53 protein-coding genes and 2 pseudogenes (1 of these 55 cut by a window edge) are annotated in these 54,838 nt (G+C 73.7%); 22 read left to right on the top strand and 33 right to left on the bottom strand.

Going from position 1 to position 54,838, the window contains the following annotated elements; all coding sequences use genetic code 11:
* Positions 1-407: 407 nt before the first annotated feature.
* Positions 408-1,322: an NAD(P)-dependent oxidoreductase gene (locus ACFWMZ_RS01070; RefSeq protein WP_383198996.1), complete on the top strand. Its 915-nt coding sequence runs from the start codon at positions 408-410 to the stop codon at positions 1,320-1,322.
* 21 nt (positions 1,323-1,343) lie between these two features.
* Here the strand turns inward: ACFWMZ_RS01070 and ACFWMZ_RS01075 are convergent, their stop codons facing one another.
* The 5 genes from ACFWMZ_RS01075 to ACFWMZ_RS01095 form a co-directional block, all read right to left on the bottom strand.
* Positions 1,344-2,336: a hypothetical protein gene (locus tag ACFWMZ_RS01075; protein WP_383179121.1), complete on the bottom strand. Its 993-nt coding sequence runs from the start codon at positions 2,334-2,336 to the stop codon at positions 1,344-1,346.
* Entirely contained in the window at positions 2,336-3,001 is a 666-nt protein-coding gene (locus ACFWMZ_RS01080; protein WP_383179118.1) for an RNA polymerase sigma factor, read from the bottom strand. The genes ACFWMZ_RS01075 and ACFWMZ_RS01080 overlap by 1 nt, the downstream gene beginning before the upstream one ends.
* A 492-nt stretch (positions 3,002-3,493) precedes the next feature.
* Complete coding sequence (locus ACFWMZ_RS01085) at positions 3,494-4,000, bottom strand: hypothetical protein (RefSeq protein ID WP_383198998.1); 507 nt, start codon at positions 3,998-4,000, stop codon at positions 3,494-3,496.
* Between the two features lie 234 nt (positions 4,001-4,234).
* Positions 4,235-5,044 (bottom strand): DUF4328 domain-containing protein, encoded by an 810-nt coding sequence (locus tag ACFWMZ_RS01090; protein ID WP_383199000.1) that lies wholly within the window; start codon positions 5,042-5,044, stop codon positions 4,235-4,237.
* Between the two features lie 189 nt (positions 5,045-5,233).
* Complete coding sequence (locus ACFWMZ_RS01095) at positions 5,234-6,928, bottom strand: glycoside hydrolase family 20 protein (protein WP_383199001.1); 1,695 nt, start codon at positions 6,926-6,928, stop codon at positions 5,234-5,236.
* 373 nt (positions 6,929-7,301) lie between these two features.
* On the opposite strand from ACFWMZ_RS01095, the gene ACFWMZ_RS01100 reads away from it, so the two are divergent.
* The 7 genes from ACFWMZ_RS01100 to ACFWMZ_RS01130 all read left to right on the top strand — a co-directional run bounded on the left by ACFWMZ_RS01100 (position 7,302) and on the right by ACFWMZ_RS01130 (position 12,976).
* Complete coding sequence (locus ACFWMZ_RS01100) at positions 7,302-7,898, top strand: 2-oxo-4-hydroxy-4-carboxy-5-ureidoimidazoline decarboxylase (protein ID WP_383179107.1); 597 nt, start codon at positions 7,302-7,304, stop codon at positions 7,896-7,898.
* Positions 7,899-8,035: 137 nt separating this feature from the next.
* Positions 8,036-8,416, top strand: coding sequence for a succinate dehydrogenase, cytochrome b556 subunit (gene sdhC, locus ACFWMZ_RS01105; protein ID WP_383179104.1), 381 nt, complete (start codon positions 8,036-8,038; stop codon positions 8,414-8,416).
* 5 nt (positions 8,417-8,421) lie between these two features.
* Positions 8,422-8,898: a succinate dehydrogenase hydrophobic membrane anchor subunit gene (locus tag ACFWMZ_RS01110; RefSeq protein ID WP_383179102.1), complete on the top strand. Its 477-nt coding sequence runs from the start codon at positions 8,422-8,424 to the stop codon at positions 8,896-8,898.
* A 22-nt stretch (positions 8,899-8,920) separates the two neighbouring features.
* Entirely contained in the window at positions 8,921-10,675 is a 1,755-nt protein-coding gene (sdhA, locus tag ACFWMZ_RS01115; protein ID WP_383179099.1) for a succinate dehydrogenase flavoprotein subunit, read from the top strand.
* Positions 10,675-11,433: a succinate dehydrogenase iron-sulfur subunit gene (locus ACFWMZ_RS01120; RefSeq protein ID WP_383179096.1), complete on the top strand. Its 759-nt coding sequence runs from the start codon at positions 10,675-10,677 to the stop codon at positions 11,431-11,433. Before sdhA ends, ACFWMZ_RS01120 begins: the two co-directional genes overlap by 1 nt.
* Before the next feature lie 129 nt (positions 11,434-11,562).
* Positions 11,563-12,039 (top strand): thiol-disulfide oxidoreductase DCC family protein, encoded by a 477-nt coding sequence (locus ACFWMZ_RS01125; protein WP_383199002.1) that lies wholly within the window; start codon positions 11,563-11,565, stop codon positions 12,037-12,039.
* 10 nt (positions 12,040-12,049) lie between these two features.
* A complete protein-coding gene (locus ACFWMZ_RS01130) occupies positions 12,050-12,976 on the top strand; it encodes a TetR/AcrR family transcriptional regulator (RefSeq protein ID WP_383199004.1) in 927 nt (308 codons plus the stop codon).
* 147 nt (positions 12,977-13,123) lie between these two features.
* Here the strand turns inward: ACFWMZ_RS01130 and ACFWMZ_RS01135 are convergent, their stop codons facing one another.
* From ACFWMZ_RS01135 to ACFWMZ_RS01145, 3 genes are all read right to left on the bottom strand, one after another.
* Positions 13,124-13,582 (bottom strand): ATP-binding protein, encoded by a 459-nt coding sequence (locus tag ACFWMZ_RS01135; protein ID WP_383179090.1) that lies wholly within the window; start codon positions 13,580-13,582, stop codon positions 13,124-13,126.
* A 168-nt stretch (positions 13,583-13,750) separates the two neighbouring features.
* The gene (locus ACFWMZ_RS01140) at positions 13,751-15,181 is read right to left on the bottom strand and encodes a metallophosphoesterase (RefSeq protein WP_383199006.1); all 1,431 of its coding nucleotides are present in this window, start codon (positions 15,179-15,181) and stop codon (positions 13,751-13,753) included.
* Between the two features lie 21 nt (positions 15,182-15,202).
* Positions 15,203-15,490 (bottom strand): SCO4848 family membrane protein, encoded by a 288-nt coding sequence (locus tag ACFWMZ_RS01145; protein ID WP_383179085.1) that lies wholly within the window; start codon positions 15,488-15,490, stop codon positions 15,203-15,205.
* Between the two features lie 136 nt (positions 15,491-15,626).
* On the opposite strand from ACFWMZ_RS01145, the gene ACFWMZ_RS01150 reads away from it, so the two are divergent.
* Positions 15,627-16,868: a D-alanyl-D-alanine carboxypeptidase family protein gene (locus tag ACFWMZ_RS01150; protein WP_383179082.1), complete on the top strand. Its 1,242-nt coding sequence runs from the start codon at positions 15,627-15,629 to the stop codon at positions 16,866-16,868.
* On the opposite strand, the gene ACFWMZ_RS01155 is transcribed toward ACFWMZ_RS01150, so the two are convergent.
* Entirely contained in the window at positions 16,816-17,907 is a 1,092-nt protein-coding gene (locus ACFWMZ_RS01155; RefSeq protein ID WP_383199008.1) for a YihY/virulence factor BrkB family protein, read from the bottom strand. The genes ACFWMZ_RS01150 and ACFWMZ_RS01155 overlap by 53 nt on opposite strands.
* A gap of 153 nt (positions 17,908-18,060) precedes the next feature.
* Between ACFWMZ_RS01155 and ACFWMZ_RS01160 the strand changes: the two genes are divergently transcribed.
* Both ACFWMZ_RS01160 and ACFWMZ_RS01165 read left to right on the top strand, forming a co-directional pair.
* Positions 18,061-19,425 (top strand): FAD-binding protein, encoded by a 1,365-nt coding sequence (locus tag ACFWMZ_RS01160; protein ID WP_383179076.1) that lies wholly within the window; start codon positions 18,061-18,063, stop codon positions 19,423-19,425.
* A gap of 35 nt (positions 19,426-19,460) precedes the next feature.
* Positions 19,461-20,213 (top strand): SDR family NAD(P)-dependent oxidoreductase, encoded by a 753-nt coding sequence (locus ACFWMZ_RS01165; RefSeq protein WP_383199010.1) that lies wholly within the window; start codon positions 19,461-19,463, stop codon positions 20,211-20,213.
* Between the two features lie 157 nt (positions 20,214-20,370).
* Here ACFWMZ_RS01165 and snpA read toward each other — a convergent pair whose 3' ends face one another.
* The gene (snpA, locus tag ACFWMZ_RS01170; protein WP_383179070.1) at positions 20,371-21,021 is read right to left on the bottom strand and encodes a snapalysin; all 651 of its coding nucleotides are present in this window, start codon (positions 21,019-21,021) and stop codon (positions 20,371-20,373) included.
* Between the two features lie 246 nt (positions 21,022-21,267).
* Here snpA and ACFWMZ_RS01175 point away from each other — a divergent pair, with 246 nt between their 5' ends.
* Positions 21,268-22,221, top strand: coding sequence for a LysR family transcriptional regulator (locus ACFWMZ_RS01175; RefSeq protein WP_383179155.1), 954 nt, complete (start codon positions 21,268-21,270; stop codon positions 22,219-22,221).
* A 17-nt stretch (positions 22,222-22,238) separates the two neighbouring features.
* On the opposite strand, the gene ACFWMZ_RS01180 is transcribed toward ACFWMZ_RS01175, so the two are convergent.
* The 11 genes from ACFWMZ_RS01180 to ACFWMZ_RS01230 all read right to left on the bottom strand — a co-directional run bounded on the left by ACFWMZ_RS01180 (position 22,239) and on the right by ACFWMZ_RS01230 (position 32,682).
* Positions 22,239-23,621 (bottom strand): ABC1 kinase family protein, encoded by a 1,383-nt coding sequence (locus ACFWMZ_RS01180; protein WP_383179067.1) that lies wholly within the window; start codon positions 23,619-23,621, stop codon positions 22,239-22,241.
* 87 nt (positions 23,622-23,708) lie between these two features.
* Complete coding sequence (locus ACFWMZ_RS01185) at positions 23,709-24,197, bottom strand: hypothetical protein (protein ID WP_383179064.1); 489 nt, start codon at positions 24,195-24,197, stop codon at positions 23,709-23,711.
* 169 nt (positions 24,198-24,366) lie between these two features.
* Positions 24,367-24,804 carry a hypothetical protein gene (locus ACFWMZ_RS01190; protein ID WP_383179061.1) on the bottom strand — a complete coding sequence of 146 codons (438 nt, stop codon included), beginning with the start codon at positions 24,802-24,804 and terminating at the stop codon, positions 24,367-24,369.
* 261 nt (positions 24,805-25,065) lie between these two features.
* A complete protein-coding gene (locus ACFWMZ_RS01195; protein ID WP_383179058.1) occupies positions 25,066-26,127 on the bottom strand; it encodes a polyprenyl synthetase family protein in 1,062 nt (353 codons plus the stop codon).
* Between the two features lie 154 nt (positions 26,128-26,281).
* Positions 26,282-27,349 (bottom strand): hypothetical protein, encoded by a 1,068-nt coding sequence (locus tag ACFWMZ_RS01200; RefSeq protein ID WP_383199012.1) that lies wholly within the window; start codon positions 27,347-27,349, stop codon positions 26,282-26,284.
* 219 nt (positions 27,350-27,568) lie between these two features.
* Positions 27,569-28,540, bottom strand: coding sequence for an NAD(P)-dependent oxidoreductase (locus ACFWMZ_RS01205; protein ID WP_383199014.1), 972 nt, complete (start codon positions 28,538-28,540; stop codon positions 27,569-27,571).
* 222 nt (positions 28,541-28,762) lie between these two features.
* Positions 28,763-28,960: a hypothetical protein gene (locus tag ACFWMZ_RS01210; protein ID WP_383199016.1), complete on the bottom strand. Its 198-nt coding sequence runs from the start codon at positions 28,958-28,960 to the stop codon at positions 28,763-28,765.
* Between the two features lie 327 nt (positions 28,961-29,287).
* The gene (locus ACFWMZ_RS01215) at positions 29,288-30,538 is read right to left on the bottom strand and encodes a hypothetical protein (RefSeq protein WP_383199018.1); all 1,251 of its coding nucleotides are present in this window, start codon (positions 30,536-30,538) and stop codon (positions 29,288-29,290) included.
* 35 nt (positions 30,539-30,573) lie between these two features.
* On the bottom strand, positions 30,574-31,164 hold the full coding sequence (locus ACFWMZ_RS01220; protein WP_383179042.1) for a 2'-5' RNA ligase family protein: 591 nt from the start codon (positions 31,162-31,164) through the stop codon (positions 30,574-30,576).
* 119 nt (positions 31,165-31,283) lie between these two features.
* Complete coding sequence (trpS, locus tag ACFWMZ_RS01225; protein WP_383179040.1) at positions 31,284-32,297, bottom strand: tryptophan--tRNA ligase; 1,014 nt, start codon at positions 32,295-32,297, stop codon at positions 31,284-31,286.
* A 214-nt stretch (positions 32,298-32,511) separates the two neighbouring features.
* Positions 32,512-32,682 (bottom strand): hydrophobic protein, encoded by a 171-nt coding sequence (locus ACFWMZ_RS01230; protein ID WP_383179037.1) that lies wholly within the window; start codon positions 32,680-32,682, stop codon positions 32,512-32,514.
* A gap of 351 nt (positions 32,683-33,033) precedes the next feature.
* On the opposite strand from ACFWMZ_RS01230, the gene ACFWMZ_RS01235 reads away from it, so the two are divergent.
* Complete coding sequence (locus ACFWMZ_RS01235; RefSeq protein WP_383179034.1) at positions 33,034-33,219, top strand: CsbD family protein; 186 nt, start codon at positions 33,034-33,036, stop codon at positions 33,217-33,219.
* A gap of 1,381 nt (positions 33,220-34,600) precedes the next feature.
* Here the strand turns inward: ACFWMZ_RS01235 and ACFWMZ_RS01240 are convergent.
* Positions 34,601-35,431 (bottom strand): trypsin-like serine peptidase, encoded by an 831-nt coding sequence (locus tag ACFWMZ_RS01240; protein ID WP_383179031.1) that lies wholly within the window; start codon positions 35,429-35,431, stop codon positions 34,601-34,603.
* Positions 35,432-35,670: 239 nt separating this feature from the next.
* Here ACFWMZ_RS01240 and ACFWMZ_RS01245 point away from each other — a divergent pair, with 239 nt between their 5' ends.
* The gene (locus tag ACFWMZ_RS01245) at positions 35,671-35,841 is read left to right on the top strand and encodes a hypothetical protein (protein ID WP_383179028.1); all 171 of its coding nucleotides are present in this window, start codon (positions 35,671-35,673) and stop codon (positions 35,839-35,841) included.
* 90 nt (positions 35,842-35,931) lie between these two features.
* Here ACFWMZ_RS01245 and ACFWMZ_RS01250 read toward each other — a convergent pair whose 3' ends face one another.
* The gene (locus ACFWMZ_RS01250) at positions 35,932-36,429 is read right to left on the bottom strand and encodes a hypothetical protein (RefSeq protein ID WP_383179025.1); all 498 of its coding nucleotides are present in this window, start codon (positions 36,427-36,429) and stop codon (positions 35,932-35,934) included.
* 353 nt (positions 36,430-36,782) lie between these two features.
* Here ACFWMZ_RS01250 and rocD point away from each other — a divergent pair, with 353 nt between their 5' ends.
* Positions 36,783-38,024: an ornithine--oxo-acid transaminase gene (rocD, locus tag ACFWMZ_RS01255; protein ID WP_383199020.1), complete on the top strand. Its 1,242-nt coding sequence runs from the start codon at positions 36,783-36,785 to the stop codon at positions 38,022-38,024.
* 58 nt (positions 38,025-38,082) lie between these two features.
* On the opposite strand, the gene ACFWMZ_RS01260 is transcribed toward rocD, so the two are convergent.
* The 5 genes from ACFWMZ_RS01260 to ACFWMZ_RS01280 all read right to left on the bottom strand — a co-directional run bounded on the left by ACFWMZ_RS01260 (position 38,083) and on the right by ACFWMZ_RS01280 (position 41,871).
* Positions 38,083-38,496 carry a hypothetical protein gene (locus ACFWMZ_RS01260; protein WP_383179020.1) on the bottom strand — a complete coding sequence of 138 codons (414 nt, stop codon included), beginning with the start codon at positions 38,494-38,496 and terminating at the stop codon, positions 38,083-38,085.
* 80 nt (positions 38,497-38,576) lie between these two features.
* A complete protein-coding gene (locus tag ACFWMZ_RS01265) occupies positions 38,577-39,074 on the bottom strand; it encodes a GNAT family N-acetyltransferase (protein WP_383179017.1) in 498 nt (165 codons plus the stop codon).
* Between the two features lie 25 nt (positions 39,075-39,099).
* Positions 39,100-40,314 carry a glutathionylspermidine synthase family protein gene (locus ACFWMZ_RS01270; RefSeq protein WP_383179014.1) on the bottom strand — a complete coding sequence of 405 codons (1,215 nt, stop codon included), beginning with the start codon at positions 40,312-40,314 and terminating at the stop codon, positions 39,100-39,102.
* A gap of 155 nt (positions 40,315-40,469) precedes the next feature.
* On the bottom strand, positions 40,470-41,042 hold the full coding sequence (locus ACFWMZ_RS01275) for a hypothetical protein (RefSeq protein ID WP_383179011.1): 573 nt from the start codon (positions 41,040-41,042) through the stop codon (positions 40,470-40,472).
* A gap of 376 nt (positions 41,043-41,418) precedes the next feature.
* Entirely contained in the window at positions 41,419-41,871 is a 453-nt protein-coding gene (locus ACFWMZ_RS01280; protein WP_383199022.1) for a hypothetical protein, read from the bottom strand.
* A gap of 144 nt (positions 41,872-42,015) precedes the next feature.
* Here ACFWMZ_RS01280 and ACFWMZ_RS01285 point away from each other — a divergent pair, with 144 nt between their 5' ends.
* Positions 42,016-42,711: a TetR family transcriptional regulator gene (locus tag ACFWMZ_RS01285; protein WP_383179005.1), complete on the top strand. Its 696-nt coding sequence runs from the start codon at positions 42,016-42,018 to the stop codon at positions 42,709-42,711.
* Here the strand turns inward: ACFWMZ_RS01285 and ACFWMZ_RS01290 are convergent.
* Positions 42,708-44,126, bottom strand: a complete 1,419-nt coding sequence (locus ACFWMZ_RS01290; protein ID WP_383179002.1) for a PLP-dependent aminotransferase family protein — start codon at positions 44,124-44,126, stop codon at positions 42,708-42,710. The two genes, ACFWMZ_RS01285 and ACFWMZ_RS01290, sit on opposite strands and share 4 nt — an antisense overlap.
* Before the next feature lie 92 nt (positions 44,127-44,218).
* Here ACFWMZ_RS01290 and ACFWMZ_RS01295 point away from each other — a divergent pair, with 92 nt between their 5' ends.
* Positions 44,219-44,767, top strand: coding sequence for a carboxymuconolactone decarboxylase family protein (locus ACFWMZ_RS01295; protein WP_383178999.1), 549 nt, complete (start codon positions 44,219-44,221; stop codon positions 44,765-44,767).
* A gap of 686 nt (positions 44,768-45,453) precedes the next feature.
* Here ACFWMZ_RS01295 and ACFWMZ_RS01300 read toward each other — a convergent pair.
* A complete protein-coding gene (locus tag ACFWMZ_RS01300) occupies positions 45,454-46,476 on the bottom strand; it encodes a hypothetical protein (RefSeq protein WP_383178996.1) in 1,023 nt (340 codons plus the stop codon).
* Positions 46,477-46,874: 398 nt separating this feature from the next.
* Positions 46,875-47,423 carry a helix-turn-helix domain-containing protein gene (locus tag ACFWMZ_RS01305; protein ID WP_383178993.1) on the bottom strand — a complete coding sequence of 183 codons (549 nt, stop codon included), beginning with the start codon at positions 47,421-47,423 and terminating at the stop codon, positions 46,875-46,877.
* Positions 47,424-47,522: 99 nt separating this feature from the next.
* Between ACFWMZ_RS01305 and ACFWMZ_RS01310 the strand changes: the two genes are divergently transcribed.
* From ACFWMZ_RS01310 to ACFWMZ_RS01330, 5 genes and pseudogenes are all read left to right on the top strand, one after another.
* Positions 47,523-48,470: an alpha/beta hydrolase family protein gene (locus ACFWMZ_RS01310; protein ID WP_383178990.1), complete on the top strand. Its 948-nt coding sequence runs from the start codon at positions 47,523-47,525 to the stop codon at positions 48,468-48,470.
* Between the two features lie 229 nt (positions 48,471-48,699).
* Positions 48,700-49,608 carry a CPBP family intramembrane glutamic endopeptidase gene (locus tag ACFWMZ_RS01315; protein WP_383199024.1) on the top strand — a complete coding sequence of 303 codons (909 nt, stop codon included), beginning with the start codon at positions 48,700-48,702 and terminating at the stop codon, positions 49,606-49,608.
* Positions 49,601-50,015, top strand: a pseudogene (locus tag ACFWMZ_RS01320) (LacI family DNA-binding transcriptional regulator); the annotation flags it as partial. The gene ACFWMZ_RS01315 and the pseudogene ACFWMZ_RS01320, both read left to right, overlap by 8 nt.
* Before the next feature lie 49 nt (positions 50,016-50,064).
* Positions 50,065-50,226: pseudogene (locus tag ACFWMZ_RS01325) on the top strand (M55 family metallopeptidase); the annotation flags it as partial.
* A 263-nt stretch (positions 50,227-50,489) separates the two neighbouring features.
* Positions 50,490-52,010 (top strand): FG-GAP-like repeat-containing protein, encoded by a 1,521-nt coding sequence (locus ACFWMZ_RS01330; protein ID WP_383199026.1) that lies wholly within the window; start codon positions 50,490-50,492, stop codon positions 52,008-52,010.
* A gap of 145 nt (positions 52,011-52,155) precedes the next feature.
* On the opposite strand, the gene ACFWMZ_RS01335 is transcribed toward ACFWMZ_RS01330, so the two are convergent.
* Positions 52,156-53,133 carry an ABC transporter substrate-binding protein gene (locus ACFWMZ_RS01335; RefSeq protein ID WP_383199027.1) on the bottom strand — a complete coding sequence of 326 codons (978 nt, stop codon included), beginning with the start codon at positions 53,131-53,133 and terminating at the stop codon, positions 52,156-52,158.
* Position 53,134: 1 nt separating this feature from the next.
* On the bottom strand, positions 53,135-54,838 hold the 3' portion of the coding sequence (locus tag ACFWMZ_RS01340) for an ABC transporter permease (protein ID WP_383199029.1). Its footprint extends 288 nt past the window's final position; only the last 1,704 of its 1,992 coding nucleotides appear in the window; its start codon lies off the right edge, out of view — the gene reads right to left on this strand; it ends in the stop codon at positions 53,135-53,137.

Genomic DNA, 54,838 nt, shown 5'->3' on the forward strand with positions numbered 1-54,838 from the left:
CCGGCCCCCCCCCCCCGGGGGGGGGGGGTTCGTGCTCGGCGGCGGGGCGGCGCGGGGGCACCTGGCCCCCCCCCCCCCCGACGGCACCGAGCCAAGAGGTACGGGGGGAACCCCGGCTCGTGCCACGCCGATGACCAGTCGGCTCACTTCCTACTGCGCCGTACGCCCGCGAAGTGTCACACCGGTGTGCCACGGGTGCGCCGCCACCCTCGCCGGGCCGCCCCGGAGCCGGTTGCCCCGGGGCGCCGCCGCGCGGCCCGGCGGCCCGGACTCCCGCGCCCGGTCCGGCTTTCCCCTTGACCTTCACACCGGTGTGAGCCCCGACCATCTCCTCAGGACGGCGCCCGCCAGGACGGCGGAGCCCCGAGACGCCCGCGCCCGGGCCACCCACCGGAGGAGACCTCGCGATGTCCGCGACCCCGCACAGCAGCACCGACCCCGCACCCGCCACCCCCGTCACCGTGCTCGGCCTCGGCCGGATGGGCCGGGCCCTGGCCGCCGCCTTCGTCGCGGCGGGCCACCCCACCACCGTCTGGAACAGGTCGCCCGGGAAGGCCGCCGAACTGGTCGACCGGGGCGCCACCCTCGCCGGGTCGGTCGAGGAGGCCGTCACGGCCGGTCCCCTCGTGGTCGTCTGCGTCTCGGACGACCCGGCCGTGCACCAGCTCCTCGACCCGCTGGACGGCGCCCTGGCCGGCCGGACCCTGGTCAACCTCACCACCGGCACCTCCGCCCAGGCCCGGGCCAACGCCGCCTGGGCGCGGGAGCGGGGCGCGGCCTTCCTCGACGGCGCGATCATGGCCGTACCGGAGGACATCGCCACCGACGGCGCCGTCCTGCTCTACAGCGGCCCGCGCGACGCCTACGGCGCGCACGAGCCGGTGCTGCGCGCGCTGAGCCCGGCGGGCACCGCGTACCTCGCCGCCGATCCCGGCCTCGCCGCGCTCCACGAGCTGTCCCTGCTCGGCATCATGTGGGGCGTCCTCAACGGCTTCCTGCACGGCGCGGCCCTGCTCGGCACGGCGGGCGTCCGCGCCGAGAGCTTCGCCCCGCTGGCGGCCCGGATGACCGGCGTGGTCGCCGGATACGTCACCGCCGCCGCACCCGAGGTCGACGCGGGCTCCTACCCGGCGGGCGACGCGGCCCTCACCGTCCACCAGGAGGCGATGCGCCACCTCGCCGAGGAGAGCGAGGCGCTCGGCGTCAACGCCGAACTGCCGCGGTTCTTCCAGCTCCTGGCCGACCGGGCGGTGGCCGACGGCCACGCCGACAGCGGCTACTCGGCACTGATCGAGCAGTTCCGCAAGGCCTCCCCCGCCTGACGGCGGGCCGAAGGCGCCGGGTCACTCCCCGGACGGCGCGGGCGAGGGGGTCGCGCTCGCCGAGGGCGACGGGGTGGGCTCGCCGCTCGCCCCCTCACCGTCCTCCGGTGCCGCCCCGCCGTCCGCGTCCTCACCGTCACCGGTCTCCGGGGGCGGGGCGAAACCGAAATCCGGGCCTGCCCCCTCCGCGGAGCCGCCGCCCGAGCCGGGCAGCGGCAGCGGCACGTTCGGCAGGCCCAACTGGGGCCGCTGGCGGGGTGCGTCGAGGACGCCGCGGCAGAACCGCTCGATGGCACCGGGGCCGCCCTTGGCCAGCCGCTCCAGGCGGCGCCGGTGGTCGGCGTCCATGGTGCCGTCCTGGTAGGCCCGGCAGGCGATCTCGGTGCGCTCCTCCCAGTCCCAGCCGCCGTCCCGGGACGGTGTCCGGCCGGGGCGGGGGGTCCGCTCGGGGGTGGGGGTGCCGGTGGGCGGGCCGGTGGTCTCCGGGCCGGGGGTCGGCTCCCCCTCCGTGGGGCTCGGCTCGGCCGGGGGCTCCGGCGGCGCGGAGGAGGCCGGGTCGGACGGGTCCGGCTCTGGCGAGGCGAGGACTTCGGGGGACTCGCTGCCGGCGGAGACGGAGGCGGCCGGCACCGGGGTCTCGGGACCGCGGAACGGCGAGGGCAGCACACCGGCACCGGCGGCCATGGCCACCCCGCCGATCATGAACCCGGTCAGCGCGACCGCCATCCCGAACCGCACTGGCCGCCCCCACCGCGAGGCGGCTCGCGCGGGGCCGCCGAGCCGCAGCACGCCCGCGTCGGCGCCCCGGCGGGCGGTGCGGAAGGCGGCGACGGCCTCCTCCTCGCGGGCGGCGGCCGCGTCGGCCGGGCCGGGCGTGGTGAGCGTGGCCAGGGCGGCCCGCAGCGCGGCGGCCTCCGGCGGGTCGGGGGGTGCGGCGGCGGGGCCGGAGTGCTCGCCGCGCAGCAAACGTTCGGTGGCGTCCTTGGTCGGCCATCCGTGGTGCTCGTCGGCCATCACATATCTTCCTGCGTCCGCGGAGGTGTTCGCGTCACACTGACGGTTGTCGCCGGGGATCGGTGCGGCGACCTCTGGGGCGGTACGGAGCCGGGGGCGCCCTCGGCGCGGCCGGTGCGGTCGGCGAGGAGTTCGGCGAGCCGCTTCAGGCCCCGGTGGGCGGCGGTGCGTACGGCGCCGGGGCGTTTGCCCAGCGTGTGGGCGGCGCTCTTGGCGTCCAGGCCCACGACGACACGGAGCACGACCGCCTCGGCCTGGTCCTGCGGGAGCTGGGCTATCAACGCGAGGGTGTCCCCGGTCGACAGCGCCTCCATGGCCTCACCGGCAGTGTCCGTCTCGGCGGCCCGGCCGGTCAGTTCGCTCTCGTCGCCGCCTATCGCGGGGCGGCGGCCGCGCATGCGGATGTGGTCGAGGGCGCGGTTGCGGGCGATCCGCGCGGCCCAGCCCCGGAACCGGTCGGCGTCACCGCTGAACCGGTCGAGGTCGCGCGCGATCTGCAACCACGCCTCGGACGCCACGTCCTCGGCGTCGGCGTCCCCGACGAGTGTCCGTACGTATCCCAACAGCCGCGGCTGCACGGCGCGGTACACAGTCCGGAAGGCGCTCTCGTCCCCGTCCTGCGCCGCGTGAACCGCGGCGGTCAGCTCCGCGTCGTCCCCCAGCACTCCCTCATCCTGCCCCACTAGTCGGCCGTGCCGTCACTCCCGGCCCAGACACCCCCTGGCGCCGACGCGCCCGCGCGGACCAGCACGCTACGACCTGCACGCCCCCGGCGTCCATGTCCCGCACACCCCGCTGTCGCCGCGTCACACAGCGGGGTGTGACAGAAAACGCACCGACGGCGCAGAGCAGAGTGACGGGTCGCCCGCGACTCGCGTCGACGACGGCCGGGGTCACTCCTGTGGGGGGTGGCGGCCCCGGCCGTCGTTCTGCTCGCCCGGGAAGGCCGACCAGGCCGGCGGTCTCCCTGTGGGCGGGGGCAGCCGACGTCCGGCAGGCGGACGTGAAATTGTCGCTCCGATGCCCGCCGTCCGCCCCGGTCGCCACGGTGAACCAGGGGCGGGAGTCGCGGAGGAGACCGCGTGCGCCGACCGCAACGTACGACATGCTCGCTCCGCCTCGTTCTCGATCGGGCGGCCGGCCCGTGCGGTTCCGCCTCACATGGACAGAACCCCCACCCGGTCCAGGAACCGGAAGAAGAGCGGTTCGGCGAACGGGTCCGCCGGGGCGGTGAAGGTGTCCAGCAGCGGCCGGTACGCCGCCTCGCGGCCGGTCTCGGCGGCCCAGGCGACGGCGTGGTCGGCGGCGTCGGGCGGCTCCAGGAAGTAGTCCTCGACGGCGAGGCCGTCGGCGCCCAGCCGGGTGGCCATGGCGTCGCGGGCGAGGCAGGCGGTCCAGGTGCCGCTCTCCGGCCCGGCCGCCTCGATGACGACGCAGGCGCTGTCCATGACGTAACCGAAGAGGGCGGGGTGGCCGGTCTCCTCGGCGAGGCTGTTCATGCTGCCGATGTCGGTGGGGCCGCCCTCGGTCGGGCACTCCCAGATCTGCCAGTCGTCGGGGCGCCGCTCCAGCAGACTCAGCGTGGCGCCGACCGGCCGCAGGGCCGCCAGCGTGTCGAGCGGAGCGGCGCTCCTCGCCACGACGTAATAGCCCCAGTACCCCATAACCCTGCTCCCCCGCGTTCGTGTGCGTGACTCCCACCGGCAGGGACGCCTCGCGGGTGCGCGGGCGTTCCCGGCCGGGGGCCGTGGGACGCGCGGACCCCCGCGCCTTCGGCGCGGCGGTCCGCCGCGCCCCCGGCGGCCTGCGGCGACTTCAGCACATCCGGGTGGGCGGCGCCACCGAAAGCCCGCATCCCGTGCGGCGAGGGGATGCGGGCCGCGCGGCGCGCGCCGGGGTCAGACCTTCTCGGGCGCGTGGCTGCCGGGGACGGGCGCCGCCGGCGGCCACGGGTGGTGGACGCGGGCGTTCTGGCGGCGGGTCAGGGCGAGCACGAAGAGGACGGCGATGACGGCGTGGACGACGCTGAACGCCTCGGAGAACGCCACCATCCGGTAGCCGCGGGCGATCGCCTCCAGTTCCTCGGCGCGGTTGAGGACGCGCGTGGAGCCGTTGCTCAGCACGGTGTCGAGGAGGAACGTGCCCCACCAGAGGTTGAGCAGCAGGGTGCCGCGCCGGTCGACCGGGGAGACGGAGGCGTGCCAGGTCTCGGAGGCGATCCGGCGCGGGAACCAGAGGCTGACCACCGGCACGAACCACGCGCCGATCGCCCAGCCGCGCGCCTTGGTGTGGCCGTACGGGTCGAAGACCTCGGCGTTGACCCGCGTACGGCGGAACCACAGGAGGAAGAGCACGATGCTGGCGAGGTAGGCCGGGCCCCAGAAGGTGGCGAGCCACACGGAGACGTCCTCTGTCTCGGCCCAGCGCTCCTCGGCCGCCCAGTCACCGCCGGTCACGCTGTCGACCAGCCCGGCCATCCGCAGGTCGAGGACGGCGCCGGCCAGGTCCGCGAGGCCGACCAGCGCGAAGAGTGTGACGACCGCCCAGCCGAATCCGGCCGGCGAGCGGAGCACCGCGTCGCCGGAGACGGGGACGGGCCTGCGGCCGTCGAGGTGGGTGCGGCCGTCGAGCCGGTGGGCGTCGGCGCAGAGCGTGCAGTGCGGCGAGGGCAGCACGGCGCCGTTGGTGCGGCATCTGAGGCAGAGCATGGCGAAGGAACCCCCCACGGGTGGAGCCGTGCGCCCGCGCCCCTCCCCCGAGGCGTGCGGCCGCGCACAGCGGAAAACCCCGTCCGCGAGCGGCAGTCCGGCGGGGACGGGGCGTTGACCTGCGAAGAGTAAGGCAGCGGGGGCGCGACGGGAAGCTTCTTTTCCGGGGGCCGGCCGCGCCCCTGCGGCTCAGTCCTCGCCCGTGGCCTTCCGGGCGAGCTGCCGGAACTCGGTCCAGCTCGGTTCCGGCTCCCCGCTGTTCCACACCTTCTCGGCGAGGGCGGCGAGCGGCATGCGGATGCCGTCGGCGACCTGGCCGGTGGTCCGGGCGTCGGCGATGTCGCCCCAGACGGCGAAGCGGGCCCCGAGGATGTCGTCGTCCCAGCGGGCGGCGACCGGCTCGGAGCCGCGCAGCACGCGCGGGGTCCACTCGCGGTAGATGCGCTCACCGGTGGGATAGGTGAAGGTCTGGGGCTCGCCGAGCACGTAGTAGAGGTACTCGTCGTTCATGTTGATCACCTTGAACCCCTCCTCCAGGTACTCCGTCGGCGGGCGCGCGCCGATCTCCTTGCCGGTCCAGTACTCGACCTCCAGGTCCTTCGGCGGTTTCACCTCGGTGTCGGCGAAGAGGCCGTCGTTCCAGACCTTCAGGGTGCGGTCGAAGGGGCGCAGGGTGGCGGCCCGGTCGGCGACCCAGCTGGTGGCGAGGTCCTCGATCCGGGCGTTCTGCCCGTGCTCCTCGCGGGCGGCGCGGGCGAGCCGCGGGTAGGACTGCTCGGGGTCCTGCGCCATCAGGGCCGGGTACTCGTCGGCGCCGAGGTGCCAGTAGGAGCCCTTGAAGAGTTCCGCGTACTCCTTCAGCAGGTCGTCGACGATGCGGGCGGAGTCCGGGTTGGCGATGTCGATGGCACCGCGCGGGGTGTCGCCGTCGGCGGCGCGGAGCTGGAGGTCGGGGTGGGCCTCGATGACGGCGCCGAGGTGGCCCGGGGAGTCGATCTCGGGGACGACGGTGATGTGCCGTTCGGCGGCCACCTTGAGGATGCGGCGGACCTGGTCCTTGGTGAGGTGGTCGTCGGAGACGACCTCGGGGTGGCTCTCGGACTCGATGCGGAACGCCTGGTCGTCCGAGAAGTGCAGGGAGAGCTGGTTGTACTTGAGGTCGCCGATCTCCCGGATCCGGTCCTCGATCCACCCGGCGGGGTACGGCTTGCGGGCGATGTCCAGCATGAAGCCGCGCTGCGGCTTGGCGGGCGCGTCCTTGACGACGCCCTCGGGGGCACTCGACCCGGTGCGCAGCGCCTGCTTGAGGGTGCGGGTCCCGTAGAAGACACCGGCCTGGTCGGGCGCGGTGATCCGGACCTGCCCGCCGGCCACCCGCATCTCGTACGACTGGGGCCCGCCGCGGCTGTCGCCCTCCACGTCGAGCCGGACGTCGCCGCGCTCCGGTTCCTCCTCGCCGCCGTAGTCGACGCCGAGTTCACGGGCGAGCAGCCGTCCCTCGTCGGCCAGCTCGCCGTCGGCTATGACCACCCGGCTGCCGTCGCCCGGCTTCCACCCGGGCCCGCGCGCCGCCTCGTGCTCCCGCACCGAGGGGACGGTGCCGGGCTCCTTCGAGACCGGGTACGAGGAGGGGTCGCGGACCGGCGCCTCGGCGGCACCGCTGTCCGGGGTGGAGCCGTCGGGCGCCCGGTCCTCGTGCGGCCAGGCCGCGATGGTCAGCGCGGCGGCCCCGGCGACGACGACCGCGGCGATGCCCAGCAGGTAGCGGGCCCGCCCGCCGCCGGGTGGCCGGCGGTGGCCGTGGGGCCGGGCCGGGCTCGACCCGCCGCCGGGCGTGCCGGGGCCTTCGGGGTCCTGCGGTTCGCGCGGGCGGTCGGCGTCCATGGGGGCTCCGTACGTCGTGGGGAAGGGGGCCGGGAGGGTCGGGGGCGGCGGCTGGGCCGTCCGGGTGAACGGCGGGGTGGGGTGCGGGGTCACCCGGCCGGCGGGGCGGGCGGAGGCGCGGGGGGCGCGGGGGACACGCCCGGGCGCCGGTCGGGACGGGAAATCGCCCGGTTGGGGGTGTCAGCGCAGCGTGCGGCCGTCCACGAAACGTCTCGAAACTCTCCCGTTCGGATGAAATTCGCGCATGCGTCGGACTCTTTCCGTCATCCCTCGCTAGCGTGGCGGCGCTGTCCCGCCCCCGCACGAGGAGCGCACGCTGCCCGCAGAACCAGGCCGGAGCACCCACGCCCCGGCCGTACCCGGCCACCCCACGGTGCCGCCCGGACTCGCCCGGCTCAACTCGGACCCGGCCGACCGGGCCGTCGCCGCGCTCCTGGCCTGCTGCGCCTGCCCGGAGTGGGCCGAGCGGCTGGCGGCCCACCGCCCGTACCCGGACGTCCCCGCCCTGCTCGCCGCGAGCGACGAGGCGCTCTACGATCTGCCGCCCGACGCCCTGCGCGCGGCGCTGACCGGCGAGGGCTCCCGGAGCGCGGCCCCGCCGAGCGGCTACTCGGCGGCCGACACCGCGCTGGACTACGCCCAGAAGGCGTACGCGGAGAGCTTCGGCTACCCCTTCGTCGTCTGCCTGGACGGCGAGCCCCCGGCCCGCGCCCTGGATCTGCGGCTCGCGGCGATCCGCGCCCGGCTGGGCCACCCGGCGGAGGCGGAGCTGCCGGTGGCCGCCGAGGAGCTGCGGCGACTGGTCCGGGGACGGCTGGCACGCCGGGCGGCGGCCGCGCTTCACCCATCCGGCGCACTCCCGGCTCCCGGCAGGCGGGGCCCGGCCCGGCCGCACGGGTCGCCAGAAGACGCCGCATGCCCGGAATCACGGGATTCGGGGCGTCCTGATAGCCCGTACGTGCCAGTTTGATCACAGGGAAGCCCCCCGCGCGGAGGAACCGACAACACGTCGCTACGATGGCCGGGGCCGGTGGACCGTACCCGGCCGGGCCAAGACCGACCTAGGAAGCCGGCAGGCCCCAAATCCTTTCCCCGGAGGGTTCTTCCGTGCCGGCTGGAACGCTGTACCGCGGCCGGGAAGGAATGTGGTCCTGGGTGGCTCATCGAGTCACCGGCGTCCTCATTTTCTTCTTCCTGTTCGTACACGTGCTGGACACCGCTCTCGTCCGCGTCTCCCCTGAGGCGTACGACGAGGTCGTTGCCACCTACAAGACGCCCATCGTCGCCCTGCTGGAGTACGGCCTCGTCGCCGCCGTGCTCTTCCACGCGCTCAACGGCCTGCGGGTGATCGCCGTCGACTTCTGGTCGAAGGGCGCCCGCTACCAGAAGCAGATGCTGTGGTCCGTGGTGGGAGTGTGGCTCGTTCTGATGGTCGGGGCCCTGTACCCCGTCCTCGGCCACGCCGTACGCGAACTGTTCGGGAGCTGACGCCGATGTCCACTGAGACCAACGCCGCCGTCGGCCCCGTCGAGGGCGCTTCCCTCTACGACGTCGACAACCCCGCGCCGATCATCGAGCCGCCCCGTCAGCGGACCCGCAAGACGCCCAAGTCGACCCGCGGCAACTTCGAACTGGCCGCGTGGCTCTTCATGCGCCTGTCCGGTGTCGTCCTCGTCGTCCTGGTCATCGGCCACCTGCTGATCCAGCTCGTGCTGGACGGCGGCGTCTCCAAGATCGGCTTCGCCTTCGTGGCCGGCCGCTGGGCGTCCCCGTGGTGGCAGATCTGGGACCTGGCCATGCTCTGGCTGGCGATGCTGCACGGCGCCAACGGCCTGCGGACCGTCATCAACGACTACGCCGAGCGCGCCAACACCCGACTGTGGCTGAAGGGCCTGCTCTACACGGCCACGGTGTTCACCATTCTGCTGGGCACGCTGGTGATCTTCACCTTCGACCCGAACATCCGCTAGGCACGGGGCTGAGGCAACCGACATGAAGATCCACAAGTACGACACCGTCATCGTCGGCGCCGGCGGCGCCGGCATGCGCGCCGCCATCGAGGCGACGAAGCGCAGCCGCACCGCCGTGCTGACCAAGCTGTACCCGACCCGCTCCCACACCGGCGCGGCCCAGGGCGGCATGGCCGCCGCCCTCGCCAACGTCGAGGACGACAACTGGGAGTGGCACACCTTCGACACGGTCAAGGGCGGTGACTACCTGGTCGACCAGGACGCCGCCGAGATCCTGGCGAAGGAGGCCATCGACGCGGTCCTCGACCTGGAGAAGATGGGCCTTCCGTTCAACCGGACGCCCGAGGGCCGCATCGACCAGCGCCGCTTCGGCGGCCACACCCGCAGCCACGGCGAGGCCCCGGTCCGCCGGGCCTGCTACGCGGCCGACCGCACCGGCCACATGATCCTCCAGACGCTGTACCAGAACTGCGTCAAGGAGGGCGTGGAGTTCTTCAACGAGTTCTACGTCCTGGACCAGCTCATCACCGAGGTCGACGGGGTCAAGAAGTCCGCCGGCGTCGTCGCCTACGAGCTGGCCACCGGCGAGATCCACGTCTTCCAGGCCAAGTCGGTCGTCTACGCCTCCGGCGGCACCGGCAAGTTCTTCAAGGTGACGTCGAACGCGCACACCCTGACCGGTGACGGCCAGGCCGCCTGCTTCCGCCGGGGCCTGCCGCTGGAGGACATGGAGTTCTTCCAGTTCCACCCGACCGGCATCTGGCGCATGGGCATCCTCCTCACCGAGGGCGCCCGCGGTGAGGGCGGCATCCTCCGCAACAAGGACGGTGAGCGCTTCATGGAGAAGTACGCGCCCGTCATGAAGGACCTCGCCTCGCGCGACGTCGTCTCCCGCTCCATCTACACGGAGATCCGGGAGGGCCGCGGCTGCGGTCCCGAGGGCGACCACGTCTTCCTCGACCTCACCCACCTGCCGCCGGAGCAGCTCGACGCGAAGCTCCCGGACATCACCGAGTTCGCGCGCACCTACCTCGGCATCGAGCCCTACACGGACCCGATCCCGATCCAGCCGACCGCGCACTACGCCATGGGCGGCATCCCCACCAACGTCCAGGGTGAGGTCCTCGCGGACAACACCACGGTCGTCCCGGGCCTGTACGCCGCCGGCGAGGTCGCCTGCGTCTCGGTGCACGGCGCCAACCGCCTCGGCACCAACTCGCTGCTCGACATCAACGTCTTCGGCCGCCGCTCGGGCATCGCCGCCGCCGAGTACGCCCACAGCAACGACTTCGTGGAGCTGCCGGAGGACCCGGCCGCCCAGGTGATCGAGCAGGTCGAGCGGCTGCGGGACTCCAACGGCACGGAGCGGGCGACCGACCTGCGCACCGAGCTGCAGGAGACGATGGACGCCAACGTCATGGTCTTCCGCACCGAGCAGACCATCAAGACGGCCGTCGACAAGATCGCCGAGCTGCGCGCCCGCTACAAGAACGTCTCCGTCCAGGACAAGGGCCGCCGCTTCAACACGGACCTGCTGGAGGCCATCGAGCTGGGCAACCTGCTCGACCTGGCCGAGGTCATGGCACAGTCGGCCCTCGCCCGCAAGGAGTCGCGCGGCGGTCACTACCGCGAGGACTTCCCCAACCGCGACGACGTCAACTTCATGCGCCACACCATGGCGTACCGCGAGGTCGGCGACGACGGCACGGAGTCGATCCGGCTCGACTACAAGCCGGTCGTCCAGACCCGCTACCAGCCGATGGAGCGTAAGTACTGATGGCTACCCCCGTACTCGACAAGCCGGTCGCGGACGCCACCGCGTCGCACCTGATCACGATCACGCTGCGCGTGCGCCGGTTCAACCCCGAGGTCTCCGACGAGGTCACCTGGGAGGACTTCGCGCTGGAGATCGACCCCAAGGAGCGGGTCCTCGACGCGCTCCACAAGATCAAGTGGGAGATGGACGGGACGCTGACGTTCCGCCGCTCCTGCGCCCACGGCATCTGCGGCTCCGACGCCATGCGCATCAACGGCCGCAACCGCCTCGCGTGCAAGACGCTGATCAAGGACATCAACCCGGAGAAGCCCATCACGGTCGAGCCCATCAAGGGGCTCGCGGTCCTCAAGGACCTCGTGGTGGACATGGAGCCGTTCTTCCAGGCGTACCGGGACGTCATGCCGTTCCTGGTCACCAAGGGGAACGAGCCGACGCGGGAGCGGCTGCAGTCGGCCGAGGACCGCGAGCGGTTCGACGACACCACCAAGTGCATCCTGTGCGCCGCGTGCACCTCGTCGTGCCCCGTCTTCTGGAACGACGGCCAGTACTTCGGCCCCGCGGCCATCGTCAACGCGCACCGCTTCATCTTCGACTCGCGTGACGAGGCCGGGGAGCAGCGGCTGGAGATCCTCAACGACAAGGACGGCGTGTGGCGTTGCCGCACCACGTTCAACTGCACGGACGCCTGCCCGCGCGGTATCGAGGTCACCAAGGCGATCGCCGAGGTCAAGAAGGCGCTCATCACGCGCCGCTACTGAGTCCCGCCCGGCCCGAAGGCCCCGTTCCCGGTACGTCCGGGGGCGGGGCCTTCGGCGTGTCCGGAGCCTGCGGCGGAGGCGGCGGCACCGCTTGTTGAACATGTTCAAAAGGTCTACTGTCATCCGTGAATGCCCGCCTCCCAGCGGCCCGTACGGCGGCTCACCGTGCTGTACGACGCCGCCTGCCCGCTCTGCACCCAGCTGCGCGGCTGGCTGGAACGCCGCCGCCAGCTCGTCCCGCTCGACCTCGTCCCGGCCGGGTCCGAGCGGGCCGAACGGCTGCTGCCCGGCCTCGACCACGCGGCCACCCTGGAGGAGATCACCGTGGTGGGCGACGGCGGGCAGGTCTACCGGGGCACGGCCGCCTGGATCACCGCCCTGTGGGCCCTGGACGGCTACCGCGCCCTCGCCCACCGGCTGGCCACGACCGCCTCCGGCGCCCGCCTGGCCCGGGGCGCGGCACTGGCCGCCACCCGCCTGCGGGAGTCCTCCCGGCAGTGGGGCGGGGCGAGTTACCCGGCCGCCGACGGCTGGCGGTACGAGCCGCGTACGGGCTGGGTGCACGAGCCCCCGGGGTACGGCACGGCCTGCCCTGCTGACGGTTAGGCTCGGCCGCGTGCCAGCACGGAAGAAGAGCAGCGAGGACCACGACGGGGCGAGCGCGCGGGGGGCGGCCGCCCCGTCGGCCGCGCCGGCCAAGGAGGCGGACGGCCGGGCCGCCAAGAGCGAGCAGACCCGCGCCCTGATCCTGCAGACGGCCCTGCGCCTCTTCCAGGAGCGCGGCTTCGACAAGACCACGATGCGCGCCATCGCCCGCGAGGCCGGCGTCTCCACCGGCAACACCTACTACTACTTCGCCTCCAAGGAACACCTGGTCCAGGGCTTCTACGACCGCATCGCCGACGAACACCGTGCGGCCGTGGCCCCGGTCCTGGCACGGGAGACCGGCCTGGAGGAGCGGTTCGCCGGAGTACTGACGGCCTGGCTCGACATCGCGGCCCCGTACCACGAGTTCGCCGCCCAGTTCTTCAAGAACGCCGCCGACCCCGCGAGCCCCCTGAGCCCCTTCTCCACCGACTCCTCCCCCGCCCGCGACGCCGCCATCGCCATCCAGCGCGAGGTCCTCACCGGCTCCCGCACCAAGCCCCCCGCCGAACTGGCCCCCGTCCTCCCCGAGCTGATGTGGCTGGCCCAGATGGGCCTGGTCCTCTACTGGGTCTTCGACTCCTCCCCCGACACCGAACGCACCCGCCGCCTGGCCGTCCGGGGCGCCCGGCTGACGGCGCGGGGGGTCACCCTGTCGCGGTTCCGGGTGCTGAGGCCGCTGGTGCGGGAGGTCCACGAACTGCTGATGGACTTCCTGCCGGGGGCCAGCGAGACATTGAGCACGAAGGAGCGCCGGAGGCAGGCCCGTACTACGGAGGGCACGGGGACGACGGACGCCACGAGCGCGATGGAAGCGGCAGGCGCGGCGGACTCGGCAAGCGCGGCGGACTCGGCAGGCGCGGCACCCCCGGAGAAGGCACCCCCCTCCCACCCCTGAGGGCGGCACCCGGAGAACGCCCCGCGCCCGGCAATCCCCAGCCCGGCCGGCGCTTGAGGCCACCCCGCCTCGGCCCAGTCCGAGCCGAGCCCGGCACACAACCAGCCCGGCCGGCGCTTGAGCCCGTGCTTCGGGCGGCCCGCCCCGTCACGCCCCCACCGTCGCCAGCGCCCACACCGTCTTCCCGTACCGCCCCCGGTCGCGGACGCCCCACGCCTCGGAGAGGGCGGAGACGACAGTGCGGGCGTGGCCGGGGAGGATCTCGTCGGGAGGAGTCGCGGGCGAGGGGAGCCTACTGGCGGGGCCGGGCTCCGGGGCGGGAAGGACGGCCTCGTCGGGGAGGCCGTCGGAGACCTCGATGAGGCAGGAGCCGTGGGCGAGGACGGTGACGGCGACCTCGAAGTCGGGCTCGTCGCGGGGGCCGTGGAGCACGGTGTCCGCGGCCAGCTCGGAGACGATCAACACGGTTTCGTCACGTATCGCACTCCCCGCCGGGTGCCCCCAGCTGCCCAGATGGTCCCCGGTCCGGTGCCTGGCCTCGCCCACCGAAGCGGGGTGCCGGGGCAGCCGGAACGCCTTGCGTCTCAGCACAACCGACTCCGTCATCCCCACAGTGCACACATTTTCGTCACATGACGCAACGTCATGTGCGTCACGGAAACACCGCGGGCCGCCCACGGATCACTCCGGAGCGGCCCGGCGGGCATCTGCCCGCTGTTCGGAGGGGGGAGGGCGGAAACGGCCGCCCACGCCCTGCCGAAGGGGTCGGACGGGTCAGCTCCGCTTGGCGGCGAGCTGGACGATCGTGATGTCGGAGGGGGCTCCGACCCGCACCGGCGGGCCCCAGGCGCCCGCGCCGCGGGAGACGTAGAGCTGCGTGTCCCCGTACCGCTCCAGTCCCTCGACGGTCGGGTTGGCGAGGCCGGCGACGAGGTTGCCGGGCCAGAGCTGGCCGCCGTGGGTGTGGCCGGAGAGCTGGAGGTCGACGCCGTGCTCGACGGCCTCGTCGATGACGATCGGCTGGTGGGCAAGGAGGACGCTGGCCCGGGAGCGGTCCCGGTCGCCGAGGGCGCGGACGAAGTCGGGGCCCTGGCCCTCGCTCTCGCCGGCCACGTCGTTGACGCCCGCGAGGTCGAACCCGGCCTTCTCCACCCGGGCGTTCTCCAGCGGCCGCAGCCCCAGCTCGCGGACGTGGTCGACCCACTCGGCGGCGCCGGAGAAGTACTCGTGGTTGCCGGTGACGAAGTAGCTGCCGTCGCGGGCGCGGAGCTGAGCGAGGGGTTCGGCGGCGTGGCCGAGTTCGGCGACGGTGCCGTCGACCAGGTCGCCGACGACGGCGATCAGGTCGGGCTGGGCGGAGTTGATCGTGTCGACGATCCGCTGGGTGTGGCCCCGGCCGAGGATCGGGCCGAGGTGGACATCGCTGACGACGGCGATGCGGTAGCCGTGGGCGGCGCGCGGCAGCTTGGCCAGCGGCACCGTCACGTGCTTGAGCTTGGGCCCGCGCAGGACGCCGTACGTCCCGGCGCCGACCGTGCCGAGGGCGACGGCGGCGGCCGTGCCGCCCACGATGCGGGAGACGAAGAGGCGGCGGGAGGGGGTGGGCCGGGGCTTCGGGTCGGGGTCGCCGGGCGGCAGCGTGCCCGCGGGCGGGGCCGGGGGCGCCGGCGCCTCGGTGGCGGGCTCGGCCACGGCGCAGCCGCCGGAGGCGGTGCCGGGGCGGGCCTCGGTGCCGGCCGGCCCGGCCGCGGTGGCGGTGCCGGTGGAGTCGGCCGGCTCCGCCGGGTCGGCAGGGTCCACCGTGTCGGCGGGGTCGGCGGGCCCGTCGGCGCCCGCTCCCGGCTGAGGCGCGGCGGCCGGAGCCGAGGCCGCCCGCCCCTTCTCCCCCGGCGCGCGCACGCGCAGCAGCACCGGCCGGACCAGCTCGCCGACGAGGAGCGCCAGCGTGACGTACATGAAGACGGCGACCCAGAGGTAGCCGGGCCAGGCCAGGATCTGCTTCAGCAGGAAGGGCAGGCCGGAGCGGCCGGAGGCGAAGGCCGCGACCACCAGGACAGGACCGAGGACGAAGAGCGCCGTGGCGACGCGGCGCACGGTGGAGCCGGGCCGGGTGGTGTCCCGGACCATGCGGCGCCAGACGTACCAGTGCAGGGCCGCCAGCGAGGCCAGGACGGCGCAGGCGACGAAGACGAAGAGGAGGTTCATGGCGCTCGTTCGGTCCTCGGGTCAGGGGGTGGGGCCGGGCGGGGTGGGGGCGTCGGCGGGCGTGGCGTTCTTCTCACGTCGCAGGGCGCGCAGACCGCGCAACCCGATGACGCCCACGGCCGTCCCCAGAAGGAAGGACGTCACGGCGAGCAGCAGGTGGACCCAGAAGTAGCCGGTGGGGTCACCGGCGGCGTCGAAGGCGAGCCCGCTCGCGTCGTTCCAGAGATTCTTGACGAAAGTGACCCAGATGAACCAGCTCCACACCCCGAAGGCGAGAAGGAACCAGGAGACCGGGCGGCTGAGCTTCATACGCCCAGTATCGCGGCCCTGTTCCGCTCCCCCGAGCCGGGGTGGGGAGCCGGTGGCAACCGTTCCTCTTGGGGCGGTACCCGTCCGGGAGACCGGGGCGCAGACAGCCTTCGCCCGTACCTGTACGTTCTCGGTCGTGCCTGCCTTGCGAAAGACCACCGTGCTGGTCGCCTCCACCGCCTTGATGACTCTTTCCGCCGCGTTCCCGGCAGTTGCCGCCGATCAGCCGGACGATGACAAGGCGAGGCCGCCGGGGAAGATGTCCCAGATCGGCGGCGCCCGCCTGGGCCAGGCCGGTACGCAGGTCAACGCCGGGCCGGGGGTGCCGAAGCTCCCGAAGAAGCTGACCGGGCGGTCCTGGATCGTCGCGGACGCCGAGAGCGGTGACGTCCTCGCGTCGCACAACGCGCACTGGAAGCTTCCCCCCGCCTCCACGCTGAAGATGCTCTTCGCCGACACGGTGCTGCCGAAGCTGCCCAAGGACGAGAAGCACCTGGTCACCGACGAGGAGCTGGCCGACGTGGGCGCGGGCTCCAGCCTCGTCGGCGTCAAGGAGGACCAGACGTACACCGTCCACGACCTGTGGCTCGGCGTCTTCCTCTCCTCGGGCAACGACGCCGTGCACGTGCTCTCCGCGATGAACGACGGCGTCAAGAAGACCGTCGCCGACATGAACGCGCACGCCAAGGAGCTCCAGGCACTCGACACCCATGTGGTCAGCCCGGACGGCTACGACGCCAAGGGCCAGCTCTCCAGCGCCTACGACCTGACGCTGATCGCCCGGTCGGGGATGCAGAAGAAGGACTTCCGGGAGTACTGCTCGACGGTGAGCGCTCAGTTCCCGGGCGAGAAGAAGAAGGGCGAGAAGCGCGAGCACTTCGGCATCCAGAACACCAACCGCCTGCTCACCGGCGCGATGGGCCTGGACCGGTACGAGGGGATCGCGGGGGTGAAGAACGGCAACACCACCAAGGCGGGGGCGACCTTCACCGGCGTCGCCGAGCGCGACGGGCGGGTGCTGCTGGTCACCGTCATGAACCCGGACAGCCGGGAGAGCCAGGCCGTCTACCAGGAGACGGCCCGCCTCTTCGACTGGGGCTTCAAGGCGGCCGACAAGGCCGATCCGGTCGGCACTCTGGTCCCGCCGGTCAGCGCCGAGGCCGCTGTGGGCAAGGAGACGCCCGAGGGCGCGGCGGGCGGGGCGCCGGCTCCGGCCGCCGGGGGCGAGGCCCAGGCAGCGGCGTCCGCCGGGTCGACCGGGGTCGGCACCGCGCTGGCGGTCGCGGGCGGTTCACTGCTGCTGCTCGGGGCCGGGGTGTACGTGATCAACCGGCGGCGCCCGCTGCCCGGGCGGGGGACGGGGCGCAGGCGCCGCTGAGCCGGGCCGCCCGCCCGGGGCCGGGGCGGGGCTGTTTCTCGAAGGGCTCGCGCCTGGGGCCGCCTCCGGCAGGGCGGGCCGCGGTGGCGCCGGGCGCGGGGGCGCGAGTGGAGCCGGACTCACCGCCCGTACCGCCGCTGCCGTCCGCCCCGCCACCCGAACCGCCGGCGCCGCCCTCGCGGTCCTCCCCCTCCGGCAGCGGTGTGGCCGTCCAGGCCGCGCAGACGAGGACGAGCTTGGCCGTGAAGTTGATCCAGAGCAGCAGGGCGATGGGGACGCCGAAGGCGCCGTACATGCTCTTGGCGGCGACCCCGCTGATGTAGCCGCCGAGCAGCAGCTTGAGGAGTTCGAAGCCGACCGCGCCGATCAGGGCCGCGCCCAGCAGGGCGGTGCGCCGGGGCTGGACGGCCGGCAGCAGGGTGAGGACGTAGAGCAGGACGAGGACGCCGGCGAGGACGGCGAGGGCGAAGGCGGCCAGCCGGAGCAGGACGGCGCCGACGCCCGTCTCGTCGAGGCCGATCTGCCGGGCGATCCAGCCGACCGCGCTGCCGCCCGCCGTGGAGGCGACCAGGGAGACGATCCCGGCGGCGCCGAGGCCGGCCAGGACGACGACGTCCTTGGCCTTGCGGGCGACCGGGTTGCCCTCCAGGTCGGGCAGTTCCCAGACGGCGCGCAGGCAGTCGCGGATGGAGCCGACCCAGCCGACGCCGGTGAGGAGCAGCAGGGCACCGGCGATGAGGGAGACCGTCCCGGCGTTGTCGACCAGGGAGGCGATGTCGAGCTGGTCGGAGATGCCGGGGACCTGCTCGGCGAGCTGGTCCTGGAGTTCGCGCTGCCGGTCCCCGGAGAGGGCGGAGGCGGCGGCGGCGGCGACGAGGGTGAGCAGCGGGAAGAGCGCGAGGAAGCTGATGTAGGTCATCGCGGCGGCCAGTTGCGACCACTTGGTGCGGTCCAGCGTCTCGTAGGTACGCCACAGATGGGTACGGGTGAGCCGTGTCATCCACACCCCGACCACCGGGAGTCTCGTCAGCCAGTCCACGCTCTCCGCCTACCCCCTCTGTTCGCGGCCGCACGGCTCGCACACCCCCACAATTACGGCACGAGCGCCGACAATTCAATGAATGGACCATCTCAGTGAAACTCGGGATGTTCCGGCATGAACAGCCCTCATCCGGGCGATACGGTCGCCGACATGGCTGTCGACACCACCGTTCCGCTCACCGGCCGGGGCCGAAACACCCCCACCGCCGCCCGCCTGTTGAGGCCGCGCAGTTACGAGGAGGCGGCCGAGGCCGTCCGCGACTGCGGGCGGCGCGGCGCCATCGCCCGGGGACGGGGCCGGGTACCGGGGGACGCCGCCCGTAACGCCGGGGGCGACGTCCTCGACATGTCCGCCCTGGACCGGGTGCACGCCATCGACGCGTCCGGCGGCACCGTCCTGTGCGACGCCGGGATCACCCTGCACCGCCTGGCCGAACTGCTGCTGCCACTGGGCTGGTTCGTGCCGGTGCCGCCGGGGACGGAGCGGATCACGGTCGGCGGCGCCCTCGGCGCGGACCTGCACGGCGCCAACCACCACCGCGCGGGCTCCTTCGCCCGGCACGTCCTCGCCTTCGAACTCCTCACCGCCGACGGTGCGGTGCACATCGTGGACCGGGGTACGCCGCTCTTCGACGCGACCACCGGCGGCCTCGGCCTGACCGGAGTGGTCCTCACCGCCACCGTCCAGCTCCAGCCGGTCTCCACCGCCCTGCTGCTGACCGGCTCGTCCCGCGCCACCGGCCTGGACGATCTGATGGCCCGCCTCTGCGACGCCGACGCCCGCCACACCTACGCCACCGCCCGCGTCGACCTGCTCGCCCGGGGCGCCGCCACCGGCCGCGGCGTCGTGCTCCACGCCGACCACGCCCCGCCGGAGGCGCTCCCGGCCCGCCTCGCCCGCAGGCCGCTCGCGGCCCGGCCGCACCTGCCGGTGCCGCCGCAGCTCCCGCCCGGCCTCGTCCCCCGCCTCGCCTCCGACCGGCCGCTGGGCCGCCGCGCCCTCGGCCTCCTCCAGGAGCTGCGGCACCGGGCGGCACCGCGCAGCCGCGCCGGGGCCCTGCGCGGGCTGACCGCCGCCCTGCCGGTGCTGGACGGCGGCCACGCGCTGGGGCGGGACGCGGGCGCGGTGGCGTACCGGTGCGCGGTCGGGCACGGCGAGGAGGAGGTGGTGCGGCACGTCGTGCGGCGGGTCGCCGAGCGGGGGTGCGCGAGCGGGCCGGGGCTGCTGAAGCGGTTCGGGGAGGGGTCGCCGGGGTGGCTGTCGTTCCCGGCGCGCGGCTGGGGGCTGTCGCTGGAACTGCCCGCCGGGACGCCGGGGTTGAGCGCCCTCCTCGACGAGCTGGACGAGGCGGTGGCCGCCGCCGGGGGCCGGGTCTGCCTGGCCCGGGACAGCAGGCCGCGGCCGGAACTGCTGCCGGTGATGTATCCGCTGCTGGACGACTTCCGGGAGCTGCGGGCCGCGGTGGACCCGCGTTCCGTCTTCACCTCCGACCTCGCCCGGCGGCTCGGCCTGTGAACCGGCCGCCGGGACACCCGCGAAGGAGCGGCGCGTTGAAGGACGCCTTCGGTCTGCCCCAGTCCCTGTTGGTCCTCGGCGGTACCTCGATGATCGGGCTCGCCACCGCGCGGCGCCTGATCGCCCGCAGGACCCGGCTGGTCCACCTGGCGGGGCGCCCATGCCCCGCGCTGGAGAAGGCCGCCGAGGAGCTGGGGGCGCTCGGCGCGGAGGTCCGTACGGTGGCCTTCGACGCGCTGGACCCCGCCTCCCACCAGGCGTCGCTTGGACCGGTGTTCGCCTCCGGTGACGTGGACGTGGCACTGCTCGCCTTCGGCGTCACGGGCGACCAGGCGCGCGACGAGAGCCGCCCGCTGGACGCGGTCCGGGTGGCGCAGACCAACTACACGGGCGCGGTCGGCGCCGGCCTGCTCTGCGGCGCCGCGCTCCAGGAGCAGGGCCACGGCACGCTGGTGGTCCTCTCCTCGGCCGCCGGCCAGCGGGCCCGCCGCGCCGACTTCATCTACGGCTCGTCCAAGGCGGGCCTGGACGCCTTCGCGCAGGGCCTCGGCGACGCCCTGTACGGCACGGGCGCGCAGGTGATGGTGGTCCGCCCCGGCACGGTCCTCGGCCCGGGGGCGCCGCGCGGTGACGCCCGCCTCACCACGACCCCGGAGCGGGTCGCCGCGGCGATCGAACTGGGGCTGCGCCGGAACGCCGAGACGGTGTGGGTGCCGGGCGGGCTCCGGCTGGTGATGTCGGCGGTACGGCACCTGCCCCGGCCGCTCTTCCGGCGGCTGCCGGTCTGAGCGTCCCGGTCCCGCGTACGCGAAAAGGGCCGCCCCTCGCGCGCGGGCGCGGGAGGCGGCCCCGGGCGGCGCCCCATGGGGGAGGGAGCCGTCCTCGCCGCCGCGTGGGTGCGGCGGCAGGGGTGTCACGCGGCGGCCGGAGCCGCCGGAGGCGGGGTCAGGAGCGGGCCTCGGCGACGGCCTCGGCGAGGCCGTTGGCCCAGAGCTGCTCGACGCGGGCGCGCTCGGTGGCGTCCGGGTTGGCGTTGGTGCAGGACGGGCCGGGGCCGCCGCCGGACATGAGCTGGCTGCACGGGCCGGAGTAGGTGTCGGGCAGGCCGAGGACGTGGCCGGTCTCGTGCGTGGTCACGCGGGTCGAGTCGTACTGCTGGTTCTGGGCGTAGTCCAGGAAGATGTAGCCGCGGCCGTGGCCGTCGGTGCTGGCGTACGAACCGCGCGGGTCGTCGCCCTCACGGTAGGTGAAGTCGGCGTTGGAGCCCTCCTGGAGGCGGACGTTGGAGACCGAGCCGTTCCAGATCGAGGTGGAGCTGGCGATCTGCGAGCGGAAGGTCGGGGCGCCGGAGGCGTCGTAGGTGACGGTGACGGCCTGCGCGCCCGGGTTGGCGGCGCGCTTCTCGGCGACCGCCTTCAGCACCGCCTCCTGGAAGGCGCGGGTGGCGGCGGCGTTCTCGGTGGACGCCTCGTAGGCGGCGACCGAGCGCGGGGTGGAGGCCTCGGCGGCCGCCGAGGCGGGGGCGACCGAGCCGAGAGCGGCGGCGGCGGCGAGGCCGAGCCCGGCGAGGACGGAGGCGGTCCGGGTCATGCGCATGTGGGGGTCTCCTGACTGTCCGCGGCACGGGCGGAGTGGGGCCGCCCCGTACCGGACCGAGGAGTTCGGTCCGGTGACGAGTCTGGAGCGCACCGGCGCCGGGCACATGATGCCAACCTGCGATAACCCGGTCTTATATTTCTCGCCAACCCCCGGCCAGTTCCTGGTGGTTGTGGGCATTTGGCGTGCTTGGGGCCACTGGCGGGGCGGGCGGTGCGCTTCTAGCCTCGGGCCATGGAGCTTGAGGTGAGACACCTCCGCGCGCTCTGCGCCATCGCCGACACCGGCAGCGTGCGCCGTGCCGCGCGTGAACTCGGCGTGAGCCAGCCCGCGCTCACCACGCAACTGCGCCGCATCGAGCAGAGCCTCGGCGCCGAACTCTTCCACCGGGGCCACGACGGCTGCCGCCCGACCCTGCTGGGCCGCACCGTACTCTCCCGCGCCCGTACGGTGGTCGACTCGATGGCGGTGCTGGTCGAGGAGGCCCGCGCGGAGGCGGCCGCGCTCGGCCGCCCGGGGCCCCGGCTGCGGATCGGCTCCACCGCGAGCCGGATCGTCGGCGACTGGCTGCGCAGGCTGCGGGCGCGGATGCCCGGGACCGACATCACCCTCCAGGTCGACGTCTCGGCCACCGTGCTGCTCCGCTCACTGCGCGCCGGACGGCTCGACCTCGCCTTCGTCCACGAGGTGGAGGGCAGTCCGCTGCGCGTCCCGGACGGGCTGGTGCAGCACACCCTGCTGGAGCGCGAGCCGCAGTTCATCTCGCTGGCCCCGGACCACCCGGCCGCCGCCCGCCCGGTGGTCGACCTCGCCGACCTCGCCCACGACCGGTGGATGGTCGACCCGTCGGTGGACGGCGAGTGGGACGGCGTACGCCGCGTCCTGGCCGCCGCCGGGATCGACCCGCCGGTCCTGCACGGCGACTACCTCACGACCGCCTCCCTGGTGGCGCTCGGCGAGGCCGTCGCCCCCTGCCAGCCCACCTCGGGCCCCCGCGACGACATGGTCATCCGCCCGCTCCGCGACGACCCGCTCGCTGTCCGCCTCCTCCTGGCCACCCCGCCCCGCTGCCCGGCCGCCGGCCCCGCCTACGAGGAACTGACCGCCGCCTACCGCGCGGCGGCCCTGCGAGCGGGCCCGTACCGGAAGTGGCTGGAGGGGGCGCCGGAGCTGCTGGCGGCGCCGGAGTTGAGCCACTGACGGCGCACCGGCGGGGCTCAGCGCCCGCCGGGGAGGCCGAGCCGCTGTTGGTCGTGGACGAGGCCGCGTACCTGTCCGGCCATGGTGCCCATGCCGAGCATCAGCTCCAGCGCGGTGCTGGCCAGCTGCTCCATCGAGACGGTCTCGGCCACCAAGGAGAGCATGACGTGCCGCATCTCGCCCTTGAAGACGTCGATGAGCGAGAGCTCCGGTGCCAGATGGCGCACGGAGCCCTCGATGTTGGCGAAGGCCTTCCCGAGTACGGCGACCGAGGGGCTGGTCCGGATGCCGCGCTTGGTGGAACAGGTCAGGATGCGGGTGAGGGTGACGCCGAAGTTGAGTTCCTCCAGGCTGGCCTCGGCGATCTGCGGCACCAGGACGGCCATGTCGGAGGCGAAGGCGCCGGTCTGCGCCCAGGGGGTGGCGTGGCCCAGCTCCACCCACGCCTTGGCCAGGCCGTGGCCGTCGTTCCGCGCCAGGGCCAGGAGGATCAGCATGAGCAGCATGCCGGTGCGCCGGTCGGTGCGCCCCACCATGCCCCAGTCGATCAGGGTCGCCTTCTCCCCCGGGGCGGCGAAGACGTTGCCGGGATGCAGGTCGGCGTGGAAGAAGCGGTCGACGAAGAACCCGCGGAAGACGAAGGCCAGCAGATCCTTCCCGATGGCCAGCCGCTCGTCCGCGTCGAAGGCGTCGTGCTCGGCGTGGCGGATCGACCGGCCCGGCGCGAGGCTCTGGACCAGGACCCGGGGGGTGGCCAGCAGGACCTCGGGCACCGCCAGGTGCTCGAAGGGGGCGGCGAGCCCGGTCGCCTGCCGCATGTTCCGTGCCTCGACGGTGAAGTCCAGTTCCGGCCGCATGGCGTCGAAGAGGACTTCGAGCATGGCCTCGATGTCGATCACGGCGGTGAAGCGGGGCGCCAGCCGTCCGCCGACACGTGCCGTCCGGCGCAGGATCGACATGTCCTGGGCCACCGTGTCGCGGACGCCCGGGCGCTGGATCTTGACCACCGCGGCCCGCCCGTCCGCCAGCGTGGCACGGTAGACCTGGGCGAGGGAGGCCGCCCCCAGTGGCTGTTCGGTGTCGATGTCCCGCACCTTGTCGGCCCACCGGGCGCCGAGTTCCGCCCGCAGGACGGGTTCCAGTGCGGAGAAGGGCAGCACCGCGGCACCGTCGTGCAGCTTCTCCAGCTCCGGGATCACGTACTCCGGCACGATGTCGGGGCGCGTGGAGAGGATCTGGCCGACCTTCATGTAGAAGGGGCCGAGCTGCTCGAAGGCCCGCCGCAGGCTCTGGGCACGCTCCCTCCTGCGGTCCGCCTGCTCGTCGAGGGGCCCCTGGTGCGTCCGGTGGCGGTCGCGCAGGGCTCTGGACCATTCGTCGGCCGCTAGCTGCCGCACCACCCGGGACACCTGACTCAGACGGCCGCTGCTCACCATGAGGACCGCCTCGACGATAGACAGAGCGAAGACGTACGGACAGGGCGAGCGTCAGGGGCGCCGTGACTCCCGACCGCCGCCGGCGCCACGCGCGTCCGACGCCTCTCGCAACGACTCCACGGCGTTGCTGAGTTCGGCCCTCAGCGCATCGACGGTCTCCCGCAGCTCAGCCTGCGTGTCCGCCTCGCCCCTCCCGCTCTGGCGGGGAAGGCCCCGTGCGGCCTGGCGCGGACGCCGGTCCTCGCGGTCGCGCTCGTCCTCGTCGTCGTACCGGCGCCCCCGCCCCCGGCCCCAGCGGTCCTCGTCCCACCGCCGGCGGCCGTCGTCCTCACGCTGCCGCCAGGGTTCGTCGTCCTCGCGGTACCGCCACCAGCCGTCGTCCTCACGGTGCCGCCAGTGACCGTCCCTCCGCCTTTCCCGTCCGCGGTCCCACCGCTTCTCCCGCTCGCCGTAGTCGATGATGTCGTCGAACGCCTCTTTGAGATCGTCCGTGATACCACCGAGAAGGTCCCGGAAGGTGTCACTCGTACTCTTGGCCATTTCCCTCTTCCTTTTCGTTTTCCTTTTCGAACCCTTTGGCTCGCCGGCCGGCCGGGACAAAGGGCCGCACGGCCGTCGGCCGGGCGCGGGTGTCGGCCGGGCGCGGATGTCGGCCAGGCGGTGGTTCGCCCCTCACCGGCCGCCGGAGCGGTCGGCGATGCGGCGGGGATCACCGCTCGACGGGCCCCAGGTGGAGGACGCAGCCGTCGCGCAGCCCCAGCCAGATGCTGCGGCCGCGGCCCGGCCCGTCGAGCATGTACCGGCCGTACCGGAGGTCCGGGCCGTCGGCGCGGACGGTGACCCAGACGTTCTCCAACAGCCAGTCGTCCTCCTCCACCTGCGCGTTGATGCGGAGGTAGAGGGGGTACCTGTCGAGGTCGTCGAGGGTCAGCCGGGGGACGGCGGGGTCGTTGGTGGAGGGATGGGTGACGGTGCTGCCGCGCCCCAGGCGGAAGACGTTCACCTCGCCGCGGCGGAAGTCGTCCTCGCCGTGGTTGTCCAGCAGGAACTCGCGCCCCCCGAGGCCCAGGTAGACCAGGGCGTCGGTGCCCGCACCCGGCTGGTCGCCGGTCACCGATTCGACGGTGATTTCCTCGATGTCAGCCATATCAGTCCTCACTTCCACCCCGGGACCGCGACTGCACAGACGACTCCGGGATTGTTTTCGTGGATGACGTTTGCAGCATTCCCGCGCCCTTGCACAGGAAATCCGGAACAAGAGACATTTCTGCCCGAAGGCCGAAATTAATTCCCTCGCAAGAGAGCACCCCGGAAAAGCGGGAATCCCGCGGCCCATCCCGCGCCCCCGCCGCCTCCCACGTCTCTTTCGGACGTCGTCCCTGTCCGCCCCGCAGGAGGCCGGGGCCTGTCACCGGACCCGTTCGACCAGGTAGCGCGCCAGCGCCCTGAGCTCCGCCTCGGCCCCGGGAGCCGGCGAGAGAGAGGCCAGCGCCGCCTGCGCACGTTCGAGAGCCGCCCGGCTCTCGTCGAGCACGAGGGCGGGGCCGCCGGCGTCGCCGAGCAGGTCGATCGCCCGCCTCACCCGCTCGTCGTCGAGGCTCCCCTCGCTCTCCAGCAGCTCGGCCAGCCGGCGCGCGTGCCCGCCGCCTCTCTCCAGGGCCCTGATCACGGGCAGCGACTTCTTGCGCCGGCGCAGGTCGCTGCCGACGGGCTTCCCCGTCCGGGCGGGGTCGCCCCAGACACCCAGCGCGTCATCGGTGATCTGGAAGGCGAGGCCCAGCTCCCGGCCGACCGCGTCGAAGCTCCTGACCTGCTGCGGGGTGCCCCCGGCCAGCAGGGCGCCGACGGCGGCCGAGAAGCCGAGGAGCGCGCCGGTCTTGTTCACCACCATGGACCGGTACTGCGCGGCCGTCACCGCGTCGGGTCCCCGCCAGGGACGCTCCTCGAAGGCCAGGTCCTCGGTCTGCCCGTCCATGAGCGCGCGCAGGCAGTCGCTCAGCAGGCGCAGGGCCTGCGGCGAGTGCGGCCCGGTGGAGTGGGCCGCGGTGTCGACGGCGAGGGTCAGCAGCACGTCCCCGGTCAGGACCGCCGGGCCCGTACCGTACGTCTTCCAGACCGTCGGCCGGTGGCGCCGGAGTTCGTCGTGGTCCATGACGTCGTCGTGGACGAGGCTGAACGCGTGGACGAGTTCCGCCGTCACCGCACCGGGCACGGCGTCCCGGGCGCACCCACCGACGGCTTCGGCGGCCAGCACCGCGAGGACTTGGCGGACCCCCTTCCCCGCGCCCGAACTGCCCCGCGGATACGGGATCCCCTCGGCGCCGCACCAGCCGAAGGAGTAGCGGACCATCAGGCCGGTCCGCGGATGGAGTTGGTCGACGACCGAGCGCAGCGCCGGGCGGACCAGGCGACGGCACCGGTCCAGGACGTCGTCGACACCGCCGTCTTGGACCGTGGACAGGGAAGCCATGCGTTCCTCCTTCGTCTCGGTGCACAGGAGCAGGACGGGCCGGCCGCTCGGGGGAAGGGCGCAGACCGCCTCCTCCCTCCGAGGCCGGTGCCGTCCACCGGCCGCCCGGTATTCGGCTCCCCCTTCCCGCCGGGCCGCGGCCCGCGGCGGGGCACTACACGAGGTCGTCCCACCACCAGGCGACCGACGGCGCGGGGACCGGCCCTCTGGTGCTGTCGCTCGGCGCGTCCACGCAGACCGGCAGCGCTCTCTCCGCACCCGTGGGTCCCGCGTCCGGCGCGCGGTACCGCGGCACCCGGAGCGCCCACTCGACGTTGCCCCGGATGCCGTCGCACAGCCCCAGCAGGTACGTCCTCAGTTCGAGGCTCGCCCGCGCGCTCACCTGCTCGTGCAGCACCAGGAAACGCGTCAGGACGCGATCGCGCAGACCGGTCGCGGCCGTGACGGCTTCCTGCGCCGACAGGTCCGAGTCGTGCGCCAGGACGTTGTAGACGTTGATGTCCTGTCCCTCGCCGATCTCCCTGAGCAGGGAGTGCCGGTCGTTGTCGAGCGCGGCGACCATGATGGCCATCTCGGTCAGCGCGCGCACCGCCGGCCGGTGCATCTCCGCGGCGGGCACCTCCACCCCGAGAGCCAACTCCACCATGGCGAAAGTGGGTTCGCCGCCCGAGGAGAGGAGCCTCATGGCCAGGTACTCGTCGAGCGAGGGCATGCGGCCGAGCGCACGGCTGCCGATCTGCCAGGAGACTCCGGAGAGCCACGCGCGCTGCGCCGCGGCGAACCGGCTGAACTGCGTGGCCGTCCCCAGGCTCCGGAAGCGGTCGGCGATGTCCTGGAGCGGCGGCACGTAGCGCTCGGTCGTGTCGCGGACCGACGGCGCCTCCAGGGCCCGCTGCACCCGGCCGGCCAGCGCGTTGAACTCAGCGGGCCGCGTGCTCAGCGCCCCCTCGTCGCACCGCGCGTCGTCGAAGGCGAAGCCCCAGTACACCCACAACGCGGTCGCCAGCAGACGGTCGTCCTCGGCCGAGGGGACGAACCGCCCGTAGAAATCGACACTGCGGGAGCCGACGGCCCGCTGGTACTCGGCATCGGTCGCGCACATCCCGCAGGTGCGGAGCCATTCCACGGCGCGCTGCTCGACGAGCAGGGCGCGGGGGTGGGGGCGCGATTCCAGTGGACAGTAGAAGGGCGGCGGTTCGGTGACGACCAAGGTCTCGATCACGGACAGTCCTTCCCGCGAGCCGTGCGTGCTCGCCCTCCGAGGCTGACATCCGCCCGGTCCGCGGGACGAGACCCTGATGGGCTAACCCACCCGAACCAGTGACATATATGGCTACATCACCTGTTGATCGTGTCTGCGCCCGCCGTTCGAGCCGGAGTCTTCACGCGCCGCACCCGAGAAACCCGGACCGCGCGGCCGGGCCGACCGTACGTCCACTCCTCAGTACCCCCGCCCCACCCGCACCGCCAGCTCCGGCGCCTCCCCCGCCCGCAGGGCGTCCCAGCAGGATCGGAAGTCGGCGGTGATGTCGTTGTCGGCGGTGATCCCGGCCGAGTGGGAGGTGAGGGTGGTGCGGGGCAGCTCCCAGACGGGGTGGCCGGGTGCCGGGGGCTCATCGGCCAGCACGTCGAGGACGGCGCCGGCCACGTGCCCGGCGGTGAGGGCGCGGGAGAGGGCGGGGAGGCTGACGGTGCCGCCGCGGCCGACGTTGAGGAAGGTGGCGCCGCGCAGCGCCGACAGGCGGGCGTCGCCGAAGAACTCCCGGGTGGCCTCGGTCAGCGGCAGCGCGTCCACCACGAACCGGGCCTGCCCGAGCCGTTCCCCGTCCTCCTCGGCGGTGATCCGCTCGTCGAACGGGCCGCCGGGCGCGTGGGTACCGCGTCCCACGCCGACCGTCCGCACCCCCACCGCGCGCAGCGCCCCGGCGACGGCGGTGCCGATGCGGCCGGTGCCGTAGACCAAGGCGGTCTGTCCGGCGGCGAGTTCGGAGGGCTCACGGCACCAGGTGCGGGCGGCGGTGCGGGCGAGGTGGCCGGGGACGCCCTGGCAGTCGGCGAGGACCCAGGCCAGCGTGTACTGGCCGATGCGCTCGCCCATCCGGCCCACGGTGCGGGTCAGCAGCACCCCGGTGGGCCAGCCGCCGTCGACCAGGGCGTCGACGCCCGCGTTGACGCTGTGGAACCAGCGGACCCGGGGGTCGCCGCGCAGCGCGGGCGGCAGGGCGGCGCCGACCAGGATCAGCGGGGCGTCCTCGGCCCCCAAGGCTCCGGTGAGCCGCCCTTCGGCGTCGTGGACGAGGACCGGACGGCCGGTGAGCGCGGCCAGGTCCTCGGCGACGGCGGGGGCGGTGCCGGGGCCGACGACGAGGGCGGCGCGGTCCAGCAGGTCGGCGGGGAGGGGGGCGGGCGGCATGGGTGTGACTCCTCGGCGGGGGGCGGGTGCGCGGGTTGGCGCGGCGGGTGTCAGCGGGTGCGCCCGCCGCCGGGCGCGGGCGACGTTCCCGAGGATGGTGCCTGGTCGAGGTCGAGAGGTCGGGTGCCGGTGCGCATGCGGTGGATGGTCCCACCCGGCGCCGGCGGCGGGGCGACGGGGGGGCCGCCCCCGTCGCCCTCTGACCGCCCCCCTGTCGGCGCGTCAGGCGGAGGTGGTGTCGATGCCGGGTTCGACGCGCTTGAGGTGGATCTGCTTCCCGTACTCGTCGCCGGGCCAGACGTGGTCCACCTCTCCCTGCCCGCCTTCGAGGCGGGGGCTGGAGAACTGGTGGCGGACCTTGCCCCGGGGGTTGACGGCCACGTACGCCTGCTCCACGGCCCAAGCGGGTTCCGAGCCCACGGGCTCGAAGCGGATGCAGACCGGGTAGCCCGCGCGTGGTCGGCGCGGCTCGGGCGCGTCGTCATGTGCGTTTGAGGGGGCCGGGATGGGGACCATCAAGGAATGACCTGGCAGGCCGGGCCCCTCAGGGCCGGGGCGCCGGTCCGGTCCCCGGGCTGAGGGCGGGCGCCGCGCTCGAGCGCCGACGGGTCCCGGCCGGCATGACGGGCAGGGCAAGTCACCTCCACGCGCCCGCCGTACGGCGCTGCCCCGGCCCGCGCTGAGCGGCACCGGCCACTCCGCCAGGCGGGGGTTCCTCGGGGCGGGGCGGGCGGGGTGGGGCGGTGGTCAGCGGCTGGCGCGCAGGGCGACGGGGCGGCTGAAGGGGTTGCCGCTCTGCATGACCGAGAGGTGGCCGACGGCGACGATGCGGTCGGTGCCGGGGACGGCGGCGGTCTCGGCGAGCCAGAGCTGCTGGCGGGCGCCCTTCCGGACCTCGCCGCCGGTGGGGAGACGGGGGCGCTTCAGCTTGTAGCAGGGGCCGTCGGCGGCCTGGTACCAGTGGCCGTCGTAAAGGGTGCCGGTGTCGCCGTCCACCAGCAGCGGGGTACGGCTGCCGCACTCGCCGTCCTGGGCGGGCAGGTCGCGCCAGCGCTTGCCGTCCCAGCGGAGGCGGAGCTGCTCGTCGGCGGGCTCGTCCTCCATCTCCCCGTGGTTGAAGGAGTGCCGGCCGAACGCGTAGACCTCGTCCGGCGCGACGGCGAGGACGGTGCCGAGGGCGGCGCCCGCCTCGGGCGGGACCGGGTCCGCGAACCGCCGCAGCGGGGTGTCGACGGTGTGCCAGCGGGTGCCGTCGTAGTGGAGGGCGGCGGTCTGGGTGAGTTCCTGCCCGTCGCCGCCGATGCCGGGGCCCTTCGAGCGGTGTCCGACGGCCCACAGGTCGTCGCCGGAGGTGCCGTCGAGGGCGGCGGCGGCGGTGGGCAGCAGGGTGGTGGTCCAGCGGGAGCCGTCCCAGTGGGCGACCTGCGAGCGGTCGTCGGTGGTGATGTTCCCCTCGCCGTCGTCCTGGTCGGGCAGTCGGGGGTCCTGGAGGACGGTCACGTCGTCGGTGCCGAAGGCGGCCAGGTCGAGCAGGTCGCCGTCGGGCGGCGCGGTGACGGTGGACCAGCGGCCGTCCCGCCACTGGGCGATGGACGGCGGGTCGCCCTGCTCGGCACCCGCGCCGACGGCCCACAGGGCGTCGGGCCCCACGGCGTCCAGCCGCGGCGGATAGGGCGCGTCGGCGAGCGCCTCGGGCAGGGCCTGACGGCGCCAGCCGTCGCCGGTGTCGCGCAGCAGATGGTGGCCGGTGGCCTCGCCGTTCCTCTTGTCGAAGCCGACGGCCCACAGGTCGTCGGGCCCGAGCGCGGCCAGGTCGGTCAGCTCGCCGTCCTGGTCGCCGACGTGGTCCAGGCGCCAGCCGGTCGGGACGCCTTCGGGAGGCGTGGAGCCCTTGGCCCGCTCCGGTGCGTCGTCGCTGCCGCCGGCGCCTGTTCCGCAGCCGGTCAGTACCAGCGTGAGTGCGGTGAGGGCTCCCGCGAGAGCGGTGCGGCGCGCCATGGTCCCCTCCCCCGGGCGGGCCGGGGTGGTCCGCCTCAACTGGCGGGCAGCGTACCTCTGGTGGAGTTCTGCGGCGGCAGGACGGGCTCGGCCGAACCGCCCTCGCGGCCGAAGGGGAAGTCGCGGAGCTTGCGCCAGACGCCGTCCGGGCCCTGCTCGTAGAGGGCGAACCCGGTGCAGGTCCAGCTCGCCTCGAACTCCTTCAGCGCCTCGTACGCCTCGTCCATCGCCTCCTCGGCGATGCCGTGCGCGATGGTCACGTGCGGGTGGTACGGGAACTGCAGCTCGCGGGCGATGGGCCCCGAGGCGTCCCTGACCTGCTTCTGGAGCCAGGTGCAGGCGTCGGCGCCGGCGGCGACGCGGACGAAGACGACCGGGGAGAGCGGGCGGAAGGTGCCGGTGCCGCTGAGCCGCATCGCGAAGGGCCGCCCGGTGGCGGCGACCTCGTCGAGGTGCTGCTCGATGGCGGGCACCATGGCCGCGTCCACCTCGGTCGGCGGGACCAGCGTGACGTGCGTGGGGATGCCGTAGGCCGCGGTGTCGCCGAAGCCGGCGCGCCGCTCCTGGAGGAGGCTGCCGTGCGGCTCCGGGACCGCGAGCGAAACGCCGAGCGTTACGGTCCCCACGTCGTACTCCTGTCCTTCGAAGGTGGCGGTGCCGTCCTCTGCCGGACGGCACCACCTTCGGGTGCGGGCGCGCCCGCCGGGTCCGGGCCGCCGCGCCGGTGGGCGGCGGCCGGGGCCCTTCAGTGCTTGGCGGGCACCAGGCCGAGCTGGTCGTAGGTCTGCGCCAGGGTCTCGGCGGCGACGGCGCGGGCCTTCTCGGCGCCCTCGGCCAGGATCGCGTCCAGCGTCTCCGGATCGTCCAGGTACGCCTGGGTGCGCTCGCGGAACGGCGTGACGAAGTCGACCATGACCTCGGCGAGGTCCGTCTTCAGCGCACCGTAGCCCTTGCCGGTGTACTTCTCCTCCAGTTCGGCGATTGTCTCGCCGGTGAGAGTGGAGAGGATCGACAGGAGGTTGCTGACGCCGGCCTTCTCGGCGCGGTCGAAGCGGATCTCCGTACCGGTGTCGGTCACGGCGCTCTTGATCTTCTTCGCGGTCGCCTTGGGCTCGTCGAGGAGGTTGATCAGGCCCTTGGGGTTGGCGGCCGACTTGCTCATCTTGGCCGTCGGGTCCTGGAGGTCGTAGATCTTCGCCGTCTCCTTCAGGATGTACGCGTCGGGGACGGTGAACGTCTCGCCGTACGTCCCGTTGAACCGCTCGGCGAGCGTGCGGGTCAGCTCCAAATGCTGGCGCTGGTCCTCGCCGACGGGGACCTGGTCGGCCCGGTAGAGCAGGATGTCGGCGACCATCAGCATCGGGTAGGTGAAGAGACCGACGGTGGTGCGGTCGTTGCCCTGCTTGGCGGACTTGTCCTTGAACTGGGTCATCCGCGAGGCCTCGCCGAAGCCGGTGAGGCAGTTCATCACCCAGCCGAGCTGCGCGTGCTCGGGCACGTGGCTCTGGACGAAGAGGGTGCACCGCTCGGGGTCGAGCCCGGCGGCGAGGAGCTGGGCGGCGGCGAGCCGGGTGTTGGCGCGCAGCTCGGCCGGGTCCTGCGGGATCGTGATCGCGTGCAGGTCCACCACCATGTAGAAGGCGTCGTGGGTCTCCTGGAGCGCCACCCACTGGCGCACCGCGCCGAGGTAGTTGCCGAGATGGAACGAGCCTGCGGTGGGCTGGATTCCGGAGAGCACGCGAGGACGATCAGAAGCCATGAGCCCATTGTCTCAGGTCCGCGCGGCCGCCCGGAATCGGACCCGTCATACCCCCGGGGGCACGACGGGCGCACGGCTCACGGAACGGGGCGCGCGTCCGGACGCGGGTGAGCCCCGCGCGGCGGGTCGCCGTGCGGGGCTCATGCCGCCCTTCGGGGGCGGGGATCCCGTTCACCGCCTCGGGGACACCGGGCGGGACGCCGTCAGGCACTGGTCACCATCGGTACCAGCGGCCGCGCTTGCCGCCCGCGCCGGCGGAGCGGAAGACGAAGCCCAGGATCCACACGATCAGGACGATCGCGGCGATCCACCACAGGATGTCGAGGGCGAATCCACCACCGAAAAGAAGAGCGACGAGCAGCAGAACAAGAAGAAGGGGAACCATTCTGATCAACCTCCGGATTATCCGTTTTCCCGGTCGAGAGCTCATGTGCCCCGGATCACCGAACAGATTCCCGACACATTCCTCACAGATCGGCAAAGGGCGGGAAGCGGGAGTGGGGAGCCGGTGACGGGGCGATCGGACCGGGCGGAAAAGCGCACACCCGGACGCTTCTTCAGCACCCGCCCGCAGCCCAACGCATACGCGCGTGAGCACGCGTACGGCTACGGGCCGGTGACGCGGCCCCGACGGAAGTGGGCCGCCGATTTCGGCGCGGACGTTTGCGGCCCCGCTCGGGGGTCAGGCGCCCCCGCAGAGATCCTCAAGACCTCTCGCGAAGGAGTGGAAGACACCATGGACGAGAAGCACGCGAGGAACGAGAAGGGCCGCAGCCGCGTCGAGCAGGCCAAGGGCAAGGCCAAGGAGACCCTGGGCCGCGCCGTCGGCAACGAGCGGCTGGCCGCCGAAGGCCGGGCCGAGCAGTCCAAGGGCGACCTGAGGCAGGCGAAGGAAAAGGGCAAGGATGCCTTCCGCGACTGATCGCCGGGGTCGCGCGATGCGGCGCCGGGGCGGGCTCGCCGCCCGCCTCCTGCCGGGTCGGCTGCTGACCGGCCAGGCGGGCGCCCCCGCGCTCCGGCCCGGTGGGCCGGCCTCCCCGGCGGCCTCCGACCCGAGGGTCTCCCGACCCAGACGGCCACGCCCCGGCGGACGGCTGCGCCGGGCCGCACAGCGGCTCCGCGGCCTGACGGCCGGGGCTTCCCGACGCGGCTGACACCGCCCGGCCCGGGCGCGCCGCCCGGCGACCGCACCGTCCCGGGGCCACGCCGCCCCGGCGCACGGCGGACCCGACGGCCGCTCCCCGGCCTCAGACCGGCGCGTGGGCCCCGCCCCCTACTCCCCCTCCCGGCGGGGCCCACCGCGCCTCCCCTTCTTCCGGTCCACGGTTTCCGGTCCGGCTTTCCCGTTCCGCGTTTCAGGACCGGGCCCGGTCCTGTTTCCGGTACCGGCTTTTCCGGCGGGTGAGCGGTTCGACGGGCCGGGTGACGCGACAGCCACCGAGCGGGGTGGCAGGATTTCCGATCCTGCCACCCCGCTTTTGGTGTGCGATGCGAGCCGCGTGCGCGGCGGGGCATGATCGCGAAAACCCGACGCACACGTCGTTTTCTCACCGAAGAGGAAAATGGCGCATAGGCGCATATCTTTTGTCGCCGGCAGATCCCTGAAATGCGACTCAGGACGCAAACCGGTGTCCCGGCATGTCGCCTTTCCGCGCACATCCGCCGAGAGCACACCTCGCACACCCCGCACGTCCGCACCGACAAAACCGACCATCACCCTTACGGCGACCCCACCCCGACCCGCTCCCTTTCCGTTTCTTCACGCCCGCCGGGGCAAACCGCTCGCCACGAATGCGTCATCGGGGGCACGCGAGGCGCACCGCCAGGCGCGGCGGGGCCTCCGGCAGCGAAGTGGTCTCCGCCGGGGCGCGCACGGGCTTCTCGCCTTCGCCAACGCCAAGCGGCGCGAGTCCGACGCGCCTCCCGGCGCCCGCGGCGGCCGCTACGGGCGTTCGACCCGGCAAGCGTCCCCGGCCCGGCGGCGGCAGGCGGTCGACGCCTTCCTGGCCGACACGCGCGGCGGCGGCTTCATCGCGCTGGTCTCCCTGTTCGTCCCGGACGCCGTCCTGCGCGCCGACGCGCGCATGGCGTCGGCTCCGGAGCGGGTCACCGTGCACGGCGCCGAGCGGTGGCGCGGGCGGCGACGGCCGCCGTGGACCGGGCCGTTTCACCGGGCCGGAGCGGCGGCCCGCCTGGAGATCGCGGTGGCCCAACCGGCGCCGGGGGCCTGGTCCGGACGTACGGACGCGCGCGGGCGCCTCCGGCCGGCGGGCCGGGGGCGGCCGGGGGACGCGCGGTCCGGGTCAGGGCTTGGGCACGGCGCAGCCCGAGCGGGTGAGGTCGATCTCGCTGCGGGGGCCGATGCACGGGACCAGGGTGTAGGTCTGCTGGCCGTAGTTGACGCCCTCGCGGACGGTCACCTCACCGTTCTCGTCCACCTCGCACGGGTTGTTGTCGGTGCACTCGCCACCGCTCTCGTTACCCGTGTTGTTGACGGCGACGACCTTGCCGGTGGCGTCGTCGATCACCGGGGAGCCGGAGGTGCCGCCGATGGTCTCGCAGGCGCCGGTGTAGCGGACCGAGTCCTTCCAGGTCCACTCCCCCTCCTTGAGCTGGTGGGCGAAGCCGTCGATGTCGCAGCTGTACGTCCGCTTCCAGTAGCCGGAGGCGACGGTGATCGCGGTCCCCTCGGTGGGCCGGGCGGCGTCGAGTTCCAGCGCCTCGATGCCGTAGGAGCTCTCGATCTCGGCGTAGCTCTCGCCGAGTTGGTAGAGGGAGACGTCGGTGTCGGTCATCGTGCCGTACGCCAGCTTGGCGGCGCTCAGGGTGCCGACGCCGTTGCCCGCGCCGTCGAGCAGGGTGAAGGTGCGCGAGGAGGGCCGGTCGACGAGGACCTCGCCGGGCGCGGGGAACCCGGTCTCCAGACAGTGACCGTTGGAGAGGACCAGCGCGGGGTCGTCGGCCTGCGAGGACGGGGTCCGGACGACGGAGCCGGAGCAGTTGCTGAGGGCGACCGTGCCGGCCAGGTCGACGGCGGCGGGCGCCGGCGCCGGGGCGGGCGCGGCGACAGCGGGGGCGGCGGAGGCGCCGAGCAGGGCGGCGGCGAGCACCGCTCCGGCGAGGGGTTTCTTCATGTGGGGGACCCTCTCTGAGACCCGTGCCGGACAGGTGGGGGGCGCGGCACGGGAGCGGGGTGACGAATTGACATGCGCATTGTTGGCGCCCGCCCCCGCCCGGGCAAGGGGCCTTTTCCAGCCATCCTCGCCGCCACGCTCCCGGCGCGCGCCCCGGCGCCGACCGCCCTCCCCGCGCTGCCGCGGGTCTCCCCCGCGCCCCCTTCCCTCCCCACCCGGCCCGATTAGGCTGGCCGTTCATGAGCCCCAGCGAGATCACCCGAACCGAGTGCCGCCAGTGCGGCACCGAGATCTTCGGCGTGAACGGCCGCTACTCCTGCGCCGTCTGCGGCTGGGTCAACCCCTGGTACGAAGGCCACGGGGAGCTTCCCAGCGCCGAGGACGACCCCGACCGGAAGGGCGCCGACTGACGGCGTGGGCCCGCGCGGCCGGCGAGGGGAACCGTTCCCTCACCCCTTGCCGCGCGGGCCGCTCCGCCGTCGCCCCAGCCCTTCCGCGGCTCACTCCTCGTCGGGCAGCTCCAGCACCACCGTCCACACGTCACCCACCGACGGCACCTTCATGCTGCGCGTCTCCGCCATCAGCACATAGACCACGCCCCCGCTGCTGTCGACGCGGTAGGCGTGGGTGCGGGCGCCCTCCTCGTGGACGGCCTCGATCCCGAACCCCTTGGCCGCCACCGTCTCCAGCAGCTCCTTGGCGTTGACCCGGTTCTCGACGGTACCGAAGTACGAGGCGAGCACCTGCGGCACGATGCCGACGCCGAACCGGCCGAGGCGGTACGCCTGGATCTCGATGCCCGTGGCGTGCCAGCCGGTGTCGTACTGCTCGAAGATGATCTCGACCAGGCCGTAGTCGCGGCGCAGCCGCCCGCGGCTGAGGCCGTCGGTGTACTCGTAGCCCATGCACCGGTCCCAGACCGCCATGGAGTCGCCGAGACCGGCACCCCTGATGCGGCCCTCGATCAGTACCTCGGCACAGAAATCCAGCGCGCTCATATCTCTCCTGCCGCTCCTCGCCGTTCACCGGCCATGTCGACTTCCCTTTTCGCGCCGTCCCGGCGACCGCACGCCCTGGTGAGCACAGCGACCACCGCACAACTTCTCCAACGCCCCGGTCGCGCACGGGCAACGGGTCGCCGCGGCGCGGAATTTCGCCGGATAACCGGGCAGGCGCGGACGAGTCGGGGCGCCGGGCAGGTCACGGTTGGGCAAAGGCGGCCGCGCGCCGGTTCGCGGCGGGCGCGCCGACCGCCTCGCCGGGCGCGGCCGGGTTTCCGGGCGCGGGCCGCGAGCGACGATAGAAAGGGGGCCGCCACCCCGGCCTCACCCGCAGGACGAACGGAGATCCCGTGTCTCGTACGCACTCCTCCCCCGCTCCCGGCTCCGCGACCGCCGAGGCCATCGACGCCGCCGACGCGCACAGCGCGCACAACTACCATCCGCTGCCGGTCGTGGTGGCGAGCGCCGAGGGCGCCTGGATGACCGATGTCGAGGGCAAGCGGTACCTGGACCTGCTCGCCGGGTACTCCGCGCTCAACTTCGGCCACGGCAACCCCCGCCTGCTGGCCGCCGCCAAGGCCCAGCTGGACCGGGTGACGCTCACCTCGCGCGCCTTCTTCCACGACCGCTTCGCCGCCTTCTGCGAGGAGCTGGCCGCGCTCTGCGGCAAGGAGATGGTGCTGCCGATGAACACCGGCGCGGAGGCCGTCGAGGCGGCGGTGAAGACCGCCCGCAAGTGGGGCTACCGGGTCAAGGGCGTCCCCGACGGCGCCGCCCGCATCGTCGTCGCCTCCGGCAACTTCCACGGCCGGACGACCACCGTCGTCAGCTTCTCCTCCGACGAGGAGGCCCGCGCCGACTACGGCCCGTACACCCCGGGCTTCGACATCGTCCCGTACGGCGATGCCGAGGCCCTGGAGGCCGCCCTCACCGACGACACGGTGGCCGTGCTGCTGGAGCCGATCCAGGGCGAGGCGGGCGTGCTGGTGCCGCCCGCCGGCTATCTGCGCCGGGTCCGCGAGCTGACCGGCGAGCGGAACATCCTCTTCATCGCCGACGAGATCCAGTCCGGACTGGGCCGCACCGGCAAGACCTTCGCCTGCGAGCACGAGGGCGTCGTCCCCGACCTGTACCTGCTGGGCAAGGCGCTGGGCGGCGGCGTCGTCCCCGTCTCGGCGGTGGTCGGCGGCAGCGACGTCCTCGGCGTCTTCCGCCCCGGCGAGCACGGCTCCACCTTCGGCGGCAACCCGCTGGCCTGCGCCGTGGCCCTGGAGGTCGTCGCGATGCTCCGCACCGGCGAGTACCAGGCCCGCGCCACCGAACTGGGCACCCGTCTCCACAACGCCCTCGCCGACCTCGTTAAGGCCGACGGCCCGGTCCGCGCCGTCCGCGGCCGCGGTCTCTGGGCCGGCATCGACATCGACCCCGCCGTCGGCACCGGCCGCGAAATCTCCGAACGCCTCATGGACCGAGGCGTCCTGGTCAAGGACACCCACGGCTCGACCATCCGCATCGCCCCGCCGCTGGTGATCTCGGCCGAGGACCTTGACTGGGGGGTCGGGGAGCTGCGGGGGGTGCTGGGGATGGCGTAGGGGGCACTCAAGAGGGGGTGGCACCGGCACGGTCCCGCCCCCTCCGCCGCAGTCCGGACTACCAGCCGCCCCCGAACAGCGGTTGCAGGGTCGCGGCGACGCCCGACGTCACGGCCAGTACGCCGCCCAGCGTGGCCAGTACGGTGTTCGTCCGCTGGAACAACTCCCGCCGGAGCCTGCCCCACTGGGCCCGCCAGAAGAGCATCTTGAACTTCTGCCAGCGGTGCTGCCGGAGATGGCAACCCATGAGTGCCCCGTAGCAGTTGTTCCGGCACGACAGCCCGTTGCGCACCTCGGCACCGCAGACCAAGGGCACGTTGAAGAAGCAGTAGAAGGCACTGGCCCCCGACAACAGCAACAACGTCACCGGTCCGAAGCTGAGCGTCATCCACCCCAGGACCAGCACGGCGAGGACGACCCAGCCCCAGTACTTGCGAAAATCCTTCATGCGGCCAAGCTTCGGCACGGCCACCCCGCCACGGGACGGCGTGGAACCGGCGCATCAAGGTGTGCCGTATCGCGTGGGAGCGCGCGACGGGACGGGCAAGCCCCCTAAGGGGTGCCCGCCAGCTCCTTCACGTACCGCCGCCCCGCCGTCCCGTTCCGCAGGACCGTCTCCCCCGTCACCGTGAAGCCGGCGCGGGTCAGCACGGTGTGGGAGGCGAGGTTGTCCAGGTTTGCCTGGGCGCGGAGGGAGGTGAGGGTGTAGGTGGTGGCGGCCAGGTGGCAGACGGCCTGGGCGGCCTCGGTGGCGAGGCCGTGGCCGGTGGCCGACTCGGCCATGCGGAAGCCGAGTTCGGCCTGGCCGTCGGTGATGTCCATCAGGTTGAAGCGGCCCAGGATCGTGGTGCGGTCGTCGGCGACCAGGACGTGGAAGTGGTCGGTGCCCTCGTCCTGGTAGCTGAGGAGAGCACGGTGGCGGGCGGGGAAGTAGGCGAAGTAGGCGTCGCCCCGGTCGCTGATGGTGCGGGCGAACCAGGCGCGGTTCTCGCGTTCGAAGGCGAGGAGCGCGGGGGCGTGGTCGGCGCGCAGGCGCTGGAGTTCGGGCACCGGGGCCCTCTCGTGGGGGAGGCGGTCAGAGGATGACGTGCGGGAGGAAGCGGGCGTAGCCGTCGGTGACGGGTCCGGCCGATTCGCGGATGCCGAGGCCCGCCGCCTCGTCGGCGACGACCCAGGCGCCGAGGACGACGTGGTTGGTGGGGCTGGGGGCGCCCGGGGCCGGGGTCGACAGGTCGGGGAGGAGGGCGAGCTGCTGGTAGCAGCTGGGCCCGGGGGCGGGCACGGGCGCCTCGCCGGGCTGGTGGAGGGTGACCCCGGCGCCCTCGCGGCCGAGCAGGGGCTTGGTGACGTACCCGGTGGTGGTGGCGAGTTCGCGCGGGCCGTCGAGGTAGGACGGGAGGAGGTTGGGGTGGCCGGGGTAGAGCTCCCAGAGGATGGCGAGGAGGGCCTTGTTGGAGAGGAGCATCTTCCAGGCGGGCTCGATCCAGAGGGTGGAGCCGGTGCCACCACCGTTGTCCAGGGTGTCCAGGACGTGCGGGCCGAAGTCGTCGGTGGCCAGCCATTCCCACGGGTACAGCTTGAAGCAGCTGCGGATGAAGCGGAGCCGCTGGTCCACGAAGCGGTGCGAGAGGCTGTCCCAGCCGATGTCCTCGACGGCTATCGCCTCGGTCGCGAGCCCGGCCTGGATCGCCGTCTCGCGGAGGTAGGCGACGGTCATCAGGTCCTCGCCGCACTCGTCGTCGATGGTGTGCGCGAAGTGCACGGGGCTGCCCGGCGGCAGCAGCGCGGCCTGGGCGCGCCAGGCGTCGACCAGCCGTTCGTGCAGGGAGTTCCACTGGTCGGCGCCGGGGAAGCGCTCCTCCATCCAGAACCACTGGGCGCTGGCCGCCTCCACCAGCGAGGTGGGGGTGTCGGCGTTGTACTCCAGCATCTTGGCGGGCGCCCCCGACCCGTCGTACCAGAGGTCGAACCGCCCGTAGAGCGACGGCAGTTCGGCCTTCCGGTGCCAGGCCTCGGTGACGAGGGAGGCGAGGCGCGGGTCGGTGATGCCGAGGTCGGCGAAGCGGTCCTTCTCGACGATGTGCGCGGCGGTGGCCAGGCACATCGCGTGCAGCTCCTCGACCACCTCCTCCAGCGCCTCGACCTCCGGCAGGCTGAAGGAGTAGTAGGCGCTCTCGTCCCAGTAGGGACGCAGCGAGTCGTCGGGGTAGCGGGTCAGCGGGTAGATGACGCCCTGGGCCTCGACGGTCTCCTGCCAGCCGGGGCGCGGCTCGATGGTGTGGCGCTGCATGGTGGTGGTCCGTCCTGTACGCGGGCGGCGCGGCCCGCACGGGCAGGGATACGGGCCCGGGCGCGGGTGTGGCGGGCCGCGCCCGGGCGTGCTCGGTGGTGCGGCGGGACGGGCGCCCGCCCCAAAGGCTCCGGCGCGGTCGCCCGAGGGGGCGGTCAGCCGCCGCCGCTGCCCTTGCCCGAGCAGCCGAAGCCGCCGGAGCTCACCGAGCTCTTGTTGAACGACCCGTCGCTGGCGTACCCGCTCTTGCTGTCGCCGCCGTAGTACCACCCGGCGTTGCTCCCCCGGTCGCTGCCGTAACGCCCGCTCCCGGAACCCCCGCCGGACGAGCCGGTCCCCCCGGTGGAACCCGAGGAACCGTTCCGGCACTGGCTGGAGTCGACCACCTTGTAACCGCCGGTGTACGAGTAGCTGTCGCGGTCCACGCAGCGGCGGTCGGGCTCGGAGCCGCAGGCGGCGAGGGCGGCGGCGAGCACGCCCATCGACCCCAGCGCGACGGTGCTGGAACGCACCCGGCGGCGGCCCGCCTTCCTCTTCCGGTCGCCCGGACTCCCCTCGCCCGTACCGGACTTCTCCCCCGGCGCGGAGTGGGTGAGGCGGACCGGCGCGGGACGCTCCCCGGCGACCGGCCCGCCCTGCGGCGCCGGGCCGCTGCCCGGGCCTGCGGCCGGCCGGGCCACGGGCGCGTCCAGTGCCCTGACGGCGGGCACAGTGATGTTCTCGGCCATGCTTGTCTCAGCTCCCCGTTCGTCTCCCCTGCGGCCCCGCCCAGGACACGCGTCCTCCCCTGCGGCCGACGGCCCTTTTCAGCCGCCGCCCTGGCGGAGCGCCTACCGGACCCGGCCCCGCCCCGGCGGTGCCGTCCGGCCAACGGCGCCCTGACGGGGGCGTCCTGACCGGGTCTCGCCTTTATGCGCAGCCTACGTCGCCGCTCTCAGAAGGGACCCCGCAGGAGGGCGCATGGTTCCGCCATGGCCGGAAACTGGCGGTGGGATGGCCGCCCGGTGGCCCCGGGGCGCATGCAGCTCGGGCGGGACGGCTGGGATTCGCCTCCGCCGTACGCGCCCCGTCGTGAGGGTGCGCACGGCGCGGGCGCGGAGAGGGTCAGGTGGTGGCGGTCAGGGCCTGGTCCGCCCGGGCCAGGACGGTGCGGAGGACCCTGGCGGCGGTTTCCAGCTCGTCGGCGGGGAGATCACCCCAAAGGGCGTCAGTGAAGCGGGCGTTGGCTGCCGAGACACGGTCGTGGAACGCGCTGCCCGCACCGGTCGCCCCGTATCCCTCGTACGTCCCGTCCTCGCCGGCGCCGACGAGCCCGGCCTCCTCCAGCGCCGCCAGGCACTCCCCGGCCGCCGCCTCCCCACTCCGCAGGACGCCCGCCACCCGGGCGGCGAGCCGGGCCCGGTCGGGCGCGGGGCCGCCCAGCACCGTCAGCCGCAGCGCCACCCACTGCCGCTCGGACAGCCCCGTACCGGCCAACTGCCGTTCCAAAAAGGCGTTGAGGGACTTCTCCACCCGCCCGACGAGCTGCGGGCCGAAGGGAAGGGGTGCGTCGGTCATGGCGGAACTCCTCGCTGACGGCCCTGCCGGTCCGGGCACCCGGACCGTGAGCCATCATGACACCCAGTCTCGTTCGAGAGCCAGTACCGAACGAGCCGGAATCACCTCCGGGTCCGAGCATCACCCGCTCCCTAAGCTGTCCCCATGCCACCCTCCCCGCCCCCCGCCGACGACCGCTCGCTCCCCCTGCGCGAACGCAAGCGCCTGCGCACCCGACGGACGCTCGCCGCGACCGCCCTGCGGATGTTCACCGAAGGCGGCTTCGACGCGACGACCCTGGAGGCGCTGACCGCCGAGGCCGAGGTCTCCCGCAGTACGTTCTTCCGCGCGTTCCCCGCCAAGGAGGCGGTGGCAATCGAGGCGGAGGCGGAGATGTGGCGGGCCTTCGAGGCCGCGCTGGCGGACCGCGCCCTGTCCGGGCTGGTCCTCACCGGACTGCGCGACACCCTCACCGAGGCGACCGCCGCGCTGCCGCCCGACTGGGACGAGCGGTACGTCGCCACCCGCCGCCTGGTCCTCACCGCCCCGGCCCTGCTCGCCTACGTGGAACACCACCGCACCGGCGTCGAGAAGCGGGTGGCCGCCGCGCTCACCGAACGGCTCGCCCTCGACCAGGACGACCTCCGCCCGGAGGTCCTCGCCGAGTTGGCCACCACCGCGTGGAGCGTCGCGGCGCGCGGCTGGGTCGGGCAGGACGGCGCGGGCGGGCGCGAGGTGCTGCTCACCCGGCTGCGCGACGCCTTCGCCGCCATCCCGGCCGGGCTGCACCTGACAGCGGACCCGCCGCAGGGCCGACCCGGGCTTTCCGGAACGCCCAGAGGTGTCCGTGAAGTCCCCTAGGGGAGGCACCGGCAGAGCGTTTCGAGGGCGCTCTGCCAGGCGTGGTCCGGCGGCCGCCCGTACCCGATGACCAGGCCGTCCGGCGCCCGCCCGGCCGAGCCGCCCGCCTCCGGGTGCCGGAACCAGGAGAGCCCCTGCACCCCCAGCCCGTGCCAGGCCGCGGCCCGCAGCACCTCGCTCTCGGTGCCGGGCGGCAGCAGCAGCACCGCGTGCAGGCCCGCCGCGATGCCGCCGACCCGCACCGAGGGGGCGCGCCGGGCGAGGGTGGCCACCAGTTCGTCGCGGCGGCGCCGGTAGCGGAGCCGCATCAGGCGGACCTGCCGGTCGTACGCCCCGGAGGCCAGGAACTCGGCGAGCGTCAACTGGTCCGGCGCGCCGCAGCTGTCGGCGTACCCCTTGGCCGCCAGCACCTCGTCCACCAGGCCCGGCGGCAGCACCATCCAACCGAGCCGCAGGCCGGGGGCGAGCGCCTTGCTGGCGGTACCGAGGTAGGCGACCCGGTCCGGGGCGAGCCCTTGCAGGGCGCCGACCGGCCGCCGGTCGTGCCGGAACTCGCCGTCGTAGTCGTCCTCCAGGATCAGCCCGCCGGTCCGCCGCGCCCAGTCCACGACGGCCGCCCGCCGCGCCGGGGAGAGCGTGCCGCCCATGGGGAACTGGTGGGTCGGCGTCAGCAACGCCGCCCGCTCCGCACCGAGCCCGGCCGGATCGGTCCCGTCCGCGTCGAACGGCAGCGGGACCGTCCCCACCCCTGCCGCCCCCAACCACTCCCGGTGGAAGCCGAGCCCGTACGTCTCCACGGCGACGGCGGTACGCCCCGAACGGCCGGAGCGCGCCGCCAGCGCCTCCGTCACCAACTTGAGCCCGTGCGCCACCCCCGCGCAGACCACGATCCGCTCCGGGTCCGCGACGACCCCCCGGACCCGCGCGAGGTACTCGGCGAGAGCCGCCCGCAGCTCCGGCCGCCCGCGCGGATCGCCGTACCCGAACGCCTCGTTGGGCGCGTCGGTCAGGGCCCGCCGGGCCGCCTTCACCCAGGCCGCACGCGGGAAGGCCGAGAGGTCCGGGGTGCCTGGCGTCAGGTCGTGCGCCGGCCCCGCCCGCTCGGGCACCCTCGGCGACCGCTTTCGGCGCGGCGCCGACGAGGCCGGGCCCGCCTGCTCGGCGACCCGCGTCCCGGAACCCTGCCGCGCCGTGAGGTGCCCCTCCGCGACGAGATCGGCGTACGCGTCGGCGACGGTGTTCCGGGCGATCCCGAGATCGGCGGCGAGCGTACGGGACGAGGGCAGCCGCGTACCGGGGGCGAGGCGGCCCGACCGCACGGCCTCCCGCAGCGCGTCGGTGAGCCCTTTTCGCAGCCCCGGTCCGGCCGGCTCCAGATGAAGGTCGATCCCAAAATTGGCCCATGATTCCGTCACGGAAATGGACCATACTCCTGGGCTGCCCCGCTCCTAAGCTCGCAGACAGGAAGCACGAAGAAGGACAGACGGAGCAGAACGGGGACACCACCATGACCACCGCGAACACGACCACGACCACGGACGCGGCCGCCACGAACCCCTCCGACGAGAAGGCGGTCGCCTACCTGCCGGAGCACACCCCCCGCCTCTCCCTCGCGGAGCTGGCCCCCGAGGTCTACCGGGCGATGGCCCGCGCGGACGCCGCGGCCCGCGAGGGCGTGGATCCGGTCATCGGCGAACTGGTCAAGATCCGCGCCTCCCAGATCAACCGCTGCGCCTTCTGCCTCGACATGCACACCAAGGACGCCCTCGCGATGGGCGAGTCCGTCGAGCGCATCATCCAGCTCAGCGCGTGGGAGGAGTCGAAGCACTACTACACGGCCAAGGAGATCGCCGCGATCGAACTGACCGAGGCCATCACCGTCCTCACCGACGGCTTCGTCCCCGACGAGGTCTACGCCAAGGCCGCCGAACACTTCGACGAGAAGGAACTGGCCCACCTGATCGCCGCGATCACCGTCATCAACGCCTGGAACCGGCTCTCGGTCGCCTCGCGCAACGTGCCGGGGCATTACGTGCCTGGGTCGCTGGGGCACTGAGCTGGGGGGGGCCGCACCGGGGGTACTGAGGCGATGGGGATCGGGGGCCCTGGGCCGGGGTCCCCGCGTGCGGGGCTGCCCCGCCGCCCTGCCGCGGCCCCCTACACCCCCGGCAACGTCCGGTGCCGGGTGAGCTGTTCGCGAGTGGGCACCCAGTGCTGTCCGCATCGGGGGCAGTACCAGCGCCAGTTGTCGGGGGTGTTGCGGAGGTAGGTCGTGTCTTTCCAGAGGCGGCCGTGGACGCCGGTGCGGCATGCCCGGTCGGGGCACGCCGGAGGGGCCGGGGCCGGGGCCGGGGGCACCGGGGCGGGGTGAGGGCGGCTGGTGAGGGGCAACGGGGCCTCCGCGACGCGGTTGGGGGTCGGGAGAGTGAAACGCGGCGGCGGAGGACGGGGCACGGATCAGATACGAGGTACACCCGTTCGCGTGATGTTCCGCGGAGAGGCGCGACCTGACCCTGCCCCTGTGGGACATCGACCACGCGCTCCTCGCGACCCGCGGCGTCGGCCGCGAGACGGCAGACGGAGCCGGCACAAGACAACCCGGGGACTCATCGAGTCAGACGGGGCTGAACTGCCCGACGCGATCAAGGCGGTACGGGCCGGACTCGTGGCCGCGCGACAGGACCGGGACGGCTCTCCAGCGCGCTCCGTACTCCGGCCTGGCGACCGTGGCCGGCGCCTCCCTCAGGCGAGCCGGGCGCGCAGGCAGGCGAGGACCACGCCCATCGGCGCGAGCACCAGGGGCAGGAGCACGAGTGCCACCGCGACCGGGGTGATGATGACGAGGACGCCGGTGACCCACACGTTGTCGTCGGTGGTGGCCAGCATGAGCAGTCCCGCCCAGTGCGCCACGTACGTGCCGAGCCACTTCAGCACCGCGAAGGCGGCGGCGACCGCGGCCGTGCCCAGCAGGCAGATCCCGGTGGTGCGCAGCCGTGCCGTACGGGTCAGCGTCCAGGAACGGCGCATCGCGGCCGTCGCCGAGCAGTTGTCCGCCACCCGTACGGCGGTGGCCGGTGCGAAGCGGGCGAGGAGGACGAGCCCGAGTCCCCAGATCACGACGGGCAGGACCCGTCCCACCAGGATGAACTGCACGGTCGCCGGGTCGTGGTAGGTGGGCCACACCACCCCGGGCACCCACTCCATGGCGACGGCGGCCAGGACGAACAGGCCAGCCAGTGCCGGGCCGAGGGCGCACACCAGGGTGAGCGACTGGACGCGGAAGGCGGCGCCCAGGTGCGGACGGGAGCGTCGCCACAGGGCGCGGAGGGTGAGCCTTCCGGGACCGGCGCCCGGGTCCGCGCCCGCCGCGTCGCGTTCCCGCGCGTGCGCCACGGCCACGGCCTGGGCGGTGAGCAGCCAGGCGATCAGGGCCATCGCGACGAGGAGCAGCAGGGGGTACACGCAGAACGCGACCTTGACGAGGCCGTCCCACTGGCCGGCGTACGCGACGTAGGACTCCTCGTAGTCGATGGAGCTCTCGGCGGATCGCCTGGCCTGGAGGAAGAGGCCCCACGACGCCGCGAACCCGCCGGCCACGATCGCGCCGCCGAGGACCAGCGCCGCCGCGACCGCCAGAGCGGCCGAGGCGAACACGGGGCGCCGGTCGCGGCGGGTGATCCGTAGCCCCTCGGCCATGACGGAGCCGGGGGCCCGGGTGTCCTCCGAGCCGCTCGCCAGGGCGGTGCCGTTCGGATGATCTTCCATGGTCACTGCGACGCCCGCGTCCGTGCGTCCGGTTCCGCAGGCGCCACCGACCGGGTCCCCGTGGAAACGGTCTCGCCGGTCAGCGCCCCGGCAGGTAGTACTCCGCTCCCCTTCCCCACCGCCGATCACGACGATGATCCGTGAGCCCGCCCGGCGATCCGGTGCGTCCGCCGGGGGTGGGGCCGGCTTAGGGGGTTTCTGACACGTCCTGTGCGGTGTCCGTGGTGTCCGTGGTGTCCGTGGTGTCCGGTGCGTGCTCTCGGTGTGCCGGGCGGAAGTCCTCGTACTGGGCGTACTCGGGCTTTCGTCCGGTGCGGCGAAGGGGGCACCTCCCTGCTCGAGCGAAGCCGAGAGCCTGGGGGCGCGTGCCGGGCACCTCGGGCGCCGTGCGGGATTTGTCAGACATCCCCTACCTCTCCGGTGGCCTTGTCGGGTACCAGGGCGAGGCTGATGATGTGGCGGATGCGGCCGTCGCCGGGTGCGTGGCCTGTGCGGCGGGCGACCAGCGCCTCCAACTCCTCCACCAGTTCGGCGAATTCCTCGGGGGTCGCCCATACCGCTCCCTGCCGGTAGAGGACGCCCTCGCGCGGGGGGTCGGCGTCGTCGCGGGAGAGGTAGCGGTCGAGGTCGGCCATCATCGCCCCGGTGAAGACGGTGAAGGCCTGCCGGTGGTCGTCCTTGGTCATGCCGGCGCGGGCTTCTTCGTCGACGAGGGCCTCGTCCTGGCGGACCCGGTAGCTGCGTTCGACCGTCCCGCGTACGGGTCTTTCCTGGACCACTTCCAGGATGCCGGCCTTGGCGAGTGTCGCGACGTGCCGGTACATGCTGGCCGGTGAGACGTCCGGGAGGCGTTCCCTGAGCTGGGCGGTGGTCAGTTCACCGGCGCCGACCAGGGTCTGGAGGATGCGCATCCGGACCGGGTGGAGGAGGAGATTCGCGGTTGCCATAACTCCATGATCTCACATCTGATAACGTTCTCGCAGTTGAGAACGGTTGGCGTTCGCAACGGCGTCCGCAGTGGCGCCTGAAACGAAAGAGGCGGAGCCTTGCCCGACATCGACATGACGGTCACCGCGGACGACGGGACCCCGCTGGCCGGCAGCCTGACGCTGCCCGTCGGCCCCGGCCCGCACCCGGCCGTCCTGCTGCTGCACGGCTCCGGCCCGCTGGACCGCGACGGCAACACTCCGAAGCTCCCGGTGAACCTGGCCCGGCCGGTGGCCGAGGCCCTCGCGGCGCGCGGGATCGCCACCCTGCGCTACGACCGTCGCGGCAGCGGCGCCACCCCGGGCGACTGGCGGGCCGCCGGCTTCACCGACAACCGGCGGGACGCGACCGCGGCCGTGCGCGCCCTGGCGGGCAGGGCCGACATCCACGCGGACGCGATCGGCGTGATCGGTCACAGCGAGGGCGCGCTGCACGCCATGGCGCTGGCGGCCCGGACGGACGTGCGGGCGGTGGTGCTGCTGGCCGGCTTCGCCGGCCTGGGCGAGGACGCCTTCCGCCGGCAGGGACGCTCGATCGTCGGGAGCATGCCCGCTCCCGTCCGGCTGCTGCACCGGCCGCTGGCGGGACTGGGCAGCCGGATCCTCGCCCGGGTGAAGAAGACCCGGACGGATGTGGCGCGCGTGGCCGGAGCCAAGGTCAACGCACGCTGGCTGCGGGAGATGCTCGTCCATGACACCCGGGACGACCTCGCCGTCATCGCCGCCCCGGTCCTCGCCGTCACCGGCGACAAGGACCTCCAGGTCGACCCGGACGCCCTGAAGGAGATCGCCCGGCTGGTCCCCGGCGGCGCGGAGACCCATCGCGTCGACGACCTCACCCACGTCCTGCGGCGCGACTTCGGGCGCCCCGCCCTGAACTCCTACCGCCGCCTGCTACGCGAGCCGGTCGACCCCGGCCTGCTCGACCTCGTCGCCGAATGGCTCACCCGCCACCTGGCCACGGCCACTCGGGAGACGCCCGCCGAGAGCCGGTCCGCCACCTCCTGATCTCCCGTCACCCTGCGCTCCGGGTCCGGGCGCACACCCCGCCCGGACCGTACGCACACCACGACCGGCATGACGCTCGCCCCCAGGTGCGACGCCCCGGGCCACGCACCCCAAGAGGGCTGCCCCCGCCCGTCGACGACGGCGCAACACCCTGAGGCGAGCCCCACAGGCACCCCACGCGCACGACGTTCCACGACTCCGAACAGCCCACGACGAAGGACGCCTTGGCATGTCCACATCAGACACCACTGTGCCCGCGAACCCCGCTGACCCCGCGGGCCCCGATCGCCGCAGCGCCGACCTGACGCTCTTCATGATCATCACTTTCGGTGTGAGCTGGGCCTGCTGGGGCACCGCGATCGGCCTCGGCGGACCGGCGACCCCGGACGCCCCCACGTACGTCCCCTTCCTGCTCGGCGCCTTCGGCCCGCTGGCAGGTGCCCTGGTGATCCGTATCCGGCGCAAGCGGCGGGGTGAGCCGGTCCCGGCACACGCGGTCCGGTTCCGCCCGGCCGCCCTGCTCCAGGCGCCGCTGCTCATGGTCGCCGCCTCGGGAGCCGTCCTGTTCGCCGCGGTGATCGGGCAGGCGGCCGGGGACACCGCGCTGAGCTGGTCGGACGCGCAGGGCGTGATGAAGGGGATGGGCGGCCCCGCGGCGTTCCTGGTGAGCATGGTCATCTCCGGTCCGCTCTCCGAGGAACCGGGCTGGCGCGGTACCGCCTACCCCCGGCTGCGCGCCACGATGGGCCGCTTCCAGATCGCTCTGGTGCTCGGTGTCGTCTGGGCCGTGTGGCACATGCCGCTCTTCTTCATCGAGGGCACCGTCCAGAACCACCTGGGCCTCACCACCCCGGGCGGCGTGCTCTTCGCCGTCGGCAACATCCCCATGGCCATGCTGGTCACCTGCGCCTACGAGCGAGCCGGCATCCTCGCCTCGATCGCCGTGCACTTCGCCGTCAACACCACGATGGTCCTGCTGAACGTGACCACCCCCGCGACCCAGGCCTTGATCACGGGCTGCCAGATCATCCTCATCGCCCTGCTCCTGCTCACCGGCCGCCGGACGGCCGCACCCGGCACGGACACACCGGCCGAGGTGCCGGTCCGCCCCGCGCAGGACACCGTTGAGGCGCACTAAGGGGTGTCCGCCCCGGACTCCCCGGCAGTCGCCCCAGTCGATGACGCAGGCCGGAGGCGCGCGGGCGGAGCGGGAGCTGGTGGACCGGGCGGGCCCGGGCGGGCTGCCGCAGGGCGTGCTCTTCGCCAACGACCGGATGGCCGTGGGCCGCCCTGCACGCCCTCGCCCGCCGGGGTCTGCGGGTACCGGAGGATCTCGCGGTCACCGGGTTCGACGGCATTCCGCTGGGCCGCATGGTGCGGCCCGCGCTGACCACCGTCCGGCAGCCGGTGCGCCGGCTCGGCGAGGAGGCGGTCGAGCTGCTGGTCCGCCGCCTGGCCGAGGACCGGGGCGGCGAGCCGGAGTCGCGGGTGCTGCCGGTCGAGGTGGTCCGCCGCGCCAGTTGCGGCTGCGGGCACCAGGCGTAGGGCGAGCACGGCGAAGCGCCGGGTGGGGGCGGCCCGTACGCTCCGGGCCATGAAGATACTGGTCTCGGTCGACATGGAGGGCGTCTCGGGGATCGTGCATCCCAGCGAGACCAACCCGGAGCGTCACGACTACGGGCGCGGACGCGCGCTGATGACGGCCGAGGCCAACGCCGCCGTCGCCGGCGTCCTCGACGCCGAGCCCGACGCCGAGGACGGGCTGCGCGTCGCGGGGGTACCTCGCCCGGAGCGCCCTGGACACCTACGGATGGGGCTCGTACCGGCCGGTGTTCGGCCTCCTCGCCGTCGACTGGCAGAGCTGCGAGCGCGCCGCCCGCCCGTCGGCGGACTGGCTCGGCTGGCTGGGGCGTACCCGGGAGCTGCCGGGACGCGAGGGCTGAGCGCGAGGAGTACAACCCTGCCCGGGGGGTCGGCGTCGTACCAGGTGTACTTGACCGGCGAACGAAGGAAGACGGCATGGCCTGGATGCGACGCCCCGACACCCTTACGACCCGGCGCGGGCGGTCCGGCAGAGCCGCGGTCCCGCTGGCGGCGGCGCTGCTCGTCTCCGGCGGGCTGAGCGCGGCCGTGCTGGCCCCAGGGACGGCGGTGGCGGCGGACAAGGGTGAAGCCGCGGCCGTGGACGACTTCAATGGCGACGGTTACGCGGACCTCGTCACCGGCGCTCCGGGCGGCACGGTCTCCGGCAAGGCCGGTGCCGGGTACGTCGCGGTGACCTACGGCTCCGAGAAGGGCCTCGCGCCCGCCCCCGGCGCGGTGGTGAGCCGGTCGACCGCGGGGGTGCCGGGCACGGCCACGGCCAAGCAGCGGTTCGGGGAGGCCTTCGCCAAGGGCGACCTGGACGGCGACGGCTACAGCGACCTGGTGGTCGGCTCGGCCACCGCCACCCCGGGCGCCGTCGTCCTGTGGGGCTCGCCCAAGGGGCTGACCGGCGGCACTGCCGTCTCCGACTTCGGACAGGCCCCGCAGGTGGGCGACTTCGACGGCGACGGCCAGGCGGACCTGGCGCTCTTCGGCGCCGCCGAAGTCGAGGGCGACGACCCGGTCACCCAGGAGGCCCGCCTCCTCAAGGGCCCGCTGGCCCGCGACGGCGCCCCGGCGAAGCAGCTGGACTTCCTCGACCGGTCCGAGTGGTGGGGGTACGGCAGCGACGGCCCGGCCTGTGCCGACGACGACTCGTGCGTGGACGGCCCGGCCTCCGTCGGCGGCCCCGTCCAGCCGAAGGCCGTCGGCGACGTCGACGGCGACGGCTCGGACGACCTCGTCACCTGGCTCTACGAGGGCGACGGCGTCTGGGCCCACCACCTGTTCACCGGCAGCGCCACCGGCTTCCGTGACGTCAGTGAGGCCGGCCCGATCGGCAGCAGCGGCGACGACGCGGCCGTCGACATCGGCGACGTGGACGGCGACGGTTACGACGACGTGGTGACCGGCAGCGGCGCCGCCACCGCCAAGGTCACCGTCGCCTACGGCTCGGCCTCGGGTCTCTCGGGCCGCGAGGACTCCTTCGACCAGAGCCTGCCCGGCTTCTACGGCGCCCAGGAGAAGGGCGACCGGCTCGGCTCCTGCGTGGCGGTGGCCGACGTGACCGGTGACGGGCGGGCCGAGATCGCGCTCGGGATCAGCGGCGAGGACTTCAGCGGGCTGAAGGACGCCGGTTCCGTCGCCCTGCTGCACGGCTCGGCCACCGGGGTGACCGGTGAGGGCAGCCAGGTCCTGCACCAGAACACCGCCGGGGTGCCCGGTGTGGCCGAGAGCGGCGACGCCTTCGGCGCGGCCTGCGCCCTGCTCGACACCGATGGCGACGGCCACCGGGACCTGGTCGCCTCCTCGGCCGAGGAGAACGAGGCGGCGGGCGCGGTGTGGGCGCTGCGCGGCACGGGTGAGGGGCTGACCGTGGAGGGTGGCTCCGCGTTCGGTCCGGGCCACGTGGACGGTCCTGTCACGAAGGCGCGGTTCGGCAGCTTCCTGCGCTGACCGCTCGCCGCCGAGTGGCTGAGGGGCGCTCTTCCCCGACTCCGAAAGACGATCAAGGGCGGGGGGGTCCGGGGCGTACGCGCCGGAGCGCCCCGGCGGGTGATCCGCCGGGGCGCTCCGGTACGAGTGGGGGAAGGCGGCCCCGTTACGGCAGCCAGGCCTTCCAGGTCGACTCGTTGGCCTCGACCCACTTCTCGGCGGCCTCCTGCGGGTCCATCTTCTGGTCGGCGATCCACAGGGAGACCTGGTTCTGGTCCTCGGTGGTCCACTCGAAGTTCTTCAGGAACTCCGCGGCCTCGCCGCCGTTCTCCGCGAAGTCCGTGTTCAGGTACTTCTGGAGCGGGGTCTCGGGGTAGGCGCAGGCGACCTTGTCGGGGTCGGCGTCACAGCCCTCCTCGTACGCGGGCAGCTCCACCTCCGTCATCGGCACCTTCTCGAAGAGCCACTGGGGCTGGTACCAGTAGGTCAGGAAGGGCTTCTTCTCCTTGGCGAACTGCTTGATCTGGGTGATCTGCGCGGCCTCGGAGCCGGCGAAGACGACCTGGTAGTCCAGGCCGAGGTTCTTCACCAGGGCCTTGTCGTTGGTGACGTAGGACGGCGAGCCGTCCATCAGCTGGCCCTCGCCGCCGCTCTCGGGGGTGCGGAGCTGGTCGGCGTACTTGTTGAGGTTCTTCCAGTGGGTGACGTCCGGGTGCTTCTTCGCGAAGTACGTCGGGACGAACCAGCCGATGTGGCCGGTGACGCCGACGTCCCCGGCGGCGGTGATCGTCTTCTTGTCGTCGACGTACCGCTTCTCCTCCTCCGGGTGCCCCCAGTCCTCCAGGATGGCGTCGACCCGCCCCTGGCTGAGCGCGTCCCAGGCCGGGACCTCGTCGATCTGCACGGTGTCGACGCGGTAGCCGAGCTCCTGCTCCAGGAGGTACTGGGCGACGGCGACGTTGGCCTGGGCGCCGACCCAGGACTGGAGGGAGAGGGTCACCGACTTGCCGTCCCCGGCGTTGGCGTACGGCGACGCCTGCTGGGTCATGTCGGCGGCGCCGCAGCCGGCCACGGCGAGCAGGGCGCCGCTCGCGGTGAGGGCGGCGGCGGTGCGGGCGGCCCGGCGCGATGGGATCGGCCTCATGTCAGGCCCCCTTCGTCGTGGTGCGGCGTTCGGTGGGCTGGGTGACGCGGTCGAGCATCAGGCCGAGGCAGACGATCGCGGTACCGGCGACGAGCCCGACGGCGAGGTCGCCCTGGGCGAGGCCGAACACCACGTCGTAGCCGAGCGCGCCACCGCCGACCAGGCCGCCGATGATGACGACGGCGAGGACCAGGACGACGCCCTGGTTGACGGCGAGCAGCAGCGAGGAGCGGGCCAGCGGCAGCTGGACCTGGCGGATCTGCTGGCCGCTGGTGGCGCCGAGCGAGCGGGCCGACTCCAGCGCTCCGGCGTCGACGCCGCGCAGCCCCTGCGTGGTGATGCGGACGACGGCGGGCAGCGCGTAGACCACCGCGGCGGCGACCGCCGGGGCGCGGCCGACGCCGAAGAGGGCGACGACCGGGATCAGGTACACGAACTGCGGCATCGTCTGGAAGACGTCCAGGACGGGCCTGAGCGCCGATTCGACCCGGTTGGAGCGGGCGGCGGCGATGCCGGTGGCGAAGCCGAGCACGAGGGTGACGGCGACGGCGGCGAGGACCTGGGAGAGGGTGTCGAGCGACGGCGCCCAGACGCCGAGGACGCCGATCGCGGCCATCGCGAGGGTGGCGGTGAACGCGGTGCGCCAGGTGCCGATGAGCCAGGCGAGGGCGGCGACGATCAGCAGCAGGCCCCACCAGGGCAGCCACTGGAGGCCGTCGCGGACCGGGTCGAGGACCCAGGTGGTGAAGTGCCCGGCCCAGTCGGCGGTGCCGCCGATGAAGGGCACCCCGGAGTAGAGGTGGTCGGTCATCCAGTCGACGGCCTTGTTGACCGGTCCGGCGATGCCGTAGGTCCAGCTGGTGGGCCACTCCAGGGCGGAGGCGAACCGGGTGCCGAGCGCCACGGCGAGGGCGGCGACGGCGGCCACGGCCCAGCCGACGGCCGGGGTCAGGCCGCCCGCGGGGGCTTCCCCGGCGCCGATGCGGCGGCCCGCGGCGGCGGTGGTGCGGTCGAGGACGACGGCGAGCAGCACGATGGGGATGCCCGCGGCGAGCGCGGCGCCCACGTCGACGGAGGCGAGCGCCTGGTAGACGCGGTCACCGAGGCCGCCGGCGCCGATGACGGAGGCGATCACGGCCATCGACAGGGCCAGCATGATCGTCTGGTTGACGCCGAGGAGGAGTTCCTTGCGGGCCAGCGGCAGCCGGGCGGTGAAGAGCCGCTGCCGGGCCGTGGTGCCGAGCGAGGTGACGGCCTCCATGACGCCCGCGTCGGCGCCGCGCAGGCCGAGCGCGGTGAGCCGGGCCATGGGCGGGGCGGCGTAGACGACGGTGGCGAGGACGGCGGCGGGGACGCCGATGCCGAAGATCAGGACGACGGGGAGCAGGTAGGCGAAGGCCGGGAGGACCTGCATGGTGTCCAGGACCGGCCGCAGCAGCCGGAAGACCCGGTCCCAGAGGCCCGCCGCGAGGCCGAGCAGGGCGCCGAGGACCACCGAGGCGAGGACCGCGACGATCATCAGGGCGAGGGTCTGCATGGTCGGCACCCACATGCCGAGGACGCCGCAGAGCAGGAAGGCGACGGCGGTACCGGCGGCGAGGCGCACCCCGGCGACGCGCCAGGCGATCAGCCCGGCGGCCACGGTGACCCCGGCCCAGCCGGCCGCGAGCAGCACCAGGTAGACGGCGCGTACGGAGAGGACGAC

The organism is Streptomyces sp. NPDC058373, from assembly GCF_042723275.1.
Lineage (GTDB): Bacteria > Actinomycetota > Actinomycetes > Streptomycetales > Streptomycetaceae > Streptomyces.

What these genes read in the sequence shown, in the direction of transcription:
- ACFWMZ_RS01070 (WP_383198996.1), top strand. Translation starts at nt 408, where the DNA reads ATGTCCGCGACCCCGCACAGCAGCACCGACCCCGCACCCGCCACCCCC.
- ACFWMZ_RS01075 (WP_383179121.1), bottom strand. Translation starts at nt 2,336, where the DNA reads ATGGCCGACGAGCACCACGGATGGCCGACCAAGGACGCCACCGAACGT.
- ACFWMZ_RS01085 (WP_383198998.1), bottom strand. Translation starts at nt 4,000, where the DNA reads ATGGGGTACTGGGGCTATTACGTCGTGGCGAGGAGCGCCGCTCCGCTC.
- ACFWMZ_RS01090 (WP_383199000.1), bottom strand. Translation starts at nt 5,044, where the DNA reads ATGCTCTGCCTCAGATGCCGCACCAACGGCGCCGTGCTGCCCTCGCCG.
- ACFWMZ_RS01095 (WP_383199001.1), bottom strand. Translation starts at nt 6,928, where the DNA reads ATGGACGCCGACCGCCCGCGCGAACCGCAGGACCCCGAAGGCCCCGGC.
- ACFWMZ_RS01110 (WP_383179102.1), top strand. Translation starts at nt 8,422, where the DNA reads ATGTCCACTGAGACCAACGCCGCCGTCGGCCCCGTCGAGGGCGCTTCC.
- sdhA (WP_383179099.1), top strand. Translation starts at nt 8,921, where the DNA reads ATGAAGATCCACAAGTACGACACCGTCATCGTCGGCGCCGGCGGCGCC.
- ACFWMZ_RS01120 (WP_383179096.1), top strand. Translation starts at nt 10,675, where the DNA reads ATGGCTACCCCCGTACTCGACAAGCCGGTCGCGGACGCCACCGCGTCG.
- ACFWMZ_RS01125 (WP_383199002.1), top strand. Translation starts at nt 11,563, where the DNA reads ATGCCCGCCTCCCAGCGGCCCGTACGGCGGCTCACCGTGCTGTACGAC.
- ACFWMZ_RS01135 (WP_383179090.1), bottom strand. Translation starts at nt 13,582, where the DNA reads ATGACGGAGTCGGTTGTGCTGAGACGCAAGGCGTTCCGGCTGCCCCGG.
- ACFWMZ_RS01140 (WP_383199006.1), bottom strand. Translation starts at nt 15,181, where the DNA reads ATGAACCTCCTCTTCGTCTTCGTCGCCTGCGCCGTCCTGGCCTCGCTG.
- ACFWMZ_RS01145 (WP_383179085.1), bottom strand. Translation starts at nt 15,490, where the DNA reads ATGAAGCTCAGCCGCCCGGTCTCCTGGTTCCTTCTCGCCTTCGGGGTG.
- ACFWMZ_RS01160 (WP_383179076.1), top strand. Translation starts at nt 18,061, where the DNA reads ATGGCTGTCGACACCACCGTTCCGCTCACCGGCCGGGGCCGAAACACC.
- snpA (WP_383179070.1), bottom strand. Translation starts at nt 21,021, where the DNA reads ATGCGCATGACCCGGACCGCCTCCGTCCTCGCCGGGCTCGGCCTCGCC.
- ACFWMZ_RS01185 (WP_383179064.1), bottom strand. Translation starts at nt 24,197, where the DNA reads ATGGCCAAGAGTACGAGTGACACCTTCCGGGACCTTCTCGGTGGTATC.
- ACFWMZ_RS01190 (WP_383179061.1), bottom strand. Translation starts at nt 24,804, where the DNA reads ATGGCTGACATCGAGGAAATCACCGTCGAATCGGTGACCGGCGACCAG.
- ACFWMZ_RS01195 (WP_383179058.1), bottom strand. Translation starts at nt 26,127, where the DNA reads ATGGCTTCCCTGTCCACGGTCCAAGACGGCGGTGTCGACGACGTCCTG.
- ACFWMZ_RS01205 (WP_383199014.1), bottom strand. Translation starts at nt 28,540, where the DNA reads ATGCCGCCCGCCCCCCTCCCCGCCGACCTGCTGGACCGCGCCGCCCTC.
- ACFWMZ_RS01215 (WP_383199018.1), bottom strand. Translation starts at nt 30,538, where the DNA reads ATGGCGCGCCGCACCGCTCTCGCGGGAGCCCTCACCGCACTCACGCTG.
- trpS (WP_383179040.1), bottom strand. Translation starts at nt 32,297, where the DNA reads ATGGCTTCTGATCGTCCTCGCGTGCTCTCCGGAATCCAGCCCACCGCA.
- ACFWMZ_RS01230 (WP_383179037.1), bottom strand. Translation starts at nt 32,682, where the DNA reads ATGGTTCCCCTTCTTCTTGTTCTGCTGCTCGTCGCTCTTCTTTTCGGT.
- ACFWMZ_RS01235 (WP_383179034.1), top strand. Translation starts at nt 33,034, where the DNA reads ATGGACGAGAAGCACGCGAGGAACGAGAAGGGCCGCAGCCGCGTCGAG.
- ACFWMZ_RS01240 (WP_383179031.1), bottom strand. Translation starts at nt 35,431, where the DNA reads ATGAAGAAACCCCTCGCCGGAGCGGTGCTCGCCGCCGCCCTGCTCGGC.
- ACFWMZ_RS01245 (WP_383179028.1), top strand. Translation starts at nt 35,671, where the DNA reads ATGAGCCCCAGCGAGATCACCCGAACCGAGTGCCGCCAGTGCGGCACC.
- ACFWMZ_RS01250 (WP_383179025.1), bottom strand. Translation starts at nt 36,429, where the DNA reads ATGAGCGCGCTGGATTTCTGTGCCGAGGTACTGATCGAGGGCCGCATC.
- ACFWMZ_RS01270 (WP_383179014.1), bottom strand. Translation starts at nt 40,314, where the DNA reads ATGCAGCGCCACACCATCGAGCCGCGCCCCGGCTGGCAGGAGACCGTC.
- ACFWMZ_RS01275 (WP_383179011.1), bottom strand. Translation starts at nt 41,042, where the DNA reads ATGGCCGAGAACATCACTGTGCCCGCCGTCAGGGCACTGGACGCGCCC.
- ACFWMZ_RS01280 (WP_383199022.1), bottom strand. Translation starts at nt 41,871, where the DNA reads ATGACCGACGCACCCCTTCCCTTCGGCCCGCAGCTCGTCGGGCGGGTG.
- ACFWMZ_RS01285 (WP_383179005.1), top strand. Translation starts at nt 42,016, where the DNA reads ATGCCACCCTCCCCGCCCCCCGCCGACGACCGCTCGCTCCCCCTGCGC.
- ACFWMZ_RS01295 (WP_383178999.1), top strand. Translation starts at nt 44,219, where the DNA reads ATGACCACCGCGAACACGACCACGACCACGGACGCGGCCGCCACGAAC.
- ACFWMZ_RS01300 (WP_383178996.1), bottom strand. Translation starts at nt 46,476, where the DNA reads ATGGAAGATCATCCGAACGGCACCGCCCTGGCGAGCGGCTCGGAGGAC.
- ACFWMZ_RS01305 (WP_383178993.1), bottom strand. Translation starts at nt 47,423, where the DNA reads ATGGCAACCGCGAATCTCCTCCTCCACCCGGTCCGGATGCGCATCCTC.
- ACFWMZ_RS01315 (WP_383199024.1), top strand. Translation starts at nt 48,700, where the DNA reads ATGTCCACATCAGACACCACTGTGCCCGCGAACCCCGCTGACCCCGCG.
- ACFWMZ_RS01330 (WP_383199026.1), top strand. Translation starts at nt 50,490, where the DNA reads ATGGCCTGGATGCGACGCCCCGACACCCTTACGACCCGGCGCGGGCGG.
- ACFWMZ_RS01335 (WP_383199027.1), bottom strand. Translation starts at nt 53,133, where the DNA reads ATGAGGCCGATCCCATCGCGCCGGGCCGCCCGCACCGCCGCCGCCCTC.